Genomic DNA, 57671 nt, shown 5'->3' with positions numbered 1-57671 from the left:
GAAGCGGCCCTGGAGGCCGACCACCAGCGCCAGATTCTGCCGCACCCGTCCGTCCGCCCGCGGATTGCCATAGGCGCGCCGCAGCGTCTTCTCGGCGTCGGGCAGTTCGCGCGTCAGCATGTAGGAGAGACCGAGATTGGACAGCACCGACGGCTCGTCCGGTGCGATCTTCAGCGCGCTGGCGTAATAGCGGCGGGCTTCGTCGTGCTTGCCGAGCTTGTCGAGCACGGTGCCCTGCACCGACAGAATGCGCCAGTCGGGATTGTCGGGCGCATGGGCGCGGCTGAGCACGTCGAAGGCGGCTTGCGAATTGCCGTTGTCGGCGAGCGCGCGCCCGTAGCCGGCGAGCAGCGCCTTGTTACCGGGATGGGCGATGGTTGCCTGTTCGAGCACGGCAACGGCCTGCGCGCGCTGGCCTGAAGCACGCAGCGCCTGGCCATAGGCCAGTGCCGCGGCGACATCCTTGGGATTGGCGCGATAGCGATCGCCGTAGACTTCGACCGCACGGCGCGGATCGTCGGGAATGGGGGGCGCGGCGGCGCTGGACTTCTGGGTCAGCGCGCCCGTCACATCGGACATGGTCTGACAGCCGCCAAGGCCTGCGGCCAGCATCGCGGTCACGGCCGCGGAGGCGAAAAGCCGGGCAGGATTGGGCCGCACGAGGCTGGGCCGGGCAAGGCTGGATGGACGCATGGCACTTCAACTCACGATTTCGGGTGGAGCCGAACACGCCATCAATAGACTGTTAACCCTAACGGCTGGTTAATCGGTGGACAGGCGGCCACGGCGCTGCAATGGGTTCCTGACGGGTTTTGACGCACAATTCTGCAGCTTCACCATTGAAGTCACACGAATATCCTGCAACCTCGGCGGTGGACTGAGCCCGCTCCCTTTCCGCGAGACCCGCATGCATTCGCCCTTCGAGACCGCCCACGCCGCCTCAAGCATTCCGATCTATTTCGCCACCAGGACGACATGGGCCGCGATCAGCAAGGAGCTTTCCCCACAGGCGCAGCAATTTGCAAAGGCCAATGATTATGCCGCCAAGCCCGGCAAGTGCCTGGCGCTCCCCTCGCCCGAGGGACAGATCGCGCAGGTCATCTTCGGTCTCGAGGAGGAGGGCAGCAAATCCCGCGACCTGTTCCGGCCCGGTGCGCTGCCCGGCCTGCTGCCGCCCGGAATCTATCGCTTTGCCAATGCGCCGCACGACATTCGCCTGGCGACGCTCGCCTTTGCACTCGGCAGCTACCGCTTCGGCCGCTATCGCAAAACGGACAGACCCGACGTGCGGCTGGTGCCATCAGACGGCGTCGACATCACCGACATCACGCGGATGGCGGAAGCAGCCTCACTGGCGCGCGACCTGATCAATATGCCGTCGAACGACATGGGGCCGGAAGAGCTGGCGGCGGCGGCGCAGCAGCTGGCGACGCGCTATGGCGCCAGTTTCAGCGCCATCGTCGGCGACGAACTGATCCAGCAGAACTTTCCGCTGATCCACACCGTCGGCATGGCCTCGCCGCGCGCGCCGCGGCTGATCGACCTGAGCTGGGGCGACCCTGCGCATCCCAAGGTGACGCTGGTCGGCAAGGGCGTGTGCTTCGACACCGGCGGGCTCGACCTGAAGCCCTCCAGCGGCATGCTGATCATGAAGAAGGACATGGGCGGCGCCGCCAATGTGCTGGCGCTGGCCCAGATGGTGATGGACGCCGGGCTGAAAGTCCGGCTGCGGGTGCTGATCCCCGCGGTCGAGAACGCGGTGGCCGGCAACGCCTTCCGTCCGCTCGACATCTTCAAGTCGCGCAAGGGACTCAACGTGGAGATCGGCAACACCGATGCCGAGGGCCGGCTGGTGCTGGCCGACGCGCTGGCTTTTGCCTGCGAAGAAAAGCCCGATCTGCTGGTCGATCTGGGAACCCTCACCGGCGCGGCGCGCGTCGCGTTGGGGCCGGATTTACCGCCTTTTTACACCAATGATGAGACGCTGGCGCTGGACGTCGCGCGTTTTGCAACAGGGGAGCAGGATCCGTTGTGGCGCATGCCGCTGTGGCCGGCTTACGATTCCTGGCTGGATTCGAAGGTCGCCGACATCAACAACGCGCCGTCGGGCGGCTTTGCCGGTTCGATCACTTGCGCGCTGTTCCTGCAGCGCTTCGTCACCGACGCCAAAAGCTGGCTGCATGTCGACATCTTCGGCTGGACGCCGTCGGCCAAACCCGCGCGCCCCGAGGGCGGCGAATGCCAGGCCGCGCGCGCGATCTACAAACTGCTGAGCGAACGCTATGGATGACCCGCGCCTGACCCCGGCCCGCCCTGATCTCGCCGCCAAATATCTCGAAGGCAAGGTCAAGGCGGCGCGCTTTGTGACCGGCGAGGAATTCTGCGTGGTCGATGCGATCGCGCCGCTGCGCGAGGCGCCGGCCGCCGATGCCCCGCTGCTGACGCAGGCGCTGAAGGGCGAGCGCGTCACGATCTACGACCGCAACGGCGAAGGCTTTGCCTGGGGCCAGTTGAACAGCGACGGCTATGTCGGCTGGATTCCCGACGCCGCGCTGGGCAAACCCACCGCCGCACCAACGCACAAGGTCACGGCGCTCCGGACCTTTGCGTTCCCGGCCGCGTCGATCAAACTGCCGCCGGTCGACACGCTGTCGATGGGCGCGCTGCTTACCGTGGCGCGTGAAGACGGCGCGTTCGCGGTGACACGCGAAGGCTGGTATCTCCCGCGCCGGCATGTCGGCGCTCTGGAGGCGATGGAGAAGGATTTCGTCGCGGTCGCCGAAAAATTCGTCGGCACGCCCTATCTGTGGGGCGGCAAGAGCAGCCTTGGCATCGACTGCTCCGGCCTGGTGCAGATTGCGCTGAACGCCGCCGGCACCGGTTGTCCGCGCGACAGCGACATGCAGCGGGACGGCCTCGGCCGCGCCTTGAATCCCTCCGAAACCCAAACGCTGCAGCGCGGCGACCTGATCTTCTGGAACGGCCACGTCGCGATCGTCCGCGACGGCGACACCATCGTCCACGCCAACGCGCATCACATGGCCACCGAGATCGAAAACACGCTCGAAGCCATCGCGCGCATCAAGGCCGCGGGCAGCGAGGTCAAATCGATCAAGCGGCTGGCGTAATCAGGGGCTCGGTCTTCCTTCACCTCTCCCCAGCGGAAGATGTCCAGAATCAAAAATATCGAAAACAACCCCATGCAAAGAAAGGAACCCCTTGCAAAGAAAGGGATAAATTCGATTTGACGATTGAGAGCACTAAGGTATTTTGATACCTCAAATACACCAATGCCAACAGATTTGTCTGTCGTTACGACCCACCTGATCGCATCACGCGCCAGCGCTGAGCTTTCAGGAGTTTGTCCATGGTTCGAACCGAGGAAGCTGCTTCAGTGTACCGGCGCGTCGAAGACCTTGGTGTACAATTCGCGCACCGCGCGGAGGACTTCTTTTTCCTTGAGGCCCGTGACGCTCATGATGGCGTCGTGCAAGACGCCGTCGGTCCCGTGATAAAGCAGGCGCGCCATAAGTTCTGGCTCGGAAAGTTTGATCTGCCCGCTGTCGACGCCGTCGCGGACCGCGGCAGCGATCCGTGTAATGACTTTCTCATTGATCCGACGGCAAAACTCCAGGGCCTGCGCATCGGCTGACCTGTAGATGACGCGATGGAGTTCCGCATGTTGAAGGGCGTGTCCGACCAGCTGCTCGAAGATCGTCCATAGGACGGCGTGCCAGTCCCGTTGCTTCCCGTCGTCGGCAAGCGCCGTCTCGGTAATTTTGAGGAAGCCTTCGACGTATTGCTCCCAGAGGCTGCCGACGATCTGGTCCTTCGATTTGAAGTATAGATAGAACGTGCCCTTCGACACGCCTGCGCGCGCCGCGATGTCATCGACCGTCGCGTTCGAAATGCCTTTTTTTGCAAAAACACCGCGCGCTGCGTCCAGCAGTTCGCCTTTGCGTTCCGTCGGACGTTTCGTCCGTCCGGTTGATCGCGCTGCCACGTCTCAGTTTCCTTCCTGCGATTGCCAACAAATCATAATGACCATCAGTCATAATCTCTTGACACGTACTGACCGCCGGTCATAATCCGGCGAAGACAAACTGACGATCAGTCATAATCCATCGCAGCGACGATTCCAACGGCCTGACGGCTGCGGGAGCGCCGGCTGCTGGCCGATGCAAACGGATAGGGAAGCGGATGAACGTGGACAGCTTGATTTGGGTTGTAGCCGGAATCGCCGGTATCGGCGCCGTTCTGGCGCTGGTTGGTTACCTCAAGCGCGAACCTCTGCCGATGAACGATGCCACGCGGAAGCGCGCACGCGGGTCATTCCTGCGATTGTCGCAGGGGACGACGCACTATCTGGAAGAAGGTTCAGTCGACGGCGAACCCGTCGTGCTGGTCCCCGGGGCAACGCTGTCGCTCTGGATCTGGGATGGATTGGCCGAACGCCTTGCCGCCGCCGGATATCGGGTCATCCGCTATGACTTGCTCGGCCGTGGTTACTCCGACCGACCGAAGATCGTCTACGGACCGGATACATTTGATCGTCAGCTCGAAGATCTTCTCGCCGCGCTGAACGTGAGGGCGCCGGTCCATCTGGTGGGGCTCGCATTCGGTTGCCCGATTATCGCCGAGTTCGCACGCCGGCATCCATCGGCGGTCAGGCAACTCTGCCTTCTCGCACCAGATGGATTTGGCGTGGCGCTATCCTCCTCAAAGCGTTTCGTGCATCTGCCTTTCATCGGACCGTACTTCTTCAGGCTTGTTGGTGACAAAACGCTGGAGCAACGCCTGGCGGCATATTCGCCGAATCCTGCGGTGATCGAGCGCGTACGCGCACAATATTTGCCCGAACTGAAATTCAAGGGATTCAAGCGCGCGCTGCTGTCGTCGATCCGCAATATGCCGATTCACGATGCGCGCTCGCTTTACCACAAGGTGGATGCGCTTCTCAAAACCACGTTGATTTGGGGCAAGGCTGACCGGGTGACACCCATGCCCGACGAGTCCGAACTGCTGAGCGTATTTCTCAGGGCCGACCGTCATTTCCTCGACGGCATGGGCCATCTGCCACATCACGAGCAACCGGATTTGACGGCGAAGCTGGTTCTAAGAGCGCTTCGCGGCGACGCCGCAGCTATCGCTTCGACCAAACAAGCATTCGCATAGGAGGGAAGCGTGGTTCAACACCCCGCGGCCAGCCCTTCCCGTACCTGGAGTATCCTTCCAATGACCATCGATGCCTTGAAGCAGGAAGCCTGTGATCTGATCGACGGTCTAAAGAGCGATCTCCTCGGCGTGAGTCATAAGATACATGCCACTCCCGAAATCGCTTTCGAGGAACGCTTCGCGTCGCAACTGCTGTGCTCGGTCGCGGAGTCCGAGGGCATCCAGATGACACGGAGCGCTTACGGCATCGAAACAGCCTTTGCCGGAGATTTCGGTAGAACTGATGTACCGCGGGTCGCGCTGATATCCGAATACGACGCGCTACCCGGACTCGGGCATGCCTGCGGTCACAACGTCATCGCAACGGCCGGGCTCGGCGCGGTCCTCGCGCTTCACCGCATGAGAGAACGACTGCCCGGCGCGGTCAGGTATCTGGGGACGCCCGCCGAGGAACGTGGCTGCGGCAAGGAAATCATGGCGCGCAATGGGGCATTCGATGGCGTTGACGCCGCGATGATGGTTCATCCTGCAGGCATCAATTCAAAGGCCTTCCGCTGCATCTGCATATCGGAGGCGGCGGTTGTTTACACCGGACGCGCAGCGCATGCCGCGGTGTTTCCGGAAATGGGCTTGAACGCGCTCGATGCCATCACATTGTCCTATCAAGCGATCGCGCAACTGCGACAGCACATCCGATCCTCGGAGCGGATCCACGGCGTCATCACCGCGGGTGGCGTCGCCCCGAATACCGTTCCCGATTCGACGACCGCCATCTATTTCGTGCGCGCGGCAGATGCCGAGGCGCTGGCGAAACTGAAGCCGCGCGTTCAGGCCTGTTTTGATGCTGGAGCGCTGGCCTCGGGCTGCACCGTTGACGTTCAATGGTCTGCGGTCGATTACCTCGACATGGTCGTCAATGAACCTTTGGCCGACGCCTATGTCAGCAATGCGACTCGACTTGGCCGCTGCGAATTCGTGCCTTACGAGCGGCTTCCGCTCGCCGGCTCCGATATGGCGAATGTGAGTCATCGGGTGCCGGTGCTGCACCCACTCATCTCCATGTCACCCCCGAATGTCATGCTACACGATCCCGCGTTTGCGGTATGGGCTCGTTCCGAGGAAGGCGACAAGACAGCCATTGATGGCGCGAAAGCGCTCGCTATGACGGCGATCGACTATTTTTGCAAACCTGAGCTCCGCGAAGATGTTTCCAACGCGTTCGGGCGGACGGCTTCTCACCGGAAAAGGACCCTCGAGATCACTTGCCGGCCGTAATTGATAATTGCGGGTTCCGACCGCATAGAAGAGACAGACTTCAGCGCGGGACGCCAACCATCAAATCCGGGAGATGGTCGGCGGATTACAGCGCTTCTCGTCGCGAGTTTGGCGGCAGGACCCGTTCACCTGACTCGCTTGGCAGCTGGCCACTAACTAAACCTCCACCGTTCCGTCCGGCACGGCTTCTATCCGGAACGCGGCGGCGAACAGCGCGCGGGTGTAGTCGCTCTGCGGGTTCTTGAACAGCTCGGCGGCCGGCCCCTTCTCCACCACCTTGCCGTGACGCATCACGATCAGATGGCTCGCGAGCGAGGCGACCACGCGCAGATCATGCGAGATGAACATGTAGGTGAGATCGCGCTTGCGCTGCAACTCGCGCAGGAGATCCACCATCTGGGCCTGGAACAGCATGTCGAGCGCGCTGGTCGGCTCGTCCAGCACGACGAAATCCGGCTCCAGCACCACCGCGCGCGCGATCGAGATGCGCTGGCGCTGGCCGCCGGAGAATTCATGCGGGTAGCGGAACCGGGTCTTGGGATCGAGGCCGACGTCCTGCAGTGCCTTGACGACGCGCGCCTCGCGCTCCTCATGTGTCAGCCTGGGCTGATGCACGGTCAGGCCTTCCGCGACGATATCGCCGACCGACATGCGCGGGCTGAGCGCGCCGAACGGATCCTGAAACACGATCTGCATGTCGCGGCGGAACGGCAGCATCGCCTTGAAGCGCAGGCCCTGGATGTTGTTGCCGAGAAACACGATCGGCCCGTCCGACGAGATCAGCCGCAGCAACGCGAGGCCGAGCGTGGTCTTGCCGGAACCGGACTCGCCGACGACCCCGAGCGTCTCGCCCTTGCGCACCGCGAGGCTGACGCCGTCCACCGCCTTGATATGGTCGACGGTCCGGCGCAGCAGGCCACGCTTGACCGGAAACCAGACCTTCAAATTATCCGCCGACATCACCACCGGCGAATCGGGCCGCGGCGGCGCCGGGTCGGGTTTGGGTTCGGCCGCGAGCAAGTCCCGCGTGTAGGAATGCTTCGGTTCCGTAAAAACCTGCTCGACCGGCCCCTGCTCGACGATCTTGCCGCCATTCATGACGCAGACGACGTCGGCGATGCGGCGGACGATGCCGAGGTCATGGGTGATGAACAGCATGCTCATGCCGAGCCGCGCGCGGATTTCGGCCAGCAGCGCCAGGATCTGCGCCTGCACCGTGACATCGAGCGCGGTGGTCGGCTCGTCCGCGATCAGCAGGTCCGGCTCGTTGGCGAGCGCCATCGCGATCATGACGCGCTGCCGCTGGCCGCCGGACAATTGATGCGGATAGCTTTGCAGCCGCCGCTCCGGATCGGGAATGCCGACCTGGGTCAGCAGCTCGAGCGTGCGCGCCCGCGCCATCGCGCCGCGGACCCCGTTGTGGAGCGAGAGTATCTCGCCGATCTGCGCCTCGATCGTGTGCAGCGGATTGAGCGAGGTCATCGGCTCCTGGAAGATGATCGAGATGTCGTTGCCGCGGATTCCGCGCATCTCGTTCTCGGCCGCCGTCAGGAGGTCGCGGCCGCGGAAGTGGATGCTGCCGGACGGATGCGATGCGGTCGGATACGGCAGCAGCCGCAACACCGACAGCGCGCTGACCGACTTGCCGGAGCCGGATTCGCCGACCAGCGCCACGCACTCGCCGCGCTTGATGGAAAACGAGACGTGATCGACCGCAAGTGTGTCGCCGAACGCCACCGAGAGGTCGCGGACATCGAGCAGAGGCTGGTTGATGGCGTCCATGCGTTGCTTACCTGAACGTCTTGCGCGGATCGAAGGCGTCGCGCGCGGCCTCGCCGATGAAGATCAACAGCGACAGCATGATCGCGACCGAGAAGAATCCGGTGAGGCCGAGCCAGGGCGCCTGCACGTTGGCTTTGGCCTGTGACAGCAACTCGCCCAGCGACGGCGAGCCCGGCGGCAGGCCGAAGCCCAGGAAGTCCAGCGCCGTCAGCGTCATCACCGACGACGACACGATGAACGGCAGGAAGGTCATGGTCGCCACCATCGCGTTCGGCAAGAGATGGCGGAACATGATCCTGGCATTGGAGACGCCGAGCGCCCGCGCCGCCTGGATGTATTCGAAATTGCGGCCGCGCAAAAATTCCGCGCGCACCAGCCCCACCAGCGACACCCAGGAGAACAGCAGGAGAATGCCGAGCAGGATGAAGAAGCCTGGCGGCAGCACCGCCGAGATGATCAGGAGCAGATACAGCGAGGGAATCGCGTTCCAGACCTCGATGAAGCGTTGAAACAGCAGATCGGTCATGCCGCCGAAATAGCCCTGCACCCCGCCGGCGGCGATGCCGATAATCGACGAGAAGATCGTCAGCGTCAGGCCGAACAATACCGAAATGCGAAAGCCATAGATCAGCCGCGCGACCACGTCGCGGCCCTGGTCATCGGTGCCGAGCCAGTTGTATTCGAGGTCGCTGCAGCCGTTGAGGCCTTTCTTCTTCACCACCTCCGCGCACTGCGCCTCTGTGAGCATCCAGGTCGGCTTCGACGGCGCCGGCGTCGGCAGGTCGAGATTGTGCGTGCTGTAGGAATAGCGGATCAGCGGCCAGATGATGGTGCCGCCCTTGTCGGCGATCTGCTTCTGCAGATAGGGATCGCGGTAGTCGGCGGCGGTCTCGAAGTCGCCGCCAAAGGTGGTTTCGGAATAGCTGACGAAGGCAGGCCAATACAAACGGCCGTCGTACTTGATCAGGAACGGACGGTCGTTGGCGATCAGCTCCGCAAACAGCGAAATCACGAACAGGATCATGAAGATCCAGAACGACCAGTAACCCCGGCGATTGGCCTTGAAATTCTGCCAGCGGCGGCGGTTGAGCGGCGACGGCGTGAAGGCATGGCGCATCATCGGCACGGCCTCGCCGAGCGGCGATTGCGTCGTGGCCTCGACCGGCTTGGGCGCGGTGATCGTCATCAGACCTCACGCGCCTCGAAATCGATTCGTGGATCGACCCACATATAGGCGAGATCGGAGATCAGATTGATCACGAGGCCGACCAGCGAAAAGATGAACAGCGTGCCGAACACCACCGGATAATCGCGGTTCAGCACGCTCTCGAAACCGAGCAGGCCGAGCCCGTCGAGCGAGAAGATAGTCTCGATCAACAGTGAGCCGGAAAAGAAGGCGTGAATGAAGGCGCTTGGGAAACCCGCGATCACGATCAGCATCGCGTTGCGGAAGATGTGATTATACAGCACCTGCCGCTCGCCGCAGCCTTTGGCGCGCGCCGTCATCACATATTGCTTGCGGATCTCGTCGAGGAACGAGTTCTTGGTCAGCAGCGTCATGGTGGCGAAGGCGCCGAGCGCCATCGCGATCAAGGGCAGCGTGATGTGCCAGAAATAATCGATGATCTGCCAGTACCAGGGGAATTGCGCCCAGCCGTCCGAGGTCAGGCCGCGCAGCGGGAAGATGTTGAAGAACGAGCCGCCGGCGAACAGGATGATTAGCAGGATCGCAAACAGGAAGCCGGGAATCGCAAACCCGACGATGATGATGGCCGAGGTCCAGGTATCGAACCGCGATCCGTCCTTAACCGCCTTGCGGATGCCGAGCGGGATCGAGATCAGGTAGGTCAGCAGCGTCATCCAGATCCCGAGCGACATCGAGACCGGCAGCTTCTCCTTGATCAGCTGGATCACGCTGACGTCGCGAAAATAGCTCTTGCCGAAATCGAAGCGCGCGAAATTCCACACCATCAGCGAGAAACGCTCGTACGCCGGCTTGTCGAAACCGAACTGCACTTCGAGCTTCTTGACGAATTCCGGATCGAGCCCCTGCGCGCCGCGGTACTTGGAGCTAACGGCGTCCGCGGACGCACCGACCTGGCCGCGCGGGCCCATATCGCCGCCGCCGCCCGATATTCTGGAGCTCCCGCCGGTGTCGGCGCCGGAGAGCTGCGCGAGGACGCGCTCGACCGGACCGCCGGGGGCAAACTGCACGACGATGAACGACACGAACAGGATGCCGAGCAGCGTCGGAAACATCAGGAAAATGCGGCGGGCGATATAGGCGGCCATGAATTATTTCGCCTGCTCGAGTTTCGCGGCCTTGTTCGGGTCATACCACCAGTTGTCCGGCGCGCCGGTGCCTTGCGCGTAGCGTGCTGGCCTCGGCGGATGGGCAAATTGATCCCAATAGGCGATCGGATGGTTGGTGCGAAACCACTGCGGCACCCAATAGCGGCCGGCCCGAAACACCCGATCGAGCGCGCGGCAGGCGATGGTCAAATCGGCACGGGTTTCAGCGGCGATGGCCTTGTCAACCAACGCGTCGATCGCGGGATTGGCAACACCCGCCAGATTGTACGAGCCCCTGGTGGCTGCCGCATGCGACGTGAAGTACGGCCGCAAGCTGTCGCCCGGCGTCGGCGACATGCTCAGGCGCATGATGGAAACGTCGAAATCAAAGGCTTCCACCCGCGCACGATACTGCACGGCGTCAATCAATCGGATGCTGGCATCGATGCCGAGCTGACCGAGATTCTTGATGAACGTCGCGTGATGCGGCTGGAACGACGGCTCGTCGAGCAGGAATTCGAGCGTAAATATCTCGCCGTTCGGCAGCAGCCGCTTGCCATCCTTGATGGGCAGTTTTGCGTCCTGCAGCAATTGCTGCGCCTTGCGCAGCAGCGTCCGGTCCTGGCCCGATCCATCCGATACCGGCGGCACGAACGGCTGACCGAACACCTCGTCGGGCACCTGCCCACGGAACGGCTCGAGCAGCTTCAGCTCCTCGGGCGACGGCAAGCCGGTCGCCACCATGTCCGAATTCTGGAACGGCGAAACCGTGCGCGCATAGGCGCCGTACATCACGGTCTTGTTGGTCCATTCGAAATCGAACGCGTTGATGACCGCTTCGCGTACCCTGGGGTCTTTGAGCTTGTCGCGACGGGTGTTGAAGAACCAGCCCTGTCCACCCGAGGGCAATTCGTCCGGCAGGGTCTCGCGCTTGACCCGGCCGTCCTTGATCGCGGGAAAATCGTAACGGGTGGCCCAGATCCGCGCCGTGAATTCCTCGCGGTAGAGATAATTCTTGCCGGTAAAGCCTTCGAACGCGACATCGCGATCGCGATAGAATTCATAGCGCACGGTATCGAAATTGTAGCTGCCGCGGTTGACGGGAAGATCGGCTGCCCAATAATCCTTGACCCGGTCGAACTCGACATAGCGGTTGATCTCAAACCTGCCCACCTTGTACGGCCCTGAACCAAGCGGGATGTCGGTGGTCGATTCCTCAAATGGCCGCGTCGCGTAATAGGCTTTCGAGAAGATCGGCAGGCTCGCGACATAAAGCGGGACGTCGCGCGCGCGGTTTGGCGCAAACGTCACGGCCACCGTCGCATCGTCGAGCGCCTCGGCCTTCACCATGTCGCGCAGCTGGACCACGATCAGCGGATGGCCTTTTTCCTTCAGCGTGTTGAGCGAGAAGGCGACGTCATGCGCCGTCAGCTTCGAGCCATCGCGGAAGCGGGCCTCGGGACGCATCGTGAAGCGGTAGGTGAGCTTGTCGGGCGAAATCCGCACCGACTTCGCCGCAAGGCCATACATCGCGTCGGGCTCATCATTGGCGCGCGCCATCAACGCATCGAATGTCAGCTCCATGCCCTTGGCGCCTTCGCCCTTGAGGATGAAGGCGTTGAACGAATTGAACGTCTGGAAGGACTGGTTGTAGGCGCGGATCGACGGGATCGTGGAAAACAGGCCGCCCTTCGGCGCATCCGGATTGATGTAATCGAAATGCCTGAAGTCGGCCGGATATTTCAGGTCGCCGAAAACCGACATGCCGTGGGACTCGGTGCCGACCTCGGATGCCGCGGCCGGCCTCAAAGAGATCGCGCCGAGCGCACCAAGGCCGAGGCCAAGCGTCTGGCGGCGAGAGAACAGCGGCCCGCGCATGATCCGGTTCAAGATCGACCACCCGTCTTGGCCGCCTTGGCCGCGTCCCACCACCACAGCGCGGGGAAGCCAGTAACCCCGTATTTGGGCAACGGCTCCGGACGACTGAAACGGTCCCAGCGTGCGGCGCGTTCAAATCCGCCGGCGAATTGCGGGACGACATAGGCGTTCCAGAGCAAGACCCGATCCAACGCCTTGCAACTGGCGACCAGGTCGGCTCGGTCCTTGGCGAAGATGATACGATCTATCAGGGCGTCCACCGCGGGATTCTTGATGCCGGGAATGTTGCGCGAGCCGGGCCTGTCGGCTGATTCCGACCCGAAGAAATCGCGCTGCTCGTTGCCCGGCGACGGCGACTGCCCCCAAACGGTCGTGACGATGTCGAAGTCGAAACTGCGCAAGCGATTCTGATACTGCACGCTGTCGACGGTACGGATGTTCACGGTGATGCCCAGCCGCTCAAGATAGGGCTTGTAGAAAAGGAGGCTCCGCTCGTCGCCCTGGGCCTGGCTCAGGAACTCAACGGTGACGGGCTGACCTGCCTTATCGACCAGCTTGCGATCGCGATTTTCAAACCCTGCTTCCTTGAGCAGGCGCGTAGCTTCACGAAGGTTGTTGCGAGCCGCGTCGTCATTGCCGCCGACCGGATTCTTGTACGGTGTCGTGAACAGTTCGGCAGGCACTTTGTCGCGCAGCGATTCGAGAATTTTCAGTTCGGCGCCTTCCGGAAGACCAGTGGCCATGAATTCGGGGATACCGTCGAAATAGCTATTATTGCGGTGGTATTCGCCGTTCGAGAGCAGCCGATCCGACGTCTCCCAATCATAGGCAAGATTGAAAGCACGGCGCAGCCTGACGTCGGCAAACAGAGGCCGGCGAAGGTTGAACGCGTAACCCTGCATCCTCCCCGAACTCGAGTTGACGAATTTTTCCTTGATGACCCGCTTGTCGCTCACCGCAGGAAAATCGTAGGCAGTCGACCATTGCTTGCCGCTACGCTCGTTAAACCAGTCCAACTGGTCGCCCTTGAACGCTTCGCGTCCGACGGTATCGTCGCGAAAGAACTCATACCGAATCTGGTCGAAATTGTTCTGCCCGACCGATACCGGAATGTCCTTGCCCCAATAGTCGGGGACGCGCTCCAGCAAGACCGACCGGCTCGCGACAAATTCCTTGATGCGATAGGGTCCCGACCCCAACGGAATCTCCAGCGTCGTCGCAGTCACGTCGCGCTTGCGCCCCTGCGAGTCATTTCCTTCCCACCAGTGCTTGGGCAGCACGGGCAGTTCGCCGGCAATGCTCGGCAGCTCGCGATTCCCCGGACCATCGAAGGTAAACTTGATCTCACGGTCGCCGACCTGTTCGGCCTTGAGGATATGCCGATAGTAAGCGCTGTACATCGGACTGTTTTTCTTCAACACCTCGAACGAGTAGATGACATCATCCGGCGTCACGGGCTTGCCATCGTGCCATCGCGCCGCCGGGCGCAATCGGTAGATGACGTACGAAAAATCGTCGGGGTAGGCGGCAGCCTCCGCGAGCAACCCGTAGGCGGTCGACGGTTCATCGAGCGAGCGGGTCGTCAGCGTCTGGAAGATCCGATTAACACCGTCAGCCAGTGACCCCTTCAGCCCATCGACAACAATATTGAAGTTGTCGAAGGTGCCGAGTTCGAACATGCGAACGACGCCGCCCTTGGGCGCGTCGGGATTGACGTAGTCGTAACGTTTGAAATCGGCGGGATATTTGACGTCGCCGTAGGTGGAGACGCCGTGCCGCCATTTTAGTCCGTCGGGCGCGGATTGCGCATGCGCCGTTCCGATTGCCGTGTTGAGCCCGAGCGCCGGGGCCATCGCAGCCACGGCGCCGCCTTGCAGGAGATATCGTCGGGTGATCGCCAAATGCAGAGATCCTGTTGCTTAAGGGCCAGAGCATAATCGTAAGGGCATGATCCTGATCGGAAACCGGTTCCCGCCTTTCCGGATCATGCTTCAGTGAGGACCCAATATAAGGCAAGGGTTCGGCAAATTACGTTGCTTTTTCCTCATGATAGCAACCAACGAAACGCGCCGGTGCGGCGAAAGGTCCCGATAACAACAATGCGATCTTCATAAGCAAACGGCCAGGCAATGCCTGGCCGTCATGTCGCCGAAGTCCATGCCGGACTGTTGAAATGTTATTTCGCCGCCGTCGGCAGCGGGACCGGCTTGTCTGCCAGCGTGGCCAGGTAAGCAATCACGTCGGCGCGCTCGCTGTCCTTGCTGATGCCGGCAAAGCCCATTGCGGTGCCCGGAATAAAGCCTTTCGGATTGGCGAGGAACTTGTTCATGTCGTCAAAGGTCCAGGTGCCACCCTTGCCCTTCATCGCGGCAGAGAAATTGAAACCGCCGCGGCCCTCGCCCTTCTTCTCGTTGATGACGCCGAACAGGTTCGGGCCGACGCGGTTGGGGCCGCCCTTTTCGAAGGTGTGGCAGGCCGCGCACTTCTTGGCGGCGCCGAGGCCCTTTTCAACCGAGGCGGTCTGCAGCAATTTCTCGATCGGCTCGGACGGCGCCGCGGCTTCCTTGGCCCCGCCCTGCGCCGTTTCCTTTACCGCGATTTCGAAGCCCGGCTTTTCCGGCATGTGGGGCGCGAAAATCGCGTTGGCGGCAAAGCTTGTCACCAGGACGAGAAGGCAGGTGGCGAGAACGGCGCCGAGAATTTTGTTGAGTTCGAAGGAGTCCATAGTGGCTCAGGCTCCAGGCCTTAAAGGATCGACTTAAAGGCCGGCAGAACGGCCGCGGTTCAGCCTCAGGAATCAGGCTTTCGCGCCGCACCCTCAGCAGGGTTGAGATATCGGTTTGCCCGGGCTCTGGCAACCCGTATAAACGCCCCGACTTTCCGCCAATCCCCATTATTTCCGCCTGTTTTCGCTAGCCCGTGACCTCGCGCCCGATGACCGAAACCCGCAACCTGGTGCTGATTCCCGCCCGCATGGCCGCCACAAGGCTGCCCGGCAAGCCGCTCTTGGAAATCGGCGGGGTGCCGATGATCGTCCATGTGCTGCGGCGGGCGGAAGCCGCCAACATCGGCCGGGTCGCGGTCGCCACCGACACGGCGGAAATCGCGGAAGCCGTGACATCCCATGGCGGCCTGGCGGTCATGACCCGCCCCGAACACCCATCGGGCTCCGACCGGATCTACGAGGCGCTGAAGACCCTCGATCCCGAGGGCAAGGTCGAGATCGTGGTCAATCTGCAGGGCGATTTTCCGACCATTTCGACCGACAATATCCGCGACGTGCTGCCGCCGCTCTCTGACCCCGCGGTCGATATCGCAACCTTGGCGGCCGAGATTCACACCGAGGAAGAGGCCAACAATCCGAACGTGGTGAAGGCAGTCGGCTCGCCGATCGGCCCGCGAAGGTTGCGCGCGCTTTATTTCACGCGGGCCACGGCGCCGACCGGCGTCGGGCCGCGCTACCATCACATCGGCCTCTACGCCTACCGCCGCGCCGCGCTGGAGCGTTTTGTGGCGCTGCCGCCCTCGCCGCTGGAGCGGCAGGAGAAACTCGAGCAACTGCGGGCGCTGGAAGCCGGCATGCGGATCGATGTGATGATCGTCGATACGGTGCCGCGGGGCGTGGATACCCCGGCCGACCTCGAAACCGCGCGTCGGCTACTGGCAAATACCTGAACGGCTGATACAAGGCCCCCATGACCGAGAAACTCAAAATCGCATTCCAGGGCGAGCCTGGCGCGAACTCCCATATCGCCATCGTCGAGGCCTATCCGGACGCCGAGCCGTTGCCTTGCTCGACCTTCGAGGACGCGCTGGCCGCGATCGCCTCGGGGGAAGCGGATCTGGGCATGATCCCGATCGAGAATTCGGTCGCCGGCCGCGTCGCCGACATCCATCATCTGCTGCCGCAGTCCGGGCTGTTCATCGTCGGCGAATGGTTTTTGCCGATCCACCACCAGCTGATGGCGCCGCGCGGCGCCAGGCTTGCCGACATCAAGACCGTCGAGAGTCACGTCCACGCACTCGGCCAGTGCCGCCGCATCATCCGCAAGCTCGGCATCAAGCCGATCGTTTCGGGCGACACGGCAGGAAGCGCACGCATCGTCGCCGAACGCGGCGACAAGAGCTGCGCCTCGATCGCGTCGCGGCTGGCCGCCAATATCTACGGTCTCGATATCATGGCTGAAGATGTCGAGGACGAGACCCACAACACCACGCGCTTCGTGGTGCTGGCGCGCGAGGCCCAGTGGGCCGAACAGGGATCGGGGCCGCTGGTCACGACTTTTGTTTTCCGGGTGCGCAACCTGCCCGCCGCGCTCTACAAGGCGCTCGGCGGTTTTGCCACCAACGGCGTCAACATGACCAAGCTGGAAAGCTACATGGTCGACGGCGAATTCTTCGCCACGCAGTTTTACGCTGATGTTGACGGCCATCCCGAGGACCGCGGGCTCGCGTTTGCGCTGGAGGAGCTGAAATTCTTCTCGCGCGAATTCCGCATCGTCGGCGTCTACCCGGCGCAGCCGTTCCGCCTGACGTTCAGCGAGGCGCTGGACTAACGCGTTTCTGTCGTCCCTGCGAACGCGAGGGAAGACAACAGAATCTACGCCGCGACCTTGCTGCTGAGCCCGAACGCATCCGCCAAGAGGCTATACGACTTCTTGCGCGCGTCGTGGTCGTAAACCGCGGTGATGATCATCAGCTCGTCCGGCTGGCTTGCCGTGATCATCGGCTGCAACTTCGTCATCAGGGTCGCGGGGCTGCCGACGAACAGGCGCGAGCGGTTGCGCGTGATCGACGTCCGCTCGGCGTCCGAATAGGGATAGGCCAGCGCTTCCTCGACGCTCGGCAGGGGCAGATACTGGCCGCGGTCGCGGCGCAGGCGATTGAGGTCCATCGAGGACGCGAGCTTTTCGGCCTCGGCGTCGGTTTCGGCGGCAACGGCGGCGATTGCCAAAATGCCGTGCGGCGCCGGGCGCCAGCCCGACGGCTTGAAGCGCGCGCGGTAATGCGTCATTGCCTCGATCGCATCATAGGAGGCGAAGTGATGCGCGAATGCGAAGCCCATGCCGAGCTCTGCGGCGAGTTCGGAACTGTAGTCGCTGGAGCCGAGCAGCCAGATCGGCGGCAGCGGAGAATCATCCGGCATCGCCACCACATTGTTGTAGGGATGGCCGGCCGGGAAATCGCGCGTCTCCCACAGAATCAGCTCCTGCAGCCGCTCGAGGAAATCGTCGCCCTCGCGTTTGTCGAGCCGGCTGCGCAATGCGTAAGCCGTGGCGCCATCGGTGCCGGGCGCGCGGCCGAGGCCGAGATCGATCCGGCCGGGGAACAGCGCTTCAAGCATCTTGAAGCGTTCGGCCACGACAAGCGGCGCGTGGTTGGGCAGCATCACGCCACCGGAGCCGACGCGGATATTCTTCGTCACCGCCGCGATCTGACCGATCATCAGATCGGGCGCGGGGCTGGCGACCGAGGCGAGGTTGTGATGCTCGGCGAGCCAGTACCTGACATAACCCAATACATCGACATGGCGCGCCAGATCGATGCTGTTGCGCAAGGCCGCCGCGGGTTTGGTGCCTGTGGTGACGACGGAGAGGTCGAGGACTGAAAGCGGGATCATCAGCTTAGCCTAGTGCGGCAGGTGGGAGCGACAAAGGCCCGGGGTGCGCAGATCAGGCCCGCGCTTCCGGGAACGAAGATTGGGGCTCGACGCTCCGTCCGGTGGGACAACCCGCCACAAACTGACACCGTATCCACCTTGCCCACAATCTGACCGAAGGCACCGAGCATCCAGAAAAGGTAATTTGTCCCATATATCTGGTATTTATCTCCCTTTCGCCCAAGAAACATCCTGCCCACCAATCTGATTATAACGGCCTAAAATTTCACTATCCATGCAATAATTGGGCAAATTCCCACCCTTGATGGGCTATTGGAACGGCCTTGTTTGGCTTATTTTAGCTGACGGCCGCCAGGCCCGATGCCCCGTCCGTTTCTGTGGAGCTGTGTGAGTGCCATGACCGAAGTTACGTCCGCCGCGTCCGACAGTCACCGCGCGCTCCATTCGCCAAAAATCTCCTTCGAGTTCTTCCCGCCTAAGACCGAGGAGATGGAACGCTCGCTCTGGGAAACCATCAACCGGCTGGCGCCGCTTGCCCCCAGTTTCGTGTCGGTGACCTATGGCGCCGGCGGATCGACCCGCGAGCGCACGCATTCCACCATCGCGCGCATCCTGAAAGAGACCAACCTGACGCCGGCCGCGCATCTGACCTGCGTCGGCGCGCCGAAGGGCGAGATCGACGAAGTGGTCGCGCGCTATCACGAGATCGGCGTCCGCCATATCGTGGCGCTGCGCGGCGATCCCACCACCGGCATCGGCACCGCCTACAGCGCGCATCCCGACGGCTATCAAAGTTCGCCCGACCTGATTGCCGGAATCAAGAAGCGCTACCCCGATTTTGAAATTTCGGTCTCGGCCTATCCGGAGAAGCATCCGGAAAGCCCGGATCTCGACGCCGACATCGACACGCTTCAGGCCAAGGTCGATGCCGGTGCGGCACGCGCCATCACGCAGGTGTTCTTCGATAACGACCTTTATTTGCGTTACCTCGACCGGGTCCGCGCCCGCGGCATCAACATCCCCGTAGTGCCAGGCATCATGCCGATGCACAATTTCAAGCAGGCGCGCAGCTTCGTGACCCGCGCCGGCACCACCGTGCCGTCCTGGCTCGCTGACAAGTTCGAAGGGCTCGACGACGACGCCGAGACCCGGAAACTCGTCGCCGCAACTGTCGCGGCGGGCCAGGTGCAGAAGCTGGCAAAACAGGGCGTCGACACCTTTCACTTCTACACCATGAACCGCGCGGACCTCGTGTTTGCGATCAGCCATTTGCTGGGCATCCGTCCCAATGGCGCACAGAAAGCTGCCTGATCCGATGACCGTACCCGTGTCCCCGAAAAGAACCGCCCTGCTCGCGGCGGCCCGCGAACGTATCCTCGTGCTCGACGGCGCCATGGGCACCATGATCCAGGGCCTGCAATATGACGAGGCCGCGTTCCGCGGCGAGCGTTTCAAGGATTTTCACCGCGACGTCCGCGGCAACAACGATTTGCTGATCCTGACCCAACCGCAGGCGATCGAGGACATCCACGCCGATTATCTGCGCGCCGGCGCCGACATCGTCGCGACCAACACGTTCTCCTCGACCTCGATCGCGCAGGCCGACTACGAGATGTCGGATCTGGCCTACGAACTCAACCGCGACGGCGCGCGGCTCTGCCGCAACGCCGCCGCACGGGTCACCGCCGAAGACGGCAAGCCGCGCTTCGTCGCCGGCGCTTTGGGGCCGACCAACCGCACCGCCTCGATCTCGCCCGACGTGTCCAATCCCGGCTACCGCGCCGTCACCTTCGACGATTTGCGCAAGGCCTACGGCGAACAGATCAACGGCTTGCTCGACGGCGGCGCCGACCTGCTGCTGGTCGAAACCATCTTTGACACGCTGAACGCCAAGGCCGCGCTCTACGCCATCGCCGAAATCTGCGAGCAACGCGGCATCGACGTGCCCGTGATGATCTCGGGCACCATCACCGACAAATCCGGACGCCTCCTCTCCGGGCAGCTGCCCGAGGCGTTCTGGAATTCGGTGCGGCATGCCAAGCCGATCACGATTGGCTTCAATTGCGCGCTCGGCGCCGAGGATCTGCGCGCTCACATCGCCGACATCGGCCGCGTCGCCGATACGCTGGTGTGCGCCTATCCCAACGCCGGCCTGCCCAATGAATTCGGGCAGTATGACGAGAGCCCGGAATATATGGCGCGGCTGATCGGCGAGTTCGCCGAGGCTGGCTTGGTCAACATCGTCGGCGGCTGCTGCGGCACCACGCCGGACCATATCGCGGCGATCGCCGCTGCCGTCGCCCCGCACAAGCCGCGCGTGGTTCCCGTGATCGAGCCGCGCTTGCGGTTGTCCGGCCTGGAGCCGTTTGAACTGACGCCCGCGATCCCGTTTGTGAACGTCGGCGAGCGCACCAACGTCACGGGGTCGGCGAAATTCCGCAAGCTGATTACCGCCGGCGATTACACCGCGGCCCTTCAAGTCGCCCGCGACCAGGTCGAGAACGGTGCCCAGATCATCGACGTCAACATGGACGAGGGCTTGCTGGATTCCGAAGCCGCGATGGTGACGTTCCTCAACCTCGTCGCCGCCGAGCCCGACATCGCCCGCGTCCCCGTGATGGTGGACTCCTCGAAATTCAGCGTGATCGAAGCCGGCCTGAAATGCGTTCAGGGCAAGCCGGTGGTGAACTCGATCTCGATGAAGGAGGGCGTGGAGAAATTCATCCACGAGGCCCGCATCGCGCAGCGCCATGGCGCCGCCGTGGTGGTGATGGCGTTCGACGAAGTCGGCCAGGCAGATACGTTTGCGCGCAAAACCGAGATCTGCAAACGCGCCTATGATATCCTGGTCGATCAGCTCGGCTTTCCCCCTGAAGACATCATCTTCGACCCGAACATCTTCGCAATCGCGACCGGGCTCGAGGAGCACAATAATTACGGCGTCGACTTCATCGAGGCGACGCGCTGGATCCGCCAGAACCTGCCGCACGCGCATATTTCCGGCGGCGTTTCCAATTTGTCGTTCTCGTTCCGCGGCAACGAGCCGGTGCGCGAAGCCATGCATTCGGTGTTCCTGTATCACGCCATCAAGGCCGGCATGGACATGGGCATCGTCAACGCCGGGCAGATGATCGTCTATGACGACATCGACCCCGAACTGCGCCAGGTTTGCGAGGACGTCATCCTCAACCGCGATCCCGGCGCTTCGGAAAAGCTGCTGGCGCTGGCGGAAAAATTCCGCGGCAAGGAGAAGCAGACCAAGGAGCAGGATCTGGCGTGGCGCGAATGGCCGGTCGAGAAGCGACTTTCGCACGCGCTGGTGCACGGCATCACCGAATACATCGAGGCCGACACCGAAGCGGTGCGCCAGACCGTCGAGCGACCGCTCAACGTGATCGAAGGCCCGCTGATGGACGGCATGAACATCGTCGGCGATCTCTTCGGCGACGGCAAGATGTTCCTGCCGCAGGTGGTGAAATCCGCCCGCGTCATGAAGCAGGCGGTGGCCTATCTGATGCCGTTCATGGAGGAGGAGAAGGCGCGCAACCTCGCCAACGGCGTCACCAGCAACGGCGGCCGCAACGCCGCCGGCAAGATCGTGCTCGCGACCGTGAAGGGCGACGTCCACGACATCGGCAAGAACATCGTCGGCATCGTGCTGCAATGTAATAATTTCGAGGTTATCGACCTCGGCGTCATGGTGCCGGCGTCCAAGATCATCGAGACCGCCAAGGCCGAGGGCGCCGACATCATCGGGCTGTCCGGTCTTATCACGCCTTCGCTCGACGAAATGAGTTTCCTCGCCGGCGAGATGCAGCGGCAGGGCATGAGCATGCCGCTCTTGATCGGCGGCGCCACCACCAGCCGCGTCCATACCGCCGTCAAGATCGACCCGAACTACAAGGGCGGCCCGGTGGTGCATGTCAACGATGCCAGCCGCGCCGTCGGCGTGGCCTCTTCGCTGCTGTCGCCCGACCGCCGCGAGGCCTATGCCGCCGACATCAGAACCGAATACGCCAAGATCTCCGCGGCGCATTTCCGCGCCCAGGCCGACAAGAAGCGGCTGAAGCTGGCCGACGCTCGCGCCAACGCTGTCAATATCGACTTCGCCAAGACGCCGCCGAAGAAGCCGGCGTTTTTGGGCATCCGGAGTTTTGATGCCTACGACCTGGCTGAACTCGCCGAATACGTCGACTGGACGCCGTTCTTCCAGACCTGGGAACTGACCGGGCGCTTCCCGGCCATCCTCGACGATCCCAAGGTCGGCGAAGTCGCCCGCTCGCTTTATGACGACGCGCGCAAGATGCTTGATCTCATCATCAAGGAGAAGTGGTTCACCGCGGGCGCCACCATCGGCTTCTGGCCGGCCAATGCCGACGGCGACGACATCAAGGTTTACGCCGATGATGCGCGCAAGACCGAGATCGCGACTTTTCATACGCTGCGCCAGCAACTGGAGAAGCGCGAAGGCCGCTTCAATTCGGCGCTGTCGGACTTCATCGCGCCGGCATCCTCCGGCGTGCCTGATTACATCGGCGCCTTCGTCGTCACCGCCGGGATCGGTGAGGATGTCGTCGCCGACCGTTTCAAGAACGCCAATGACGACTACTCCTCGATCCTGTGCAAGGCGCTGGCCGATCGCCTCGCCGAAGCCTTCGCCGAGCGCATGCATGCGCGCGTGCGCCGCGAGTTCTGGGGCTACGCGCCGGACGAGACGCTGGCGCCGGATCAACTCATTCTTGAGCAATATGCCGGCATCCGCCCGGCGCCCGGTTATCCCGCGCAGCCCGATCACACCGAGAAGGCGACGCTGTTCCGCCTGCTCGACGCGGAGAATACTGCCGGCGTGAAGCTGACCGAGAGTTATGCGATGTGGCCGGGCTCGTCGGTCTCCGGGCTTTATTTCAGCCACGCCGAGAGTTTCTATTTCGGCGTCGGCAAGATCGAGCGCGACCAGGTCGAGGATTACGCCGCGCGCAAGGGCATGAGCGTCGCCGAGACCGAGCGCTGGCTGGCCCCGGTGCTGAATTATATCCCGTCGCAGGATCAGCCGGCGGCACCGGCGCCCGCGCCGATCCCAGCCGTCCCCGCCAACGACGTCGCCGCGCATCCGCCCGGCTGCACCTGTGCCGTGCATCTGGCGTACCGCAAGAAGGCGGTGGGGGCGTAAGGCTTTCCCGCAAATACCGCTGTCATCACCGGGCTTGACCCGGTGATCCATCTTCAAGAGACTCTTTCGAAGGTGATGGATGCCCGGGTCAAGCCCGGGCATGACAGAGTATGCCGAGGCCCCCATGAAATTCTTCTCCTTCTGGCGATCGCTGGCGAGTTTTCGGGTTCGCATCGCACTCAATCTGAAAAACATTCCGGCCGAAGTGATCCTGGTCGATATCGACGCCAATGCGCAGCGCGGCGAGGAATATCGCCGCATCAATCCGCAGATGGCGCTGCCGTCGCTGGTTCTGGACGACGGCACCGTGCTGTTCCAGTCGCTTGCGATTCTCGAATATCTCGAGGAGAGCCACCCCGCGCCGCCGCTGCTGCCATCAGACCCACGCGGCCGCGCCCGGGTGCGAGGCTTGGCGCAAATCGTCGCCTGCGAGGGCCATCCGCCGCTGACGCCGCGGGTACGCCGCTATCTCGATCACGAACTGAATTTGCGCGACACCCAGCAGGCCGCGTGGCAGCGGCACTGGACCGTCGAGACGCTGGTCGCGCTGGAGGGCCATCTCGGCGGCCACCGGGATACCGGTCGATTCTGCCACGGCGAGGCGGCGTCGATGGCCGATATCTGCCTGGTCACCCACGTCACCACGGCGGTCAATCAGAAGATCGACCTCAGCCCCTATCCGACCGTGAAGCGCATCTTCGAGACCGCGATGGCGCTGCCGGAATTTGCAAGCGCGCATCCGTCGATGCAGCCCGACACGCCGGAGGCGATGCGGCCGAAGAAGTGAGGTGGATTGGCACGCTTCTCATCACCATTACTTCGTCGTCCCGGCCTTGAGCCGGGACCCATACTCCGCGGCAGTCATTGTTGAAGAAGGTCTCTAACGCCAGCGCCCTCACAATGACGGGAATGGTGCAGCCCCACCTAATGCTGTCATCCCCGCGCAGGCGGGGATCCAGTACGCCGCGGCCTATCGGTTCAATCATCGGCGTCTCTGGATACTGGGTCGCCCGGTCAAGCCGGGCGATGACAGTTGAATGTGTGTTCGCATTCTCGCGACGCATTGCGCCCGAGCTTTGCCAGAAATTCCTTGCCCTCTCATAAGAGGGCGCAGGGAAGACCGGGTGCGCGCTGCACCCGCGGTCTCGTGTGCGATTGTGCAAAACAAAAATGCACACGAGCATACAGGTCCAGCGGTGAACACCCGGCCTTCCCTGCGCAATGGCTTTACGGCTTATAACGAGCTCTCCCCGGAGAACGGCTCTTTTGCCTCCGTTGCGCCCTGGAAGCTATTGCCTCCAGGTGCATTGACGCCAGCACCGCGGCGTCAGGACCACTCGTCTTCACCGTACGCTTCGGCGCCTTTGGTCAAGGGCACCGTCACGTCCACCGCAACCCCGTCCAACGTCCGTGACCACGGCCGACGCCCTTCTGAGTAGGACGGGATGGCCAAGGATATACCCCAGATTTGCCTTCTGTAAAAGCGAAATATTTTTTATTTTGGGGCTTGACATGATTTCCGAAAACCAGAAGTGATTTGCCCGTCGGGTTGATTTGTCGCACCCAGAACGCAGGATTGCGCCTGCCCGCGAGGCGATGCGCTACTTGGCGCATGCCCGGAATCCAACGGGCGACAGCGTGTTTGTTGTCCCACTGTACGCACGATGGCAGCCCTCGCGGTGCGACCACGCTCCTATTTCCGTCAACTTTGACCGCCATGCATAAGATCCGTAGTGTACGCCAAACGCGATCGCTGGGGCCGCGTCATTGCTTTCAGATCGAAGCGGTTTTTCCGGAGTGCGAATGAAAAACGCTGCACTGCTCGCCATCGGATTTCTGTCCGTCGGTTTTTGGCTGCCTGGCAGCGCGCGATGCCAAACCTCGCCTGCCCCTCCGCTTTCACTTGCCCGGCCGGCACCATCGCCGGACGGGGGTGCGCCGCCTCCGGCTGTCATCATGGCTGCGCCGCCGGCGGCGACGAACGACGCTCCTCCACCGGCAACCGCCAGGCGCGCGGCGCCGCCGGTCGTCGCCAGGGACGCGCCACCGCCGAAGCCGGCGGCTGACTACGACGGCTTCACCGCCGGTGCCCAGAACGAGCCCGTTGCAAAGTTACCGGACCTGCCGCGCTCAACCAAACGGCCGAAGCCCGTGAAGGAGCCCGATAGCATCGCTGGGCGACCGTGGGCCGATTCCCCGGAAGATGAGGCGCTCAGGCGCAAGCTGACGATCTGCCGTGACTGCAAATAATGCAGCCCGGAATGACAACGAGCCTCACCCCTTCGGCGGGTCGAGCCGCTGCAAAATTTCCTGGAACGGCGGCAGCGCCTCGCAGCGCGCAGCGTGCGCCTGCAGCGCCGGATAGCGGGCGTCGAACAACGCGGGATGCGCCTCGCCGGTGAAGCGCAACGCGCAGGCGATCATGATGTCGGCATGGCCGATCCGATCGCCGAACCAGTACGGCGTCGCGACCGCCTCGCGTTCCTTTTCCAGCATCTCGAGCACGCCGCCGATCTGGGCCTGGCAGCGCTCGACCCAGAGCGCCAGCTGTTCCTTGCGCAGCACCCGCTCGTAGATCAGGCTGACCGCCTTGTCGGCCAGGCCGCTGCCGAGCGCGCAAATCCGCAACTGCCGGCGGCGCAGATCGCCGCGTTCGGCCATCATCGCTTTTTCCGGGCCGACCAGTTCATCGAGCGCATCCAGGATCGCGGTGCTCTCGATCAGCGCCTCGCCGCTGTCCAGCACGAGTGTCGGCACCCGGCGCAGCGGATTATATGGCGCGATCTTGTCCGCATCGCCGAAGGTCGACCACGGCCGGTGCTCGAACGGCAGATCATACAACCGCAGCGCAATCGCGACGCGGCGAACGAACGGGGAGTCGTATTGGCCGATCAGGAACATGGGTTCGGGCGCCTTTCCATTCGCCGGGCTTGACCCGGCCATCCATCATAATGAAGGGTGATGGATGCCCGGATCAAGTCCGGGCATGACATACCCGGACGGAGGAAGCGACATGCGCCTGCCACTCATGCTAGCTGCATTGATCGCGTCCGGCGCGGCCAACGCCCAAAGCGGCCCCGCCGGTTTCCAGTCGCCGTCAAAAAACATCGCCTGCGCCTATTTCGACTACGACAACCAGAACACGCTTCGCTGCGACATCATGGAAGCAACCGTAACGGCCCGCCGGCCGGCCGATTGCGATCTCGAATGGGGCAAGGCGTTCGAGATGCGATCCAAAGGAGGTGCCGTGCGCCTTTGCTACGGCGACACGGCCATGGATCCCAAGATGCCGGTGCTGGCCTACGGCGAAGTCTGGCAGCGCGGCGGATTTACCTGTACCTCGGAGCAGACGGGCGTGACGTGTTTCAACGCGGATCGGCGCGGGTTTTCGCTGGCGCGGGCGAAGCAGGATCTGTTTTGAGCACACAACTCTTGCAATTAGTCCGCAAGCGCAATGCTCTCTCCACCGTCATGGCCGGGCTTGACCCGGCCATCCACGTCTTTGCATCTACAAAAGCAAGACGTGGATCACCGGGACAAGCCCGGTGATGACGGATGAGAGCGCATTCTCACCATCACTCAATAACCGGCACATGCCTCGCCGCATCGCGCGGCGCGGTGCCATCAAGCCGCGGGTCGTCCTGGACTTCGATCTCGCGCAGGAAGGCGCGAAAGCCGGAGCGCAAGTAGAACGCCACCGCTCCCGGATGATCGTGCGTGCAGGTGTGCAGCCAGAGCCGCGCGATCGGCCGCGACCAGGCAATCTCCTGCGCGCGGTTCATCAGCCAGCGGCCGGCGCCGCTGCCGACGAGTTTTGCGCTGACGCCGAAATAGACGATCTCGCATTGACCGGCCTCGCGAAAGTCCAGCTCCAGCAGGCCTTCGTCGTGCCCCTCATGCACCAGCGCATACGTTTCCACCAGCGGCGCCTGGATGATCGAAGCGAGCTCGGCGTCCGACATTTTCACGCGATCGATCCACAGCCATTCGTCGCCGACGCGGCGATAGAGCTCGCGATACCAATCGAGCGCGGGCGCTTCGATACGGCGCAGGGTCCACGCGCCGTGCGGATCGGGCGGGATCGCCGGGAGTTCGGTCATCTCCAGATGCGTGACGACGGTGGCGATCTTGCCGGCGGGAATGTCGAAGTGGCCGTCGGGGAGATTCATGGCGCGCTTTCTCTCGATCGTCATGGCCGGGCTTGACCCGGCCATCCACGTCTTTCACTTAAGAAACTAAGTAAGACGTGGATCGCCGGGTCAAGCCCGGCGATGACGGGTGGGCTACTCCCCCTCATCGCTCGCGAGCAGCCCCTTCACCGCCCGCGCCCAGCCCGCCAGCTTCCGCTCGCGCGTCGCCTTGCTCATCGCGGGCTTGAAGCGGTGCTCCAGCCGCCAGTTGTCGGCGAATTTTGCGGGCTCGGGATAGACGCCGGCCTGCAGGCCCGCGAGATAGGCGGCGCCCAAGGCCGTTGTTTCCTGGATCATCGGACGATCGACTGGCGCATCGAGCAGGTCGGCGAGGCGCTGCATGGTCCAGTCCGAGGCGGTCATGCCGCCGTCGACGCGGAGCACGATGTTGGCTGCCTTGGCATCGGGCCAATCAGCGCGCATCGCGGCCCAGAGGTCGAAGGTCTGGTAACAGACGCTTTCAAGCGCGGCATGCGCGAGTTCGGCGGGGCCGGTGTTGCGGGTGAGGCCGAACAGCGCGCCGCGGACGCGCGGATTCCAGTACGGCGCCCCTAAGCCGACGAAGGCCGGCACCAGATAGACGCTCTGCATGGAATCGGATTTGTCGGCGAGCGGGCCGGTCTCCGACGCCTGCTTGATGATGCCGAGGCCGTCGCGCAGCCATTGCACCGCCGAGCCGGCGACGAAGATCGAGCCTTCCAGCGCGTAGGTGCGCTTGCCGTTCAACTGGTAGGCGATGGTGGTGAGCAGCTTGTTCTTGGAGGCCACCGGCGTGGCGCCGGTGTTGAGCAGCGCAAAACAGCCGGTGCCGTAGGTCGATTTGATCATGCCGGGCGTGAAGCAGGCCTGGCCGATGGTGGCAGCCTGCTGGTCGCCGGCGATGCCGGCAATCGCGATCGGCCCGCCGAACAGGTTTGGTTCGCTCTCGCCGAACCTGGCGGAGGAGTCTTTTACCTCGGGCAGCATCGAGCGCGGCACGCGCAACAGCTTCAGCAGCTCGTCGTCCCACTCGCCGGTGTGGATGTTGAACAGCAGCGTGCGCGAGGCGTTGGTGGCATCGGTGGCGTGCACCTTGCCGCCGGTGAGGCGCCAGAGCAGATAGCAATCGACGGTGCCGAACATCAGCTCGCCGCGGCCGGCGCGTTCGCGCGCGCCGGGCACGTGATCGAGGATCCATGCGACTTTGGTGCCGGAGAAATAAGGATCGATAATGAGACCGGTCCTGGCCGAGATATTGGGCTCGTGGCCTTCGGCCTTCATTTTCGAGCAGATCTCGGCGGTGCGGCGGTCCTGCCAGACGATGGCGCGGTGCACGGCCTGACCGGTGACGCGGTCCCACACGACAGTGGTTTCGCGCTGGTTGGTGATCCCGATCGCGGCGATGTCTTTTGCCTTCAGGCCGGCTTTCTCCAGCGCGTCGCGGCAGACCATCACCGTCGAGGTCCAGATGTCCTCCGGCTCATGCTCGACCCAGCCCGACGCGGGAAAATGCTGCGGGAATTCCTGCTGCGCCGTCGCGGCGATCGAGATGTCGCTGCGAAACACGATGGCGCGCGAGGATGTGGTGCCCTGATCGATGGCCAGCACAAAGGACATGGTGTTTCCCCGGGTGTTTGATGGTTCGGGCAAGGAAAGGGGATTGGGAGGGGAAGGTCAATATGGGCGGAGGCGGTGCGCTCCCTCTCCCGCGCTTGCGGGGGAGGGTTGGGGTGGGGGCTCTCTCCACGATACGACTCGCGGAGGGAGCCCCCACCCGCCTCGCTTTGCTCGGCACCCTAAGAGCGAGCTTCGCTCGTCTCGACCCCGCAAGCGCGGGAGAGGGAAAAAACTACACCGACGCCGTGGTCACCCCGCCATCCACCACAATGGTCTGCCCGGTCATGAACGTCGACGCATCCGAGGCAAGATACGCCACCGCGCCGGCGATTTCGTCGGGTTCGCCGATGCGGCGCAGCGGCGTGGTCGCGGTGCGGCGTTTGAGGTTTTCGGGGTCTTCCCACAACGCGCGGGCGAAATCGGTCTTGACCAGGCCCGGCGCCACGCAATTGATGCGGACGCCCTTCGGGCCCCATTCGCCGGCGAGGCTGCGGCACAGCGAGAAATCCGCCGCCTTGGAGATGCCGTAGGCGCCGATCACGGTCGAGCCGCGCAATCCCCCGATCGAGGATACGATCACCACCGAGCCGCTGCCGCGTTCCGCCATCTGCGGGATCGCCTGCGCGCAGAGCCAGATGTTGCTCTTGACGTTGGAGCCCATGATCTTGTCGAAGGCCTCGTCCTTGATGTCGAGCAGCGGGCCGTAATACGGGTTCACGGCGGCGTTGCAGACGAGGATGTCGACCTTGCCGTAGTGCTTGGTGGTGCCCGAGATCAGCGCGTCGACTTCCTCGCGGCGCGAGATGTTGCAGGGAATGACATGGGCGGCGCCGCCGGATTTCCTGATGCCCTCGGCGACCTCCGCGCAGGCATCCGCCTTGCGGCTGGAGATCACCACCTTGGCGCCGAGCTTGGCCAGCAGCTCCGCCGAGGAACGGCCGATGCCGCGGCTCGAGCCGGTGATCACGGCGACTCGGCCTGTGAGATCGAACGGGGTGTTCTTCATTGTTTCCCCGCTGATTGCTCTTTAGCCGTCATTGCCTGCAACAAACGCGAAGCGTTTGTGCAAGGGAGCGAAGCGACGAAGCAATCCATGCTTGCTTTGCCGTACGATGGATTGCTTCGCTTCGCTCGCAATGACGATAATTAAGTTCGTCATTCCGGGATGGTTCGAAGGACCAGACCCGGAATCTCGAGGTTCCGGGTTCGCGCTGGCGCGCGCCCCGGAACGACGGGCGTTAAATCAACCCGCCCGCATCGGTGACACGGCGCAAATGATAATCCGTGTCGCCAAAGCTGTTCTCGATCATGGTCAGGCGCTTGAAGTAGTGGCCGATCTTGGCTTCCTGGGTCATGCCGATGCCGCCGTGCAGCTGGATCGACTGCTGGCCGACGAATTTCAGCGATTTTCCGATCTGCACCTTCGCGGCCGCCACCGCGGTGGCGCGCTCCTTCGCATTGTCGAAATCGGCCGCCATGGTCGCGAACATCGACATGCTGCGGGCCTGCTCGACGGCGACGAACATGTCGGCGGCGCGGTGTTGCAGGGTCTGGAAGGTGCCGATCGCGACGCCGAACTGTTTTCGCGTTTTCAGATATTCGACCGTCGATTTCAGCGATTCATCCATCGCCCCGACCGCTTCGGCGCACATCGCGGTGCGGGCGTCGTCGACCACGCGCTCGATCAGATCAAGCGCATTGTCAGGATTGCCGATCGCGGCCTCTGCGCCAACTTCCACGCCGGTCAGCGTGATATCGGCGGCGTGCAGGCCGTCCTGGGTCGGATAGCCCTTGCGGCCGATGCCCTTGGCATTGGCCGGCACCAGGAACACGCCGATGCCGGACTTGTCGCGCCGCGCGCCTGACGTGCGCGCGGTCACGATCAGGGTGTCGGCGTTCTCGCCGTTGATCACGACGAATTTTTCACCGTCGATCACCCAGCCCGCGCCCTTTTTCTTGGCTGTGGTGGCGACGTCGGAGAGGTCGTAGCGCGAGTTCTTCTCGAGCTGCGCGAAGGCAAAGGTCTTGCTGCCGTCGATGATCCCGGGAATGTGCGCGGCCTTCTGTTCGGCCGAGCCGCCATGGCGCAGGAAGCCGCCGGCGATGACGACGGTGGCCAGATATGGCTCCAGCACCAGCGCCTTGCCCATCGCCTCCATCACGATCGCGGTTTCGACCGCGCCGGCGCCGAAGCCGCCGTCTTCCTCCGAAAACGGAAGCCCGAGCAGGCCCTGTTCGGCAAGCTTGCCCCAGACGGCTTTGCTCCAGCCGCCCTTCTCGGTGCGGTATTTCTTGCGCGCGTCGAAGTCGTAGGAATCGTTGAGCAGACCGTCGACGCTTTCCTTGAGAAGCCGCTGCTCCTCGGACAAATCAAAATCCATGTTGTTTACTTTCTCCAGAAACCCATGCGGGGGACACTGCCGCCCAATTTTTCCCCTCGTCATCCCCGCGAAGGCGGGGATCCAGTAATCGCCGGCGTCTCGTCAGCCATGATCGCCGCGGCGTACTGGGTCCCCCGCCTTCGCGGGGGACGACACCTGTTGTTTGTCGAACGTCTCTTACAGCCCCAACACCGCCTTGGTGATGATGTTGCGCTGGATCTCGTTGGAGCCGCCGTAGATCGAGACCTTGCGGTTGTTGAAGTAGCTCGGCGCGATCTGGGCGGTCCAGTCCATGGCCTCGTTGGAGCCATCGTCGCCATGCTCGTCATAGGGCGCGGCGAACGGGCCGATCACTTCCATCAACAATTCGGTGGTGGTCTGCTGGATTTCCGACCCCTTGATCTTCAAGACCGACGACGCCGGGTTGGGCTTACCCTTGCCGTGCTTGCCTTCGTCGGCGACGACGCGGAGCTGCGTCAGCTCAAGCGCCTTGAGCTCGATCTCGCAGGCGGCGAGCTTCTCGCGGAAACCCTGGTCCTCGAGCACCGGCTTGCCGTTGGATTCGACCTTGGCGGCGAGCTCCTTGATGCGGCGCAGCCGCTCCTTGGAAACGCCGACCCGGGCGATGCCGGTGCGCTCGTTGCCGAGCAGGAACTTTGCGTAATCCCAGCCCTTGTTCTCCTCGCCGATCAGATTCTCGGCGGGCACCTCGACGTCGTCGAAGAACACTTCGTTGACCTCGTGGCCGCCGTCGATGGTCTCGATCGGGCGCACCGTGATGCCCTTCGACTTCATGCTGAACACGATGAAGGAGATGCCCATCTGCTTCTTCGCATTGTTGTCGGTACGGCAGAGGCAGAAGATCATGTCGGCGTGCTGCGCCAGCGTGGTCCAGGTCTTCTGGCCGTTGATGATGTATTTGTCGCCACGGCGCTCGGCCTTGGTCTTCAGCGAGGCGAGGTCCGATCCGGAGCCCGGCTCCGAAAAGCCCTGGCACCACCAGTCGTCGACATTGGCGATGCGCGGCAGATACTGCTTCTTCTGCGCCTCGTTGCCGAAGGTGTAGATGACAGGGCCGACCATGCTGACACCGAACGCGAGCGGCGCGGGCGCGGGGTGCATCTGCAGCTCTTCGTTGAAGATGTAATGCTGCACCGAACTCCACCCCGTCCCGCCATATTCCTTCGGCCAGTGCGAGACGCCCCAGCCCTTCTTGTTGAGGATGCGCCACCAGGTGACCATCTCGTCCTTGGAGAGGTGGCGGCCTTCCTGCAGCTTGCGCCGCGTATCCGGCGGCACGTGGTCTTTGAAGAAGGCCCGCACTTCCTCACGAAACGCCATTTCTTCCTTGCTGAAAGCGAGATCCATCGGATCCTCCTGTGAGCGAATGAATTAGATTCCAGTTACGCGAATTCTTTTCTCTCGTCGTCCCTGCGAACGCAGGGACCCACAACCACCGGCGTTTGTTACAGCAAAGGCAACTGGCTCCATCTTCCATCCACCGAAGACACGGCGTATGGGTCCCTGCGTTCGCAGGGACGACGGTGGAGGGGTTATCGCCTCACTCACGAACGACCTCCTGATACGAGCTGCTGCTTCTGCGGCGAAGGCTGACGCAGACGCAATTCATGACGCGACAACTTGCCGACCGGCGTGCGGGGCAGTTCATCGACGAACTCGAGCGCGGCCGGGATTTCATGCTTGCCGAGCTTGCCGTTGAGGAACGCGCGCAACTCTTCCAGCGTAAATGGCTTGGCGTCCGCGCGCAGCTTGATGAAGGCTTTGGCGGCCTCGCCGCGGTAATCGTCGGGAATGCCGATCACGATCACTTCCTGCACGGACGGGTGCGTGTAGATCGCCTGCTCGATCATCTGCGGATAGACGTTGAAGCCGCCGGAGATGATCATGTCCTTCTTGCGGTCGACCAGATAGAAATAGCCGTCGCCATCCATGTAGCCGATGTCGCCGGTCAGGAAGCGGTCGCCAACAAAAGCTTCGGCGGTTTCCTTGGGCCGGTTCCAGTAACCCCTGGTGACGTTCGGCCCGCGGATGCGGATTTCGCCAACCTCGCCGACCGGCATCAATTGTGTGGGATCGTCGAGCGACACCACGTCCATCTCGATGCCCGGCAGCATCAAGCCAATCGAGCCTGGCTTGTCCGGCCCCTCCTTGGGATGCGCGGTGCCGGGCGAGCAGGTCTCGGTCATGCCCCAGCCGCTCTTCAGCTTCATGCCGACCCTCTGCTCCAGGATCCGCGCGACCTCGACCGGCAGCGGCGCGCCGCCGGAGCCGACGCTGACCAGCGAGGACAGATCGCGCTTGTCGAGATCGGGCAGCGCCGCGATGGCGATCCACATCGTCGGCACGCCAGGGAACGCCGTGGCGCGCTTCACCTCGATGTCGCGCATCACGGCCTCGACATCGAAGCGCTGGTGCAGCGAGATCAGATTGCCGCGCCGGATCGACGACAGCAGAACGACCGTCAGCGCATAAATATGAAACAGCGGCAGCACGCAGATCACGCGCTCGATCGCATTGCGCTCGGCACGCGACGGCGCACCCCAGACGTCGTAGACCGACACCGCCGAGGTCAGATTGCCGTGGCTAAGCATCGCGCCCTTCGGCAGGCCCGTGGTGCCGCCGGTATATTGCAACAGCGCGACATCGTCGGCGCTGATGTCGGGCCATTGCGAAGGCTTCGGCGCGCCGTCGGTGAACTGCCTGTAGGTGATAACAGCCGGATGGTTCGGCAGCACCGTCTGCGGCGTGCCGACCTTGCCCCAATCATCGTCCTCGCAAACGATCAGGCGGTCGAGCAGACCCTTGTCGAGGAACTTCAGCGCCGTCGGCAACAGCGCCGACAGGTTGCTGGTGACCAGCACGCGCGCGCCGGAATCCGACAGCTTGTGCGACAGCGCGATCTCGCCGTCGAGCGGGCTGAGATGCACGATGCGGGCACCGGCCTTCAGCGCGCCAAAGAAATTGACGGGATGATCGGGCGAATTGCCGAGGAACAGCGCGACCGAACTGTCCTTGCCGCAGCCGGCGCGCAGGAAGGCCGAGCCTGCCGTCTCCACCAGGGATTCGAGCGCGGCGTAGCTGATCGGCCGGTCGCGAAATTCGATCGCGGGGCGCGCGCCGAACTCGGCGGCCGCCGCCGACAACAGGTCAGGCAGCGTGCCGCGCGGCAGCGGATCGTCCCAGTGAACGCCTTGCGGATAGAACTGTTCGCCGAGATGGGTCATGGGCGCCCGTGCAAACGAGGCGCGGCACCATCTCTCCGCACGTCGTCCCTGCGACCCGTCTCCGCCAAGGCTTCGCCGGGGTTGTGATATGTGGCCCGCCGAAGCTTCAGCGAAGGCGGCACGCAGGGACCCATAACCCCCGACCGCGATTTTGAAAACAGGTCTCTACCCGAGTGCCACATCGCTACGCCCCGGCGTATGGGTCCCTGCGTTCGCAGGGACGACGGGTTGAGGTACGGGGCAGAGCACATGCGCGTCACCGACTCACGCCGCTTTCGACTGCGCCAGCGACGCGAAGGTCTTGCCCTCCGCGGCGAGGCGCTTGAGCAGCGGCGCCGGTTCGAGCGAGGGATCGTTGGTTTCCTTGGCGTAATACGACAGCCGATCCGCGATGTGCTTGAGGCCGACCTGGTCGGCGTAGAACATCGGGCCGCCGCGATAGATCGGCCAGCCATAGCCATAGAGCCAGATCACGTCGATGTCGCTCGGACGCGCCGCGATGCCTTCCTCCAGGATCCGCGCGCCCTCGTTGATCATCGGGTACATCATGCGCTCGAGGATTTCGTCGTCGCTGACGGTGCGGGTCTTGCGGCCGAGGCGCTGCAGGGTTTCGGCGATCAGCTTCTCGACTTCCGGATCGGGCATCGGCGAGCGCGAGCCGCCTTCGTACTTGTAATAGCCCTTGCCGGTCTTCTGGCCGAAGCGGCCGGCTTCGCACAGCGCATCGGCGATCTCAGACTTGATGCCGCGATCCTTGCGCGAGCGCCAGCCGATATCGAGGCCGGCCAGATCGCCCATCGCGAACGGGCCCATCGGCATGCCGAACTTGGTCACGACAGCATCGACCTGCTGCGGCAACGCGCCTTCGAACAACAGCTTTTCGGACTGCTTGCCGCGCTGGGCGAGCATGCGGTTGCCGACAAAACCGTCGCAGACGCCGACCACCGCCGGCACCTTTGCAATTTTGCGCGCGATCGACACCGCCGTGGTCAGCGCATCCGGCGCGGTCTTGTCGGCGCGCACGATCTCGCACAGCTTCATCACGTTGGCCGGCGAGAAGAAGTGCATGCCGAGCACGTCCTGCGGCCGGCTGGTCACCTTCGCGATCTCGTCGATGTTGAGATAGGAGGTGTTGGAAGCCAGTACGGCGCCCTTCTTGGCGTATTTGTCGAGCGCGGTGAACACTTCCTTCTTGACCGCCATGGTTTCGAACACGGCCTCGATCACAAGGTCAGCATCTTTGACGTTCTCGAGGCCGACCACGCCCGTGATCAGGCCCATGCGCTTGGCCGGAGCATCGGCTGGGATGCCACCGCGCGCGGCGGTCGCTTCGTAATTCTTCTGCATCACGCCCATACCGCGCTTGAGCTGCTCTTCGCCTGTCTCGATCAGCGTCACCGGGATACCGGCATTCGCGAACGACATCGCGATGCCGCCGCCCATGGTGCCGGCGCCGATGATGGCGACGCGCTCGACATTGCGCGGCTTTGTGCCTTCGGGAACGCCGGCGACTTTTGCCGCCTCGCGTTCGCTGAAGAAGGCATAACGCTGCGCCTTGGACTGGTCCGACGACACCAGCTTGAGGAAACCTTCGCGCTCCTTCTTGAGCCCCTCGTCGAACGGCAGCTCAATGGCGGCGCGCACGGCGTCCGCCGCGGCGAACGGCGCTTCCAGCCCGCGCGCCTTCTTGGTCAATGCGGCAACCGCGTTGGTGAAGATCGAAATATCGGCTTTCGCCGCGGCGAGCTTAGAATCGTCGTCGCGCAGCTTGCGCAGCGGGCGCTTCTCGGCCAGCACCTTGAGCGCAAAGGCTTCGCCGCCGGTGGCTGGACCCTCGACGATTTCCTCGATCAGGCCGTGTTTGAGGGCCTCGGCGGCACCGATCGGATCGCCGCTGACGATCATCTTGACCGCCATTTCAGGGCCGATTGCGCGCGGCAGGCGCTGTGTGCCGCCGGCGCCGGGCAACAGGCCGAGCTTCACCTCGGGCAGGCCGAGTTTGGCTTCCTTGGTGGCGACGCGGTAGTGGCATGCCAGAGCAACTTCGAGACCGCCGCCAAGCGCAGTGCCGTGGATCGCGGCAACGATCGGCTTCGGCGAGTTCTCCATCGCCACCAGTACTTCATGCAGGCCGGGCGGCTTCGGCGGCTTGCCGAATTCGGTGATGTCGGCGCCGGCGATGAAGGTGCGGCCGTCGCAGGTCAGCACGATCGCCTTTACTTCCGGATCAGCGATCGCAGCCTTCATGCAGTCGAAGATGCCGCCACGCACGGCGGCGCTGAGCGCGTTCACCGGGGGGCTGTTGACCGTGACGATGGCGATGGCGTCATGACGTTCGAGTTTTACGACTTCGTTCACGGGACTCTCCCTGATGCCTGTTTTTGGATTGCCGCTCGAACTTGCGTTGAGTGGCTACGGCGTTTTGTTGATTTCGCACTGCGAAATTAAATTCCACATCTTGACAGGGAGGGTTATTTTGAAGCACGTCCCTTGTCAACGAGCTCAGCAAAGCAGCAGACAATGAAACGTCCAGGGAAGAAAGCGGCGACTGATCGCAGCTTCGTCGTCGCGCTCTCCCGCGGACTTGATGTGTTGCGCGCATTCCATCCCAACGACGGGCTTCTCGGCAATCAAGAGATCGCTGCCCGTACTAATTTGCCGAAGCCAACCGTTTCCCGGCTGACCTACACCTTGACCAAGCTGGGCTATCTTACACCCGTTCCACGGTTCGAAAAGTATCAGCTTGCGCCATCAGCCATGGCCCTGGGTTATGCCGCGCTGGCCAATCTCGGCGTTCGGCATTTGTCCGAACCTTACCGTGAAGAGCTGATGCGCGAGACCGGCGGCGCCGTTGCGGTCGGCGGCCGCGACCGTCACAGCATGATCTATTTCGGCCAGAGCCGTAACGGCTTGCTCGGCGTGCAGCTCGACGTCGGTTCGCGGGTACCGATCGCGACCACCGCGATGGGACGTGCCTATATCTGGGCACTACCCGACGACGAGCGTACCGCTTTGTTGCGCGAACTGCGCGAACATTACGGCAGTCGCTGGCCCCGGATGCGGGACGGCATTGAGCGCGCAGGCGAAATGGTTGCGCGTCAGGGCTTCACGATCTCCGCAGGCGAATGGCAAGACGATGTGCACGCGGTCGGCGTGGCGTTGAAGCTCAACGACGGAACCGGACCGTATGCCTTCAATTGTGGCGCGCCCGCTTTCCGTTTCACGGAAGATCGCTTGATCAACGACATTGGACCTCGCCTCGTGACGATGGTAAGGAACATCGAGGCGGCGCTGGGCGGCGCGGCCCCGCAATCCAAAAAAGCAGAAAACAAGAAGTTGAAAGCAGGAGGGAAAGTTGCACGTGTGGTCGAGGGGATCAGGTAGCCATCATCATGGCCGGCGCAAGTTTTCGCGCGGTCATTCCCGCTCCGTGAGTCACTCCATGAGTCACTTGGGCGAGGCGCGATGACGCGGGCACAACTGGCGCAGGGAAATGCTCCCCTGCTTGCGGTTCGCGACGTCAGCGTCGTGTTCGGCGGCATCATCGCGTTGAATGGCGTGTCCTTTGACATGCACAAGGGAGCCATCCTTGGTCTGATCGGACCGAACGGCGCCGGCAAGACGACGCTCTTCAATTGCCTCTCCAGGCTTTATCAGCCGTCTTCCGGCGATATCCTGATGGAAGGCCAAAGTATCCTGACGCGCCCGCCGCACCGGATCGCCGAGATCGGCATCGGCCGCACCTTCCAGAACGTCGCGCTGTTTCCCAACCTCTCGGTGATGGACAATGTCCGGGTCGGCACCCATGCGCGCACCTCGAGCGACATCATCAGCGACTCGCTGAAGCTCGCCTGGGTTCGCCGCGGCGAAGCCGAGGTCAACAAGAAGGTCCACGAGATCCTCGGCTACCTCAACCTCGAAGACGTCGCGCACACCATCGTATCCGGCCTGCCGTTCGGCACCCAGAAGCGCGTCGAGCTGGCGCGCGCGCTGGCCGCCGACCCGAAGATCCTGCTGCTCGACGAGCCTGCCGGCGGTCTCAACCACGAGGAAGTTCACGTGCTCGGCGATCTGATCCGCCGCATTCGCGACGAGCGCCACATGACGGTGCTGCTGGTCGAACATCACATGGGTCTTGTCATGTCGATCGCCGACCATGTCGTCGCCCTCAATTTCGGCCGCAAGCTCGCCGAGGGAACACCGGCCCAGGTCCAGGCCGACCCGGACGTCATCAAGGCCTATCTGGGGAGCAAGGACCAATGACCGCGATGCTCAACGTCAAGGATTTGCGGGCCTATTACGGCCAGGTCCAGGCACTTCACGGCCTTTCCTTCTCGCTCAACGAAGGCAGCCTGACCACGCTGCTCGGCGCCAACGGCGCCGGCAAAACCACCACCCTGCGGGCGATCTGCAACATGGTGCGCTCCACCGGCGCGATCGAATTCGAGGGCAAACCACTGTCAGGGCGCTCGACCGAAAACGTCGTCCGTCTCGGCATTGCGCATGTGCCGCAGGGCCGCGGCACTTTCACCACCATGACGGTGGAAGAGAATCTGCAGCTCGGCGCGATCACCCGCAGCGACTCGAAGAACATCGTTTCCGACATCGAGCGCATGTACGCGCATTTCCCGGTGCTGAAGGAACGCCATACCCAGCAGGCCGGAACGCTCTCGGGCGGCGAGCAGCAAATGCTCGCGGTCGCGCGTGCGCTGATGCTGCGGCCGCGGCTGATGCTGCTGGACGAACCGTCGTTCGGGCTCGCGCCCCTGATCGTGCGCGACCTGTTCAAGATCCTCGGCAAGATCAACCGTGAGGATAAGGTCACCATCCTGGTGGTGGAGCAGAACGCGCAACTGGCGCTGGAACTCGCCGACCATGCGTATGTGATCGAAACCGGACGGATCGTGATGTCGGGCGCCGCCAAGGACATCGCGACCAACGAAGACGTCCGTAAATCTTATCTCGGTTATTGAGGAATAGGCCATGGAGCTGTTCACCAACCAAGTCCTGGCCGGCATTGCCACGGGCGCGATCTATGCCTGTATGGCGCTCGCCGTCGTGATGATCTACCAGGCGATCGACCATCTTAACTTCGCCCAGGGCGAAATGGCGATGTTCTCGACCTTCATTTCCTGGCAGCTGATGCAGTGGGGCATACCTTACTGGTGGGCCTTCCTGGCCACGCTGATCATCTCCTTTATCGGCGGCATCGCCATCGAGCGGTTGCTGTTCAAGCCGCTGGCCAAGGCCCCTATCCTGACCAACGTCGCCGGCTTCATCGCCCTGTTCGCGATCGTCAACTCGCTCGCCGGCCTGATCTGGGACTTCACCATCAAGCAGTATCCGACGCCGTTCGGATCCTCGCCCTTCCTCGGCAGCCAGCTGATCTCGACCCACCAGGCGGGCATGATCGGCGTCACTGTGCTGCTGCTGGTCCTGCTGTTCGTGTTCTTTCAGTACACGCGGATCGGCCTTGCGATGCGCGCCGCCGCGTCGCTGCCTGAATCGGCCCGCCTCGTCGGCATCAACGTGTCGTGGATGATCGCGCTGGGCTGGGGCATGGCGTCGGCGATCGGCGCGATCGCCGGCATCCTGATCGCGCCTGTGGTGTTCCTGGAGCCGAACATGATGGGCGGCGTGCTGATCTACGGATTTGCCGCAGCCGTGCTCGGCGGCCTGTCCAGCCCGCTCGGCGCCGTGATCGGCGGCTTCCTGGTCGGCGTCTTTGAAAATCTCGCCGGGACCTACATTCCCGGCGTCGGTAACGAGTTGAAACTGCCGATCGCGCTTGCGCTGATCATCACCGTCCTGGTTGTCAAACCGGCTGGGCTGTTGGGCCGGCCCATCGTGAAGCGAGTTTGATCATGAGCGCAGCTGAAGAAGTCGTAGAAACACCCGCCGTCGAAGCCGTTCCGAAGCGAGCCATGACGCTCGGTTTGGGCACCTCGCTGGTGGTGCTGGCCGCGCTGATCATCGCACCGATGTTCGTCAAGAACTTCATCATCTTCCAGATGACGCAGATTCTTTATCTCGGGCTGGCAGTGCTCGCCCTGAACATCCTGACCGGCGGCAGCGGCCAGTTCTCGCTGGGCCAGAGCGCGTTCTACGCGGTCGGCGCCTACACGTCGGCGATCCTGATGGAATACAGCGGCATGAACTATGCGCTGACGCTGCCGATCGCAGGCGTGATCTGCTTTGCCTTCGGCTTCGTGTTCGGCCAGCCCGCGTTGCGGCTCTCCGGGGTCTACCTCGCGCTGGCGACCTTCGCGCTGGCGGTCGCCATGCCGCAACTGCTCAAGCTCGGCTTCTTCGAACACTGGACCGGCGGCGTACAGGGTCTGGTCGTGACCAAGCCCGATGCGCCGTTCGGCATGAAGATGGGCCAGGACATGTGGCTGTATTACTTCACCCTCGCGATCACGATCGGGATCTACCTCGCGTCGGTGAACCTGCTGAAGTCGCGTTCCGGGCGCGCCTTCATGGCGATCCGCGACAACGAGATCGCGGCTTCCGCGATGGGCATCAACGTCGCGTTGTACAAGACGCTGGCGTTCGGCGTCTCTGCCGGCATCACCGGCGTTGCCGGCGGCCTCGGCGCCATCGCCGTGCAGTTCGTGGCGCCTGACAGCTTCACCGTCAACCTTGCGATCCAGCTGTTCCTCGGCATGGTCGTCGGCGGTGTCGGCTGGCTGCCGGGATCGATCATCGGTGCGGCCTTCATCATCTTCGTGCCGAACATCGCGGAGGGCATTTCCAAGGGCCTCTCCGGCGCCGTGTTCGGCGTGCTGCTGTTCCTCGTCATCTTCCTGGTGCCGCACGGCGCAAGGCAGGTCGCAATGATGGCGCAGCATCTGCTGGGTAAGCTGATGAAGAAAAATTGACATCAGTGGCCTTTGTCGGCGACATCGTCAGCGGCGAACTTCATAATTAATATTCCGCAACACGGGCGGCTCGCCCGGATCGCCGGCTAAAATATCGCCTCCCGCGACCACGTCGCGGGGGGCTTTTTGTTTGCCCGGCGAGGGCGAAAGGTATTCAATACAGACAGGAGCCGAGAAGCGCTCCAGCGACAACAACAACGACACATTCATCGTGGTCTCCAGGGAGAGAAAAACATGCCTGCTATCAACTTGCGATTGGGGGCCTTTTCGGCTGCCCTCGCATTGCTCGCCGCCACCAGCAGCGGTGCGCTTGCACAAAAGAAATACGACACCGGCGCGTCCGACACCGAAATCAAGATCGGCAACATCATGCCCTACAGCGGCCCCGCTTCCGCCTACGGCGTGATCGGCAAGACCGAAGACGCCTACTTCAAGAAGATCAACGCCGAAGGCGGCATCAACGGCCGCAAGATCAACTTCATCAGCTATGACGACGCCTACAGCCCGCCGAAGACGGTGGAGCAGGCACGCAAGCTGGTGGAGAGCGATGAAGTCCTGCTGGTTTTCAATCCGCTGGGCACCCCGCCCAATACGGCGATCCAGAAGTACCTGAACTCCAAGAAGGTGCCGCAACTGTTCGTCGCCACCGGCGCCACCAAGTGGAACGATCCGAAGGACTTCCCCTGGACCATGGGCTGGCAGCCCAACTACCAGAGCGAGTCGCAGATCTACGCGAAGTACATTCTGAAGAACAAGCCGGACGCCAAGATCGCGGTGCTCTATCAGAACGACGACTACGGCAAGGACTATCTGAAGGGCTTCAAGGACGGGCTCGGCGCCAAGGCGGCGTCGATGATCATCATCGAGGAAAGCTACGAAGTCTCGCAGCCGACCATCGATTCCAACATCGTCAAGCTGAAGTCGCTGAATGCCGACGTGTTCTTCAACGTCACGACGCCGAAGTTCGCCGCCCAGGCGATCAAGAAGATGAACGAGATCGGCTGGAAGCCGATGCACATCCTCAACAACGTCTCGGCCTCGATCGGCAGCACGATAAAGCCGGCCGGATTCGAGAACGCGCAGGGCATCATCTCGTCGCAGTACTTCAAGGATCCGACCGACGCACAGTGGAAGAATGATCCGGGCATGAAGGCCTGGAACGAGTTCCTGGACAAGTATTATCCGGAAGCCAATCGCGCCGACAGCGCAGTGATGTACGGCTACAACGTGGCGCAAGGCCTCGTGCATGTGTTGAAGGCCTGCGGCGACGATCTGACCCGGGCCAACGTCATGAAGCAGGCCGCCAGCATCAAGAATCTCGAACTCGGCGGATTGTTGCCGGGCGTCAAGGTCAACACGTCACCGACCGACTTTGCCCCGATCTCGCAATTGCAACTGATGATATTCAAGGGCGAGACCTGGGAACTCTTCGGCGAGGTCATCAGCGGCGACGTTGGCGGCTAACGCCCAGCCGGCCTGACTACCAAAGAAGCAGCCCCTGCGGTCTCGCCGCAGGGGCTTTTTCTTGCTGCCTGCCGCCAAATCGTATTCAATCCCGCCACGTCATGCGCGAATGGCAACCAACAAGAGAGCATGACGCTTGCACCAAAAACATCTCAAAAGGGAGACTTGGAATGCCTATTGCTACCAGCAGACTCGCCATTGCCTCGGCCGCGTTCATTGCGTTCGCAGCCACGGGCAACGGCGCGCTCGCTCAAAAAAAATATGACACCGGCGCCACCGATACTGAAATCAAGATCGGCAACATCATGCCGTATAGCGGCCCTGCTTCCGCCTATGGCGTGATCGGCAAGACCGAGGAGGCCTATTTCAAGAAGATCAACGCCGAGGGCGGCATCAACGGCCGCAAGATCAATTTCATCAGCTATGACGATGCTTACAGCCCGCCGAAGACCGTCGAGCAGGCCCGCAAGCTGGTCGAAAGCGATGAAGTGCTGCTGGTGTTCAATCCGCTCGGTACCCCGCCGAATTCCGCGATCCAGAAATACTTGAACACCAAGAAGGTGCCGCAGCTGTTCGTCGCCACCGGCGCCACCAAGTGGAACGATCCGAGGACCTTTCCCTGGACCACGGGATGGCAGCCCAACTACCAGAGCGAAACCCAGATCTACGCCAAGTACATCCTGAAGGAGAAGCCGAACGCCAAGATTGCGGTGCTCTATCAGAACGACGACTACGGCAAGGATTATCTGAAGGGCTTCAAGGACGGGCTTGGCGCCAAGGCCGCATCGATGATCGTCATCGAGGAAAGCTATGAAGTCTCCGAACCGACGATCGATTCCCACATCGTCAAGCTGAAATCGACCGGCGCCGACGTGTTCATCAACATCACCACGCCGAAGTTCGCGGCGCAGGCGATCAAGAAGAACGCCGAAATCGGCTGGAAGCCGCTGCACTTCCTCAACAACGTCTCGGCCTCGATCGGCAGCGTCATCAAGCCGGCCGGCGTGGAAAACGCCCAGGATATCATCTCGTCGCAATACCTGAAGGATCCCACGGATGCGCAGTGGAAGAACGATGCCGGCATGAAGGCCTGGAACGAGTTTCTGGACAAGTATTATCCGGAGGCCAACCGCGCCGATGCCAACGTGATATACGCCTACACCGTCGCCCAGGGTCTGGTGCATGTGCTGAAGGCTTGCGGCGATGACCTCACGCGCGAGAACGTCATGAAGCAGGCCGCCAGCATCAGGGACCTGGAACTCGGAGGCTTGCTGCCGGGCATCAAGGTCAACACGTCGGCCACCGACTTTGCGCCGATCTCGCAGATGCAACTGATCAGGTTCAAGGGCGAGACCTGGGAACGCTTCGGCGAAATTCTCTCCGGTGACGCCGGCGGCTAGCGCGTTTTCGAGCGAAGTGGTTACCGGTTCGCGCAAAGAAAACGCGTCAAAACAAGAATCTAGAGGTTCGATTCTGATACAATCAGAACCGAACCTCTAGCGATCCGGAATCCCGATCGCCTCATATTGGCTCAACATCGCCCCCGTGGCGCCGTCCACGGGGGTTTTCTTTTGCGGCATTTGGATGGATAACGGAATCCCATCTGCGATGACCGGCCGCCGAGAAACAATGACCGACCGACGCCCCCTCCTGCGTGCGATCTTCGATGCGGCCGTCGCGGCCGCGCATCCCGACGTCGTGCTGTCGGCGCATCTGCGCCCCGCACCCAGGGGCCGGGTGATCTGCCTTGCCGCCGGCAAGGGCGCCGCGGCGATGGCTGCAGCTGCCGAGCGGTACTACCTCGAGACGCTGGCGCTCGATCCGCAACGGCTCACCGGCATTGCAACCACCCGGCACGGCCATGGCGTGCCGACACGGCGGATCAGGGTGGTCGAAGCCGGCCATCCCGTGCCCGACCAAGCCGGGCTGAAGGCCGCCGACGACACGCTGCGTCTCGCGGCAGAGGCGACCGCCGACGATCTGTTGCTGGTGCTGCTGTCCGGCGGCGGTTCGGCGAACTGGATCGCCCCGGTTGATGGCGTTTCCTTCGCGCAGAAGCAGCAGGTGAACCGCGCGCTATTGCGCTCGGGCGCGCCGATCGGCGAGATGAATATCGTCCGCAAGCACCTGTCGCGCATCAAGGGCGGCCGGCTGGCACGCGCCGGCAGCCGCGCCGCCGAAATCGTCACGCTGGCGATCTCCGACGTGCCGCATGACGACGCTTCGGCGATTGCATCGGGGCCGACGGTGCCGGATCCGACCACGCTGGCGGACGCCCGCGCGCTGGTCGCGAAGTACAATCTCGCCGTCGACGACGCCATCTGGCGTGCACTGGAAGACCCCAACAATGAGAGCTGCAAGCCCGGCGACTCTGCTTTTTCCCGTGCCGAGTTCGAACTGATCGCGCGGCCCAAGGCGTCGCTCGAAGCGGCGGCCAGGATCGCACAGGATGCGGGTTACGCCGTCATCGATCTCGGCGCCGATCTCGAGGGCGAGGCACGCGAGGTCGCGGCCACACATGCGCAACTGGCATTCAAGGCGCGCAGCGAAGGCAAGCGGACCGCGATCCTGACCGGCGGCGAACTCACCGTGACGGTGCGCGGCAATGGCCGCGGCGGTCCCAACCAGGAATACGCGCTGGCGCTGGCGAGCCTGCTCAAGGAGACACCGGACATTTGCGCGCTGGCCGGCGATACCGACGGCGCCGATGGCGGCGCCGGCAGCGCCAGCGATCCCGCAGGGGCCATGATCGACCAGACCACCTTTGCCAGGATGAAATCGCTTGGCCTCGATCCCAAGGCCTATCTGGACAACAACGACGCCACGGCATTTTTTGTGGCCACGGGCGATCTGCTGCTGACCGGTCCGACGCTGACCAATGTCAACGACGTCAGGGTGATTCTGGTCGACTGAGTTTCGGCTGGACGGTCCCTGGATTTTCGTCGGCCCAGCCCCGGAATGTTAACCCTTTGTTGAGGATAATCTCGGGAATCCGCCGGCCGTTGCAGCCTCTCAAAGCTGCAATTCACCAGCCTGGTCCTTAATGGGTCCCTCCTTATCGCCGGGGTGCCGCAAATCGCGGCAGGGGACACGGAAATGGTCGATATTGCTGCGGGTGCCATCTGTCCCGAGCCAGCGCATCTGAGTGCGCGGCTCGAAGAAGCCATCAATCATCTGTCGCTTGGAATTGTCGTCTTCAATGAGAAGCGGCAGGTCGTTTTCTGCAACAAGCGCTACGCGGAGATGTACGGGCTCTCGGCCGAACAGGTGAAGCCGGGCACGCCGACCAGCGAGTTGATCCGGCACCGGCTGAAGCTCGGCCTGAAGGTGCCGGTAGCGCCCGATGACTATGTTCGCCAGCGCGTCGGGCAGGACATTGCACTCGACACCACGGTCCAGCAGTTCACCGACGGCCGGATCATCGCCTACACGGTCTACCCGGTGCCCGGCGGCGGCGGGATGGCGACCCACGAGGACATTACCGAGCGCGAAGGACTCCATGCCCGGCTGAGGACTCAGTACGAACTTGGAAAGGCGCAGGAAGAGACGTTGCGGATACGCAACATCCAGTTCGACACCGCGATCAACAACATGTCGCAGGGGCTGTGCTTCTTCGATACCGACCACCGCCTGATCGTGTGCAACGACCGTTTCGTCGAGATGTACGACATCCCGTTCGGCCGCGTCGGCCCCGGCACGCCGCTGACGGAAGTCGTCGATCTCCGCTTCGAAGCCGGCAGCTTCCCCGCGATGACCCGCGATGAATACCTGCACTGGCGCACCAACGTGGCGATTTTCAACGTCGCAAAGGACAGCATCGTCGACCTGAAGAACGGCAAGACGTTCAAGATCCGCCACCGGCCCATGCCGGGCGGCGGCTGGGTCGCCACGCACGAGGACATCACCGAACAGCGGCAATCCGAGGTCAAGATCGAATACATGGCGCACCATGATTCGCTCACTGATCTTGCCAATCGGGTGCTGCTCAACGAGCGGCTCGAACATGCGCTGGGCCGCGAGGAGACCGTCGCGGTTCATCACCTGGATCTCGACCAGTTCAAGGCGGTGAATGACACGTTTGGTCATCACGCCGGCGACAAGCTTCTGAAGATCGTCGCCGAGCGGCTCTGCGGGCTGGTTCGCGACACCGACACCATTGCGCGAATGGGCGGCGATGAATTCGTCATCGTGCAGGCCCCGATCGCGGATCCCGCCGACGCGACGTCTTTGGCGCAGCGCGTCATCGGCCTTTTGAGCGAGCCCTACGACATCGACGGCCACCAGGCCGTGATCGGCGCCAGCATCGGCATCTCGGTCGGCCCCGGCGACGGCATGAGCCCCGACAAGCTGCTGCGCAATGCGGACCTCGCGCTGTACCGTGCCAAGGGCGACGGACGCGGCACATTCCGGTTCTTTGAGCCGGTGATGGACCTGCAGATGCAGACGCGCCGCGTCATGGAACAGGATCTGCGCAAGGCGCTGCCCGCGGACGAGTTCGAGCTGTACTATCAGCCGGTGGTCAATCTGGCGAGCAACGAGATCAGCGGATTTGAAGCCCTGATCCGCTGGAATCATCCGACCAAGGGCATGATTTCGCCGGCCGCCTTCATCCCGCTGGCGGAAGAGATCGGCTTTATCGTGCCGATGGGCGAATGGATCATTCGCGAGGCCTGCGCCACCGCGGCGCAATGGCCTGATAACCTCCACATCGCCGTCAATATTTCGGCGGTGCAGTTTCGCAGCCCCGGCCTGATGCGGGTGATAACAGGCGCGCTGGCCGCATCCGGGCTGGACCCTGCCCGGCTGGAGATCGAGATCACCGAAACCGTGCTGCTGCACAACAAGGAAGCGACTCTCGCGGTGCTGCATCAACTGCGCGAGCTTGGCATCCGGATCGCGATGGACGATTTCGGCACCGGCTATTCCTCGCTGACTTACTTGCAGAGTTTTCCATTCGACAAGATCAAGATCGACCGCTCGTTCGTCAAGGACATCACGGAAAACTCGGGCTCGCTCAACATCGTGCGCGCAGTCGCCGCGCTCGCCAATGGCATGGGCATGACGGCCACCGCCGAAGGCGTGGAGACAAAGGAGCAGCTCGACCGCATCGCGTCCGAAGGCTGCACGGAGATGCAGGGCTTCCTGTTCAGCAAGCCGCTTCCCGCCCGCGAGATCGAGCGGCTGTTCCTGACGGGGAATGCGGCGAAGCTCGGCCGTATCGTCGCGGCCTGATTAATCCACCACTGTCATTCCCCGATGCGCAATTGCGCATCTGAGGGCGCGCGCAGCGCGAACCTCAGATGTGCAATTGCACATCGGGGAATCTCGAGATTCCGGGTTCATCGCTGTGCGATGCCCCGGAATGACGGGCTGGCTAAAACTCGGCGGCGATCTTCGACAGCATTTCGAGCAGCGCGACGCGATTGGCCGGGCCGAGCACTTCGTTGAGGCGGGCCTCGTGCTTGGTGGCGACGAGCTTCTTGGCGCGCGCCAGCACCGCGCGGCCCTTGTCGGTCAGCATCAGGATATGGGAGCGGCGGTCGTTGGTCGAACGCATCCGCGTGCAGAGATCGCGGCTTTCCAGCGCGTCGAGCATCGCCACGAAATTCGGCCGGAGGATGCCGAGCGTATTGGCGATCTCGGTCTGGTTGCGGCCGGGATTCTTGTCGAGCAGCAGCAGCACCGAAAATTGCGCCGGCGTCAGTTGCAGCGGCGCGACGCAGCGCAGGAAGTCCTCGAACACCCGGAGTTGCGCCCGCTTCAGCGAATAGCCGAGCAGGTCGGACAATTCGCCCATTTGCAGGGCGGCGTTGTCAGCTGCAGCATCGACAGCCTCCTTGCCGTTGGCGCGGGAAGGCTTGACGGCGTCGGTGGCGGCCTTGGAAACTGTCATCGCTCGCGCTTCGCTATCCCGATAAAAAGGTCCGCCAGTGTTCCGGGCCTTGAGGTTATGTTTGATAATTGTTATAGACTATATCAAATGTCGGCGTCTTTCAACTGCCGATACCGGACCGCCGGCTAGCCCTTGGGGTCAAGACCGGCGCGACGCGTGAGGGGGAGCGCCAAGTCTTGAATACGACGATCATGCTGTTCCTGCTGCAGGACGGCATCACCAACGGCGCGATCTATGCGTTGCTCGGACTGGCGCTGGTGCTGGTGTTTGCCGTCACGCGCGTGATCCTGATCCCGCAGGGCGAATTCGTGACCTACGGCGCGCTGAGCTACGCCATGCTGGCGACCGGTCAGGTACCGGGCACCGCGCGGCTGGCGGTCGCGATGGGCGTGATGGCCTTCGCCCTCGATCTATACACGGCGCGGCGGTCGCTCCGCTTCAAGCTGCTGGCGCGCTCGGTGCTGCTCAACATCGTGCTGCCGGCGGCGATTCTGGCCCTGACCTACGCGCTGGCCGGTCCCCAAACCCCGATTGCGGTCAATATCGCCTTGTCGCTGCTGATCGTCGCGGCGATCGGGCTGTTTCTCTACCGCATCGCGTTTCAGCCGCTCGCGCACACCTCGGTGCTGGTGCTGCTGATCGCCTCGGTCGGCTGCCACCTCGCGCTGCAGGGCCTTGGCCTCGTGTTCTTCGGTGCCGAAGGCCTGCGCGGACCGCCGCTGTCGAGTGCCGCCTTTACCGTGGGACCGCTGCGCTTCACCGGGCAAAGCATCGCCGTCTACGGCCTGACCATCGCCTTCATCATCGCGCTGTGGCTGTTCTTCGGCTTCACGCTGATGGGCAAGGCGCTGCGCGCCACCGCGGTCAACCGCCTCGGCGCCCGCCTCGTCGGCATCAGGACCACGCTGTCGGGACAGATCGCCTTCCTGCTCGCCTCCGTCATCGGCGCGATTTCGGGAATCCTGATCGTGCCGATCACGACACTCTATTACGACACCGGCTTCCTGATCGGCCTGAAAGGTTTTATTGCCGCCATCATCGGCGGCCTTGTGAGCTATCCGTTGACCGCGGTCGCCGCCCTAGTGGTCGGCAGCGTGGAGGCCTTCTCCTCGTTCTACGCCAGCAATTTCAAGGAGGTCATCGTCTTCACGCTGATCCTTCCCGTGCTGGTGCTGCGTTCGCTCGCGGCGCCCGCGGTCGAGGAAGAGAAGGACTGACTGTTATGGCGCAGCGGCTTCCCCTCATCATCTTCGCCATCGTCATGGCGGTGATCCCGTTCATCCCGGGCGTACCGCCGTTCTGGATCGTGCTGCTCGACAATATCGGCCTCGCCGCGCTGGTGGCGATGGGCCTCGTGCTGCTGACCGGCGTCGGCGGCCTCACCTCGTTCGGCCAGGCGGCGTTTTGCGGCTTTGGCGCCTACACCACCGCGGTGCTGACCACCGCGTATGGCGTGTCGCCGTGGCTGACGCTGCCGCTGTCGCTGCTGGTCAGCGGCATCGCCGCGGTCCTGCTCGGCATCGTCACGGTGCGGCTGTCCGGGCACTATCTGCCGCTCGGCACCATCGCCTGGGGCATCGGGCTGTTTTATTTGTTCAGCAAGCTCGAATTCCTCGGCCGCAATGACGGCATCTCCGGCATTCCACCGCTGACTATCGGCAATTTGCGGATGCTCGATCCCGGCACGATCTATTTCGCGATCTGGATCGCGGTGCTGATCTCGGCGCTCCTCACCATGAATCTGCTGGATTCCCGCACCGGCCGCGCCATCCGCGCGCTGCGGCGCGGCCATATCGCCGGCGAGGCGTTCGGCGTGCAGACGCCGCGCGCCAAGCTGCTGGTGTTCATCTATGCCGCGGTGCTGGCCGGTCTGTCCGGGTGGCTCTATGCGCATTTCCAGCGCGCCGCCAATCCGACGCCGTTCGGCGCGCAGGCCGGCATCGAATATCTGTTCATCGCGGTGGTCGGCGGCGCCGGCTATGTCTGGGGCGCGGTGCTCGGCGCCGGCATCGTGGTGATCCTCAAAGAGGTCCTGCAGAGCTATCTACCGTACATTTTCGGCGGCCAGAGCCAGCTCGAGACCATCGTGTTCGGCATCCTGCTGGTTGTCCTGCTGCAGCTGGCGCCCACCGGCGTATGGCCCTGGCTGATGTCGAGGCTGCCGTTCAAGCCGGCGCGCAAGATTCCCGACACCTCGATCGAGCCGCCGGCGCGCGTGCGGGCGCCCTCGTCGCCTTCGGTGCTGCTGCATATCGACAAGGCGCGCAAGCAATTCGGCGGCGTCATCGCCGTCAACGACGTCTCCTTCGACGTCGGGGCGCGCGAAATCGTCGCCCTGATCGGCCCCAACGGCGCCGGCAAGAGCACGACCTTCAACCTGATCACGGGGGTGTTGACCACGACCGGCGGCGCGATCTCGGTGCTCGGCAACAAGGTCGACAACGCCCCGCCGCAGGAGGTCGTCAAGCTCGGCGTCAGCAGGACCTTCCAGCACGTCAAGCTGGTGCCCGACATGACCGTACTCGAGAACGTCGCGATCGGTGCGCATCTGCGCGGCCACGCCGGCGCGATATCAAGCATGTTCCGGCTCGACCGGTCCGATGAGGCCAGATTGCTGGCGGAAGCCGCGCGCCAGATCGAGCGCGTCGGCCTCGGCGACCAGATCGACCAGTTGGCGGGAAGCCTGTCGCTGGGCCAGCAACGCATCGTCGAAATCGCCCGCGCGCTGTGCGTCGATCCGCTGCTGCTGTTGCTCGATGAACCGGCCGCCGGATTGCGCCACATGGAGAAGCAGCGGCTCGCCGCATTGCTGCGCCAGTTGCGCGACGGCGGCATGTCGGTGCTCCTGGTCGAGCACGACATGGGCTTTGTGATGAATCTCGCCGACCGGGTCGTGGTGCTCGACTTCGGCACCAAGATCGCCGAGGGCACGCCGGCGGCGATCAAGAGCAACCCCGACGTGATCAAGGCCTACCTCGGAGCCACCACATGAGCGCGCTGCTAACGGTGAGCGATGCGCATGTCGCCTACGGCAAGGTCGAGGCGGTGCGTTCGGTCTCGCTCGAGGTTGCCGACAACGAAATCGTCACCATCATCGGCGCCAACGGCGCCGGCAAGACCACGCTGCTGAACGCCATCATGGGTATCCTGCCGCTGACGGGATCTGCGGCTTTCGCCGGCGCCGACATGGCCTCGCTCGATATCGAGGACCGCGTCGCGGTCGGACTGAGCCTCGTGCCCGAGCACCGCGAATTGTTCGGCACCATGAACGTGGAGGACAATCTGCAGCTCGGCGCGTTCCGGATTCCGAAGGCGACTGCCACGCGATCGTTCGAGCGGGTCTACGCGCTGTTTCCGCGGCTGAAGGAGCGGCGCAAGCAGCTGGCCGGCACGCTCTCCGGCGGCGAGCAGCAGATGCTGGCGATGGGCCGCGCGCTGATGGGCGCGCCAAAACTGTTGATGCTGGACGAGCCGAGCCTTGGCCTCGCGCCGATCATCGTCGCCGACATCTTCCGCACCATCGGCGAACTCCGCGCCGCCGGCGTGTCCGTGCTGCTGGTCGAACAGAACGCGCAGGCCGCACTCAAAATCGCCGACCGCGCCTACGTGATGGAGCTCGGCGAATTCGTTCTGAGCGGACCGGCCAGTGACATCGCCACCAACGCGCGCGTCGCGGCGAGCTATCTCGGCTTTACACACGAGGGCGAGAGCGCGATTTAGCTCGCTGCTTGCACTCGCGCCGAGATTGCGCTTCACTCTACCCTCCCCTGGAGGGGGAGGGTCGCTCGCGTTCGGCGATGCGCAGCATCGTCCGATGCGAGCGGGGTGGGGTGATCTATCCGCGAGTAAGATGCCCATGGTGTCGACGTCAATCCGCCGAGCAACAGCCAGGAAACTGCGCGCCGACACGACGCCTCACGAACGCCTGTTATGGCGCGCACTGAAAGAGCTCCCGATGGAAGGCACGCACTTCCGACGCCAAGCACCCATCGGTCGCTATGTCGTAGACTTCTTCTGTCCAGCCAAACGTCTGATGATTGAACTCGACGGCGGCCATCACAACGACGACGAAACTGCCGAGCGCGATCGGGAACGACAGAACTGGCTGGAGCAGGAAGGATATCGCGTCATCCGCTTCTGGAATTCGGACATCAACGGCGATCTGACCGCAGTTCTCGAACGGATTTATGTCGAGCTGTATGGTTCGCGCGAGGCTGAGGTCGAACCGCTGAAACACCGCCGGCGACGATAGACCTTCACCCCACCCCGCCCGCTGCGGACGATGCTACGCATCGCCGAGCGCGGGCGACCCTCCCCCTCCAGGGGAGGGTAAGTAAAAGCCAGCCTCTCTTGAGAGGCCGGCAAGCTTTGAATTCCGGTTGGAGGTTCCCCTCACTTCGCCGGAACGTACTTTCCGTTGTTCACGGTCAGGATGATGCGCGAGCGGTCATCCAGGCCGTAGCGGTCTTTTTCGGTGAAGTTGTAGACACCCTGGCTAGCGGCGATTTCGCGTTCGGTCAGTAGGGCCTTACGGATGCCCTCACGGAACTCCGGCGTGCCGGGCTTGCCGGCCTTCAGCGCCACCGGAATCACACGCTTGAGAACTTCGAAGGCGTCGTAGGAATGGCCGGCGAACTGGCTGCGGCTGTTGGCGCCGTACTTGGCTTCATAGGCGGTGTTGAGCGCCAGGCCCGGCTTCTTGGTCAGCGCTGAGTCCGGCTGGGTTTCCGGCGACATCACCGGGCCCGAGGCCATGATCACGCCTTCCGCCGCTGCACCCGCGATGCGGATGAAGTCCATGCTGGCGGCGCCGTGGGTCTGATAGATCAGGCCCTTGTAGCCGCGCTCGCGCAGTGTCGTCTGCGGCAACGCCGCGGCGGTGCCGGAGGCGCCGACCAGGACGGCGTCGGGATTGGCGGCGACGAGCTTGAGCACCTGGCCCGCAACCGACGTATCCGGGCGGGCGAACCGCTCCTCGGTGGCCAGGGAAATTCCCATCGGAACAGCCTGGGCCTTGAAGTCGTTCATCCAGAGGTCACCGTAAGAATCCGAGTAGCCGATATAGCCCACGGTCTTGATGCCGTGCGCCTTCATGTGCTCGTACAGCACCTTGCCCATGATCGGAATCGGCTGCGGCATAGCAACCGACCACTTCGCGCGCGCCTCGTTGATCGGGAGCGGCGCCAGCGCGAAATGCGGAATGCCGGCCTCGTTGGCGACGGTGGAGACGGCAATCGTCGGCGGCGTCGTCGACGAGCCCATGATGATGTCGGCCTTGGATTCGGTGACGAAGCGCCGCGCGTTAGTAGTCGCGGCGGTCGGGTCGCCGCCATCGTCGAGCACGATCACCTTGAGCGGCACGCCGCCGATTTCCTTCGGCACGAATTCCAGCGAATTGCGCTCGGGAATGCCAAGGGCCGCGGCAGGGCCAGTGGTGACGACGGTGATGCCGATGACGATTTCATTGGCTTGCGCCAACGCGGGCAGAGCCGGCAATGCGAGCGACGCCGCGATCACGGCCGCGGACAAATAAAACTTCTTCATTCATTCCTCCCTTGGATATTGTTCTAATTTAGATCAAAAATCGACAGCCAGTTCAGCCCCTTCTTTAGGTCATGCCGCGCGCCGAGTCAGCTAACAAGTCAGCCATATATGCTCAGCCCCGCATGAACCGCTCGATGATCTCCGGCGGCATCGGAGCCGATTTCAGCCGCGCAGGATCGTCCGGATGCTTGCCGACCAGCACCCGGGTCTCGAACGCCTCGATCGCCAGCGCCTCGCCCTTGAACACGTTGTGGATCACCTCGAAGCTGGAGCGTTTGAAACTCTCGATCCGGCTTTCGATCCTGATCCAGTCGCCATGGGTCGATGGGATGTGGAATTTCGCCCGCGTATCCACCATGGGGATGCCGACGAGGCCGTATTTGTGGATGATGTCCTGTTTCGAAAAGCCGGCCGCTTCGAACATGATCGAGGTCGAATCGTCGAAGATCGCGAAGTAGCGCGGGTAGTAGACGATGTTGGCGGGGTCGCAATCGCCCCACTGGATCTGCACGTCGCGCCGGTTAACGAACATTGCTTGACCTTACCCGATTGTCCGTTCTCGCTGCATATTCACGAACGTACTTAGCGCGGCGCCATGCGGAGCGCGGCATCGAGCCGCACCACTTCGCCGTTCAGATACGGGTTGTCGATCATGTGCAGCGCCAGCGAGGCAAACTCATCGGCCTGCCCGAGCCGGCGCGGGAACGGGATTGCGGCGGCGAGCGAGTCCTGCGCCTCCTGCGGCAGATTGGCCAGCAGCGGCGTGAGGAACAGGCCGGGCGCGATGGTCAGCACGCGAATGCCGAACTGGGCCAGCTCGCGCGCGATCGGCAGCGTCATCGCGACGATGCCGCCCTTGGACGCCGAATAGGCCGATTGCCCGATCTGGCCGTCATAGGCCGCGACAGACGCGGTCGAGATCACGACGCCACGCTCGCCGGTTTCCAGCGGCTCGAGCTTCGACATGGCTGATGTCGCAAGCCGCAACATGTTGAACGATCCGATCAAATTGACCCTGATCACCCGGTCGAAATCGGTCAGCGCCATCGGACCTTCCTTGCCGATCACGCGCTTGGCAACGCCGATGCCGGCGCAATTGACCAGCACGCGGGCCGGGCCATGCGCAGCGGCAGCCGCGGCGACGGCGGCTTCGGCCGAGGCGGCGTCGGAGACGTCGCAGACCACGGCGACGCCGCCGATTTCGGCGGCGACGGTCTCAGCGAGCTTGGCGTTGAGGTCGCACACCGCGACCTTGGCGCCGAGGCTTGCGAGCCGGCGTGCGGTGGCGGCGCCCAATCCGGATGCGCCCCCGGTGACGATGGCGGCCTGGTCCTTCAACTGCATTGTGGTTCTCCCTGGTACTCTTCTTCGAATTCAGTTCAGCGTGATGACCTGCGCCGGCGGCGCCGGTGAATAGATCGTCTCGATCAATGCGCTGCGATGGTCGATCACCGCGCGCTGGTTGATGGAGCCCTTGTCGGTGACTTCGCCGCGATCGATCGACAGCGGCGCATCGAACAGCACCGCGCGCGTGATCCGGGTCGATGAGCCCGTGGCATCGGCCAGCAACTTTTGAAACCGCTCGCGGAACGCCGCGCGGATCAGCGGATCGGACGCCGCCGCCGCGAGGTCGTCCGCGGGAAGCTTTGGGTTGATCAGGCGGCAGCCGTCGAGATCGAGCATGACCAGCGCGGACAGTTCGTCGCGGTTGATGCCGGCAATCACGACGTCGCGCACAAGCGGCGCACAGGCCGCGACGAAGCGCGCGCGCAAGGGACCGACGCTGACCCAGGTGCCGCTCGCAAGCTTGAAATCCTCGGCGATGCGGCCATCGAAGTCGAAGCCGGCATCGAGATTGTCGGGATCGACCGGCTTGAGGGCGTCGCCGAACTTGTAAAAGCCTTCCTCGTCGAATGCCGCCGCGGTCAGTTCGGGCTGACGCCAGTAGCCCGGCGTGACGTTCGGCCCCTTGGCGCGCACTTCCAGCTTGCCGTTGTTGGGCAGCAATTTTGCGTCATTGCCGAGCACGGGCAGGCCGACATGGCCCGAGCGGCTGGTGTCGGGACGCACCGACATGAAGAACGGCGAAGTCTCGGTGGCGCCGAGGCCCGTCAACATCGGCACACGAAAACCGGTTTCCTGCACCGCGAGTTCGTCAAGGCTGTTCCAGACGAACGGCGACAGCGCCGCGCCGGAGAAGAACATCGCGTGCAGCCGGCCGAAAAATTTCGCGCGCAGCGCGGAATCCTCGCGCAGATAGGGCAGCAGCGATTCATAGCCTTTGGGAACGTTGAAATAGACCGTCGGCGAGATCTCGCGGAGATTGCGCACGGTCTGCTCGATGCCGCCGGGCATCGGCTTGCCTTCGTCGAGATACATCGAGCCGCCATTGAACAGCGTCAGCCCGATATTGTGGTTGCCGCCGAACGTGTGATTCCACGGCAGCCAGTCGATGATGACGGGCGGCTCGTCCATCAGGAACGCCAGCGTCTCGCGCAGCATCACCTGGTTGGCGCAGATCATCCGCTGGGTGTTGATGACGGCCTTGGGGTTGCCGGTCGAGCCTGACGTCAGCAGGAACTTTGCAATTGTGTCCGGGCCGATGGCGTCGTGGGCCCCATCGAGGCGCCAATGCTCCGGCGTTGCCATCAGATCCGACAGCAGCGTCACGTCGCGGCCGGGCACTGTCCCGCGCGATGCAGCGATCTCGGTCCCCAATGAGACGTTGGCGGTGAGCGCATCGGCGAATTTGGTGGCATCGTCGGCGAAGACGAGACCGGGCGTCAGCAGCTTCATCAGATAGCTGAGCTTGCCGTAATCGCGCGACACCAGCGAATAGGCCGGCGATACCGGACAGAAGGGAACGCCGGCATAGAGCGCGCCGAAGGCCAGCAGAGCATGGTCGACCGAATTGCCGGACAGAATCACGATTGGTTTTTCAGCCGAGAGCCCGCGCGCCAGCAGCGCCGAGGCGATGCGCCGCGTCGTGGTCAGGAGTTGCGCATAGGTGATTTTCCGCCAGCCGCCGGCCGCAATGCGCTCGGCCATGAAGACGCGCTCGGGCGCCGCAACGGCCCAGTGATGCAGGCGGTCGGTGATCCGCACGGGATAGTCGCGCAGCTTCGCTTTCGGCCGCAGATAGATGGTGCCGTCATCGCGGCGATCGACCGTGACGTCGGGATTGCCGAACGAGATCGCGCGCAACGGATGGGCGCTGCCGCTGCGACCGGCGCTTTCAGTCGGGGACATGTTGGACTTGGCGCTCATGTCAGGTCGGTTTCACCT

At 63.1% G+C, this 57671-nt stretch carries 48 protein-coding genes (2 of these 48 running past the window's edge); 24 read left to right on the top strand and 24 right to left on the bottom strand.

Annotation, left to right across the window (positions count from 1 at the left end):
* On the bottom strand, positions 1 to 693 hold the 5' portion of the coding sequence (locus tag ACSQ84_RS31975) for a tetratricopeptide repeat protein (RefSeq protein ID WP_436215722.1). The gene continues 159 nt to the left of window position 1, outside the view; the window shows 693 of its 852 coding nt (coding positions 1–693); it begins with the start codon at positions 691 to 693; the stop codon falls past the left edge of the window.
* Positions 694 to 907: 214 nt separating this feature from the next.
* On the opposite strand from ACSQ84_RS31975, the gene ACSQ84_RS31970 reads away from it, so the two are divergent.
* Together ACSQ84_RS31970 and ACSQ84_RS31965 are read left to right on the top strand one after the other, a co-directional pair.
* Positions 908 to 2290: a leucyl aminopeptidase family protein gene (locus tag ACSQ84_RS31970; RefSeq protein ID WP_436215721.1), complete on the top strand. Its 1383-nt coding sequence runs from the start codon at positions 908 to 910 to the stop codon at positions 2288 to 2290.
* Entirely contained in the window at positions 2283 to 3128 is an 846-nt protein-coding gene (locus tag ACSQ84_RS31965) for an NlpC/P60 family protein (RefSeq protein WP_436215720.1), read from the top strand. Before ACSQ84_RS31970 ends, ACSQ84_RS31965 begins: the two co-directional genes overlap by 8 nt.
* A gap of 263 nt (positions 3129 to 3391) precedes the next feature.
* Here ACSQ84_RS31965 and ACSQ84_RS31960 read toward each other — a convergent pair whose 3' ends face one another.
* On the bottom strand, positions 3392 to 4003 hold the full coding sequence (locus tag ACSQ84_RS31960) for a TetR/AcrR family transcriptional regulator (protein ID WP_436215719.1): 612 nt from the start codon (positions 4001 to 4003) through the stop codon (positions 3392 to 3394).
* Positions 4004 to 4200: 197 nt separating this feature from the next.
* On the opposite strand from ACSQ84_RS31960, the gene ACSQ84_RS31955 reads away from it, so the two are divergent.
* The gene (locus ACSQ84_RS31955) at positions 4201 to 5175 is read left to right on the top strand and encodes an alpha/beta fold hydrolase (protein ID WP_436215718.1); all 975 of its coding nucleotides are present in this window, start codon (positions 4201 to 4203) and stop codon (positions 5173 to 5175) included.
* Positions 5176 to 5235: 60 nt separating this feature from the next.
* Entirely contained in the window at positions 5236 to 6450 is a 1215-nt protein-coding gene (locus ACSQ84_RS31950; RefSeq protein ID WP_436215717.1) for a M20 family metallopeptidase, read from the top strand.
* A gap of 156 nt (positions 6451 to 6606) precedes the next feature.
* Here the strand turns inward: ACSQ84_RS31950 and ACSQ84_RS31945 are convergent, their stop codons facing one another.
* From ACSQ84_RS31945 to ACSQ84_RS31920, 6 genes are all read right to left on the bottom strand, one after another.
* A complete protein-coding gene (locus ACSQ84_RS31945; protein WP_436215716.1) occupies positions 6607 to 8232 on the bottom strand; it encodes an ABC transporter ATP-binding protein in 1626 nt (541 codons plus the stop codon).
* Positions 8233 to 8239: 7 nt separating this feature from the next.
* Entirely contained in the window at positions 8240 to 9418 is a 1179-nt protein-coding gene (locus ACSQ84_RS31940) for an ABC transporter permease (RefSeq protein WP_436215715.1), read from the bottom strand.
* Complete coding sequence (locus tag ACSQ84_RS31935; RefSeq protein WP_436215714.1) at positions 9418 to 10524, bottom strand: microcin C ABC transporter permease YejB; 1107 nt, start codon at positions 10522 to 10524, stop codon at positions 9418 to 9420. The genes ACSQ84_RS31940 and ACSQ84_RS31935 overlap by 1 nt, the downstream gene beginning before the upstream one ends.
* Before the next feature lie 3 nt (positions 10525 to 10527).
* Positions 10528 to 12402: an extracellular solute-binding protein gene (locus ACSQ84_RS31930; protein WP_436215796.1), complete on the bottom strand. Its 1875-nt coding sequence runs from the start codon at positions 12400 to 12402 to the stop codon at positions 10528 to 10530.
* A gap of 8 nt (positions 12403 to 12410) precedes the next feature.
* A complete protein-coding gene (locus ACSQ84_RS31925) occupies positions 12411 to 14303 on the bottom strand; it encodes an extracellular solute-binding protein (RefSeq protein WP_436215713.1) in 1893 nt (630 codons plus the stop codon).
* Positions 14304 to 14578: 275 nt separating this feature from the next.
* A complete protein-coding gene (locus ACSQ84_RS31920; protein WP_436215712.1) occupies positions 14579 to 15127 on the bottom strand; it encodes a c-type cytochrome in 549 nt (182 codons plus the stop codon).
* A gap of 209 nt (positions 15128 to 15336) precedes the next feature.
* Here ACSQ84_RS31920 and ACSQ84_RS31915 point away from each other — a divergent pair, with 209 nt between their 5' ends.
* Positions 15337 to 16077 (top strand): 3-deoxy-manno-octulosonate cytidylyltransferase, encoded by a 741-nt coding sequence (locus ACSQ84_RS31915; RefSeq protein WP_436215711.1) that lies wholly within the window; start codon positions 15337 to 15339, stop codon positions 16075 to 16077.
* A 20-nt stretch (positions 16078 to 16097) separates the two neighbouring features.
* Positions 16098 to 16958, top strand: a complete 861-nt coding sequence (locus tag ACSQ84_RS31910; protein ID WP_436215710.1) for a prephenate dehydratase — start codon at positions 16098 to 16100, stop codon at positions 16956 to 16958.
* A gap of 44 nt (positions 16959 to 17002) precedes the next feature.
* Here ACSQ84_RS31910 and ACSQ84_RS31905 read toward each other — a convergent pair whose 3' ends face one another.
* The gene (locus ACSQ84_RS31905) at positions 17003 to 18022 is read right to left on the bottom strand and encodes an LLM class flavin-dependent oxidoreductase (RefSeq protein WP_436215709.1); all 1020 of its coding nucleotides are present in this window, start codon (positions 18020 to 18022) and stop codon (positions 17003 to 17005) included.
* Between the two features lie 396 nt (positions 18023 to 18418).
* Here ACSQ84_RS31905 and metF point away from each other — a divergent pair, with 396 nt between their 5' ends.
* From metF to ACSQ84_RS31885, 4 genes are all read left to right on the top strand, one after another.
* Complete coding sequence (gene metF / locus ACSQ84_RS31900) at positions 18419 to 19333, top strand: methylenetetrahydrofolate reductase [NAD(P)H] (protein ID WP_436215708.1); 915 nt, start codon at positions 18419 to 18421, stop codon at positions 19331 to 19333.
* A gap of 4 nt (positions 19334 to 19337) precedes the next feature.
* Positions 19338 to 23192 (top strand): methionine synthase, encoded by a 3855-nt coding sequence (gene metH, locus ACSQ84_RS31895; RefSeq protein WP_436215795.1) that lies wholly within the window; start codon positions 19338 to 19340, stop codon positions 23190 to 23192.
* Between the two features lie 124 nt (positions 23193 to 23316).
* Positions 23317 to 23979 carry a maleylacetoacetate isomerase gene (gene maiA / locus ACSQ84_RS31890; RefSeq protein ID WP_436215707.1) on the top strand — a complete coding sequence of 221 codons (663 nt, stop codon included), beginning with the start codon at positions 23317 to 23319 and terminating at the stop codon, positions 23977 to 23979.
* A 1084-nt stretch (positions 23980 to 25063) separates the two neighbouring features.
* Positions 25064 to 25258 (top strand): hypothetical protein, encoded by a 195-nt coding sequence (locus ACSQ84_RS31885; RefSeq protein WP_436215706.1) that lies wholly within the window; start codon positions 25064 to 25066, stop codon positions 25256 to 25258.
* 208 nt (positions 25259 to 25466) lie between these two features.
* On the opposite strand, the gene ACSQ84_RS31880 is transcribed toward ACSQ84_RS31885, so the two are convergent.
* Complete coding sequence (locus tag ACSQ84_RS31880) at positions 25467 to 26093, bottom strand: glutathione S-transferase family protein (protein ID WP_436215705.1); 627 nt, start codon at positions 26091 to 26093, stop codon at positions 25467 to 25469.
* Between the two features lie 112 nt (positions 26094 to 26205).
* Here ACSQ84_RS31880 and ACSQ84_RS31875 point away from each other — a divergent pair, with 112 nt between their 5' ends.
* On the top strand, positions 26206 to 26613 hold the full coding sequence (locus tag ACSQ84_RS31875) for a DUF6636 domain-containing protein (RefSeq protein ID WP_436215704.1): 408 nt from the start codon (positions 26206 to 26208) through the stop codon (positions 26611 to 26613).
* A 154-nt stretch (positions 26614 to 26767) separates the two neighbouring features.
* Here ACSQ84_RS31875 and ACSQ84_RS31870 read toward each other — a convergent pair whose 3' ends face one another.
* The 7 genes from ACSQ84_RS31870 to ACSQ84_RS31840 form a co-directional block, all read right to left on the bottom strand.
* On the bottom strand, positions 26768 to 27361 hold the full coding sequence (locus tag ACSQ84_RS31870; RefSeq protein WP_436215794.1) for a GNAT family N-acetyltransferase: 594 nt from the start codon (positions 27359 to 27361) through the stop codon (positions 26768 to 26770).
* A gap of 114 nt (positions 27362 to 27475) precedes the next feature.
* The gene (gene glpK / locus ACSQ84_RS31865) at positions 27476 to 28978 is read right to left on the bottom strand and encodes a glycerol kinase GlpK (protein WP_436215703.1); all 1503 of its coding nucleotides are present in this window, start codon (positions 28976 to 28978) and stop codon (positions 27476 to 27478) included.
* A 232-nt stretch (positions 28979 to 29210) separates the two neighbouring features.
* Entirely contained in the window at positions 29211 to 29984 is a 774-nt protein-coding gene (locus tag ACSQ84_RS31860; protein ID WP_436215702.1) for an SDR family NAD(P)-dependent oxidoreductase, read from the bottom strand.
* Positions 29985 to 30216: 232 nt separating this feature from the next.
* A complete protein-coding gene (pimD, locus tag ACSQ84_RS31855; protein WP_436215701.1) occupies positions 30217 to 31359 on the bottom strand; it encodes a pimeloyl-CoA dehydrogenase small subunit in 1143 nt (380 codons plus the stop codon).
* A gap of 177 nt (positions 31360 to 31536) precedes the next feature.
* Positions 31537 to 32727, bottom strand: a complete 1191-nt coding sequence (gene pimC / locus ACSQ84_RS31850; RefSeq protein WP_436215700.1) for a pimeloyl-CoA dehydrogenase large subunit — start codon at positions 32725 to 32727, stop codon at positions 31537 to 31539.
* Between the two features lie 197 nt (positions 32728 to 32924).
* Complete coding sequence (pimA, locus tag ACSQ84_RS31845) at positions 32925 to 34604, bottom strand: dicarboxylate--CoA ligase PimA (protein ID WP_436215699.1); 1680 nt, start codon at positions 34602 to 34604, stop codon at positions 32925 to 32927.
* A 264-nt stretch (positions 34605 to 34868) separates the two neighbouring features.
* Positions 34869 to 36962, bottom strand: coding sequence for a 3-hydroxyacyl-CoA dehydrogenase NAD-binding domain-containing protein (locus ACSQ84_RS31840; protein ID WP_436215698.1), 2094 nt, complete (start codon positions 36960 to 36962; stop codon positions 34869 to 34871).
* 162 nt (positions 36963 to 37124) lie between these two features.
* Here ACSQ84_RS31840 and ACSQ84_RS31835 point away from each other — a divergent pair, with 162 nt between their 5' ends.
* From ACSQ84_RS31835 to ACSQ84_RS31815, 5 genes are all read left to right on the top strand, one after another.
* Positions 37125 to 37988 (top strand): IclR family transcriptional regulator, encoded by an 864-nt coding sequence (locus tag ACSQ84_RS31835; RefSeq protein ID WP_436215793.1) that lies wholly within the window; start codon positions 37125 to 37127, stop codon positions 37986 to 37988.
* Between the two features lie 81 nt (positions 37989 to 38069).
* Positions 38070 to 38867 (top strand): ABC transporter ATP-binding protein, encoded by a 798-nt coding sequence (locus ACSQ84_RS31830; RefSeq protein ID WP_436215697.1) that lies wholly within the window; start codon positions 38070 to 38072, stop codon positions 38865 to 38867.
* On the top strand, positions 38864 to 39577 hold the full coding sequence (locus tag ACSQ84_RS31825) for an ABC transporter ATP-binding protein (protein ID WP_436215696.1): 714 nt from the start codon (positions 38864 to 38866) through the stop codon (positions 39575 to 39577). The genes ACSQ84_RS31830 and ACSQ84_RS31825 overlap by 4 nt, the downstream gene beginning before the upstream one ends.
* A gap of 10 nt (positions 39578 to 39587) precedes the next feature.
* Entirely contained in the window at positions 39588 to 40466 is an 879-nt protein-coding gene (locus ACSQ84_RS31820) for a branched-chain amino acid ABC transporter permease (RefSeq protein WP_436215695.1), read from the top strand.
* A gap of 2 nt (positions 40467 to 40468) precedes the next feature.
* Complete coding sequence (locus ACSQ84_RS31815) at positions 40469 to 41485, top strand: branched-chain amino acid ABC transporter permease (RefSeq protein WP_436215694.1); 1017 nt, start codon at positions 40469 to 40471, stop codon at positions 41483 to 41485.
* Between the two features lie 27 nt (positions 41486 to 41512).
* Here ACSQ84_RS31815 and ACSQ84_RS31810 read toward each other — a convergent pair whose 3' ends face one another.
* Positions 41513 to 41695 (bottom strand): hypothetical protein, encoded by a 183-nt coding sequence (locus ACSQ84_RS31810; RefSeq protein WP_436215693.1) that lies wholly within the window; start codon positions 41693 to 41695, stop codon positions 41513 to 41515.
* A 24-nt stretch (positions 41696 to 41719) separates the two neighbouring features.
* Here ACSQ84_RS31810 and ACSQ84_RS31805 point away from each other — a divergent pair, with 24 nt between their 5' ends.
* From ACSQ84_RS31805 to ACSQ84_RS31790, 4 genes are all read left to right on the top strand, one after another.
* Positions 41720 to 42949: an ABC transporter substrate-binding protein gene (locus ACSQ84_RS31805; RefSeq protein WP_436215692.1), complete on the top strand. Its 1230-nt coding sequence runs from the start codon at positions 41720 to 41722 to the stop codon at positions 42947 to 42949.
* Between the two features lie 170 nt (positions 42950 to 43119).
* Complete coding sequence (locus tag ACSQ84_RS31800) at positions 43120 to 44349, top strand: ABC transporter substrate-binding protein (RefSeq protein WP_436215691.1); 1230 nt, start codon at positions 43120 to 43122, stop codon at positions 44347 to 44349.
* Positions 44350 to 44578: 229 nt separating this feature from the next.
* A complete protein-coding gene (locus tag ACSQ84_RS31795; protein ID WP_436215690.1) occupies positions 44579 to 45862 on the top strand; it encodes a glycerate kinase type-2 family protein in 1284 nt (427 codons plus the stop codon).
* A 183-nt stretch (positions 45863 to 46045) separates the two neighbouring features.
* Positions 46046 to 48181, top strand: coding sequence for an EAL domain-containing protein (locus tag ACSQ84_RS31790; RefSeq protein WP_436215689.1), 2136 nt, complete (start codon positions 46046 to 46048; stop codon positions 48179 to 48181).
* 142 nt (positions 48182 to 48323) lie between these two features.
* On the opposite strand, the gene ACSQ84_RS31785 is transcribed toward ACSQ84_RS31790, so the two are convergent.
* Complete coding sequence (locus ACSQ84_RS31785; protein WP_436215688.1) at positions 48324 to 48842, bottom strand: MarR family winged helix-turn-helix transcriptional regulator; 519 nt, start codon at positions 48840 to 48842, stop codon at positions 48324 to 48326.
* Positions 48843 to 49018: 176 nt separating this feature from the next.
* Here ACSQ84_RS31785 and ACSQ84_RS31780 point away from each other — a divergent pair, with 176 nt between their 5' ends.
* The 4 genes from ACSQ84_RS31780 to ACSQ84_RS31765 all read left to right on the top strand — a co-directional run bounded on the left by ACSQ84_RS31780 (position 49019) and on the right by ACSQ84_RS31765 (position 53094).
* The gene (locus ACSQ84_RS31780; RefSeq protein WP_436215687.1) at positions 49019 to 50059 is read left to right on the top strand and encodes a branched-chain amino acid ABC transporter permease; all 1041 of its coding nucleotides are present in this window, start codon (positions 49019 to 49021) and stop codon (positions 50057 to 50059) included.
* Between the two features lie 5 nt (positions 50060 to 50064).
* Positions 50065 to 51834, top strand: a complete 1770-nt coding sequence (locus tag ACSQ84_RS31775; protein WP_436215686.1) for a branched-chain amino acid ABC transporter ATP-binding protein/permease — start codon at positions 50065 to 50067, stop codon at positions 51832 to 51834.
* On the top strand, positions 51831 to 52562 hold the full coding sequence (locus ACSQ84_RS31770; protein ID WP_436215685.1) for an ABC transporter ATP-binding protein: 732 nt from the start codon (positions 51831 to 51833) through the stop codon (positions 52560 to 52562). The genes ACSQ84_RS31775 and ACSQ84_RS31770 overlap by 4 nt, the downstream gene beginning before the upstream one ends.
* Positions 52563 to 52698: 136 nt before the next feature.
* The gene (locus ACSQ84_RS31765; RefSeq protein ID WP_436215684.1) at positions 52699 to 53094 is read left to right on the top strand and encodes an endonuclease domain-containing protein; all 396 of its coding nucleotides are present in this window, start codon (positions 52699 to 52701) and stop codon (positions 53092 to 53094) included.
* A gap of 140 nt (positions 53095 to 53234) precedes the next feature.
* Here the strand turns inward: ACSQ84_RS31765 and ACSQ84_RS31760 are convergent, their stop codons facing one another.
* The 5 genes from ACSQ84_RS31760 to ACSQ84_RS31740 form a co-directional block, all read right to left on the bottom strand.
* On the bottom strand, positions 53235 to 54386 hold the full coding sequence (locus ACSQ84_RS31760) for an ABC transporter substrate-binding protein (protein ID WP_436215683.1): 1152 nt from the start codon (positions 54384 to 54386) through the stop codon (positions 53235 to 53237).
* Positions 54387 to 54498: 112 nt separating this feature from the next.
* Positions 54499 to 54918: an acyl-CoA thioesterase gene (locus tag ACSQ84_RS31755; protein ID WP_436215682.1), complete on the bottom strand. Its 420-nt coding sequence runs from the start codon at positions 54916 to 54918 to the stop codon at positions 54499 to 54501.
* Between the two features lie 50 nt (positions 54919 to 54968).
* The gene (locus ACSQ84_RS31750) at positions 54969 to 55730 is read right to left on the bottom strand and encodes an SDR family NAD(P)-dependent oxidoreductase (protein ID WP_436215681.1); all 762 of its coding nucleotides are present in this window, start codon (positions 55728 to 55730) and stop codon (positions 54969 to 54971) included.
* A 30-nt stretch (positions 55731 to 55760) separates the two neighbouring features.
* Positions 55761 to 57635: a feruloyl-CoA synthase gene (locus tag ACSQ84_RS31745; RefSeq protein ID WP_436215680.1), complete on the bottom strand. Its 1875-nt coding sequence runs from the start codon at positions 57633 to 57635 to the stop codon at positions 55761 to 55763.
* A gap of 19 nt (positions 57636 to 57654) precedes the next feature.
* Positions 57655 to 57671 carry the 3' end of a crotonase/enoyl-CoA hydratase family protein gene (locus ACSQ84_RS31740; RefSeq protein WP_436215679.1) on the bottom strand. It continues 790 nt past the right edge of the window, so the window shows 17 of its 807 coding nt (coding positions 791–807); the start codon falls outside the window, past its right edge; the stop codon is at positions 57655 to 57657.

Origin of the sequence: Bradyrhizobium sp. LjRoot220, from assembly GCF_964252915.1 — a bacterium.
GTDB lineage: Bacteria > Pseudomonadota > Alphaproteobacteria > Rhizobiales > Xanthobacteraceae > Bradyrhizobium.
This window is presented reverse-complemented; position numbering and strand designations above follow the sequence as displayed.

Bases quoted from the DNA above. Each gene is read 5' to 3' on its own strand.
- ACSQ84_RS31970 (WP_436215721.1), top strand. From the start codon at position 908: ATGCATTCGCCCTTCGAGACCGCCCACGCCGCCTCAAGCATTCCGATC.
- ACSQ84_RS31965 (WP_436215720.1), top strand. From the start codon at position 2,283: ATGGATGACCCGCGCCTGACCCCGGCCCGCCCTGATCTCGCCGCCAAA.
- ACSQ84_RS31955 (WP_436215718.1), top strand. From the start codon at position 4,201: ATGAACGTGGACAGCTTGATTTGGGTTGTAGCCGGAATCGCCGGTATC.
- ACSQ84_RS31950 (WP_436215717.1), top strand. From the start codon at position 5,236: ATGACCATCGATGCCTTGAAGCAGGAAGCCTGTGATCTGATCGACGGT.
- ACSQ84_RS31945 (WP_436215716.1), bottom strand. From the start codon at position 8,232: ATGGACGCCATCAACCAGCCTCTGCTCGATGTCCGCGACCTCTCGGTG.
- ACSQ84_RS31940 (WP_436215715.1), bottom strand. From the start codon at position 9,418: ATGACGATCACCGCGCCCAAGCCGGTCGAGGCCACGACGCAATCGCCG.
- ACSQ84_RS31935 (WP_436215714.1), bottom strand. From the start codon at position 10,524: ATGGCCGCCTATATCGCCCGCCGCATTTTCCTGATGTTTCCGACGCTG.
- ACSQ84_RS31930 (WP_436215796.1), bottom strand. From the start codon at position 12,402: ATGCGCGGGCCGCTGTTCTCTCGCCGCCAGACGCTTGGCCTCGGCCTT.
- ACSQ84_RS31920 (WP_436215712.1), bottom strand. From the start codon at position 15,127: ATGGACTCCTTCGAACTCAACAAAATTCTCGGCGCCGTTCTCGCCACC.
- ACSQ84_RS31915 (WP_436215711.1), top strand. From the start codon at position 15,337: ATGACCGAAACCCGCAACCTGGTGCTGATTCCCGCCCGCATGGCCGCC.
- ACSQ84_RS31910 (WP_436215710.1), top strand. From the start codon at position 16,098: ATGACCGAGAAACTCAAAATCGCATTCCAGGGCGAGCCTGGCGCGAAC.
- ACSQ84_RS31905 (WP_436215709.1), bottom strand. From the start codon at position 18,022: ATGATCCCGCTTTCAGTCCTCGACCTCTCCGTCGTCACCACAGGCACC.
- metF (WP_436215708.1), top strand. From the start codon at position 18,419: ATGACCGAAGTTACGTCCGCCGCGTCCGACAGTCACCGCGCGCTCCAT.
- metH (WP_436215795.1), top strand. From the start codon at position 19,338: ATGACCGTACCCGTGTCCCCGAAAAGAACCGCCCTGCTCGCGGCGGCC.
- maiA (WP_436215707.1), top strand. From the start codon at position 23,317: ATGAAATTCTTCTCCTTCTGGCGATCGCTGGCGAGTTTTCGGGTTCGC.
- ACSQ84_RS31885 (WP_436215706.1), top strand. From the start codon at position 25,064: ATGCCAAACCTCGCCTGCCCCTCCGCTTTCACTTGCCCGGCCGGCACC.
- ACSQ84_RS31880 (WP_436215705.1), bottom strand. From the start codon at position 26,093: ATGTTCCTGATCGGCCAATACGACTCCCCGTTCGTTCGCCGCGTCGCG.
- ACSQ84_RS31875 (WP_436215704.1), top strand. From the start codon at position 26,206: ATGCGCCTGCCACTCATGCTAGCTGCATTGATCGCGTCCGGCGCGGCC.
- ACSQ84_RS31870 (WP_436215794.1), bottom strand. From the start codon at position 27,361: ATGAATCTCCCCGACGGCCACTTCGACATTCCCGCCGGCAAGATCGCC.
- glpK (WP_436215703.1), bottom strand. From the start codon at position 28,978: ATGTCCTTTGTGCTGGCCATCGATCAGGGCACCACATCCTCGCGCGCC.
- ACSQ84_RS31860 (WP_436215702.1), bottom strand. From the start codon at position 29,984: ATGAAGAACACCCCGTTCGATCTCACAGGCCGAGTCGCCGTGATCACC.
- pimD (WP_436215701.1), bottom strand. From the start codon at position 31,359: ATGGATTTTGATTTGTCCGAGGAGCAGCGGCTTCTCAAGGAAAGCGTC.
- pimC (WP_436215700.1), bottom strand. From the start codon at position 32,727: ATGGATCTCGCTTTCAGCAAGGAAGAAATGGCGTTTCGTGAGGAAGTG.
- pimA (WP_436215699.1), bottom strand. From the start codon at position 34,604: ATGACCCATCTCGGCGAACAGTTCTATCCGCAAGGCGTTCACTGGGAC.
- ACSQ84_RS31835 (WP_436215793.1), top strand. From the start codon at position 37,125: ATGAAACGTCCAGGGAAGAAAGCGGCGACTGATCGCAGCTTCGTCGTC.
- ACSQ84_RS31830 (WP_436215697.1), top strand. From the start codon at position 38,070: ATGACGCGGGCACAACTGGCGCAGGGAAATGCTCCCCTGCTTGCGGTT.
- ACSQ84_RS31825 (WP_436215696.1), top strand. From the start codon at position 38,864: ATGACCGCGATGCTCAACGTCAAGGATTTGCGGGCCTATTACGGCCAG.
- ACSQ84_RS31820 (WP_436215695.1), top strand. From the start codon at position 39,588: ATGGAGCTGTTCACCAACCAAGTCCTGGCCGGCATTGCCACGGGCGCG.
- ACSQ84_RS31815 (WP_436215694.1), top strand. From the start codon at position 40,469: ATGAGCGCAGCTGAAGAAGTCGTAGAAACACCCGCCGTCGAAGCCGTT.
- ACSQ84_RS31810 (WP_436215693.1), bottom strand. From the start codon at position 41,695: ATGAATGTGTCGTTGTTGTTGTCGCTGGAGCGCTTCTCGGCTCCTGTC.
- ACSQ84_RS31805 (WP_436215692.1), top strand. From the start codon at position 41,720: ATGCCTGCTATCAACTTGCGATTGGGGGCCTTTTCGGCTGCCCTCGCA.
- ACSQ84_RS31800 (WP_436215691.1), top strand. From the start codon at position 43,120: ATGCCTATTGCTACCAGCAGACTCGCCATTGCCTCGGCCGCGTTCATT.
- ACSQ84_RS31795 (WP_436215690.1), top strand. From the start codon at position 44,579: ATGACCGACCGACGCCCCCTCCTGCGTGCGATCTTCGATGCGGCCGTC.
- ACSQ84_RS31790 (WP_436215689.1), top strand. From the start codon at position 46,046: ATGGTCGATATTGCTGCGGGTGCCATCTGTCCCGAGCCAGCGCATCTG.
- ACSQ84_RS31785 (WP_436215688.1), bottom strand. From the start codon at position 48,842: ATGACAGTTTCCAAGGCCGCCACCGACGCCGTCAAGCCTTCCCGCGCC.
- ACSQ84_RS31775 (WP_436215686.1), top strand. From the start codon at position 50,065: ATGGCGCAGCGGCTTCCCCTCATCATCTTCGCCATCGTCATGGCGGTG.
- ACSQ84_RS31770 (WP_436215685.1), top strand. From the start codon at position 51,831: ATGAGCGCGCTGCTAACGGTGAGCGATGCGCATGTCGCCTACGGCAAG.
- ACSQ84_RS31765 (WP_436215684.1), top strand. From the start codon at position 52,699: ATGGTGTCGACGTCAATCCGCCGAGCAACAGCCAGGAAACTGCGCGCC.
- ACSQ84_RS31760 (WP_436215683.1), bottom strand. From the start codon at position 54,386: ATGAAGAAGTTTTATTTGTCCGCGGCCGTGATCGCGGCGTCGCTCGCA.
- ACSQ84_RS31755 (WP_436215682.1), bottom strand. From the start codon at position 54,918: ATGTTCGTTAACCGGCGCGACGTGCAGATCCAGTGGGGCGATTGCGAC.
- ACSQ84_RS31750 (WP_436215681.1), bottom strand. From the start codon at position 55,730: ATGCAGTTGAAGGACCAGGCCGCCATCGTCACCGGGGGCGCATCCGGA.
- ACSQ84_RS31745 (WP_436215680.1), bottom strand. From the start codon at position 57,635: ATGTCCCCGACTGAAAGCGCCGGTCGCAGCGGCAGCGCCCATCCGTTG.